A 57,230-nucleotide genomic window follows, 5' to 3' on the forward strand; every position below is an offset into this window, starting at 1 on the left:
TCACCACCCAGTACCTGGAGGAGGCGGACGAACTCGCCGACCGGATCGCCGTACTCCACGACGGAAAGATCGCCGCCGAGGGGAGCGCCGAGGAGCTGAAGCGGCTCATTCCCGGCGGGCACGTCCGGCTCCGCTTCACCGACCCGGCCGCCTACCAGTCCGCCGCCACCGCCCTGGCCAACGCCTCCCGGGACGACGAAACCCTCGCCCTCCAACTCCCCAGCGACGGCAGCCAGCGCGACCTGCGCACCATCCTCGACCGGCTGGACACGGCCGGCGTCGAGGCCGACGAACTGACCGTCCACACCCCCGACCTCGACGACGTGTTCTTCGCCCTCACCGCCGCCGGCGTCCCCAACCAGGCCGACCAGGCCGACCAGTCCAAGGAGACCGTCCGATGAGCACTCTCTCCCTCGCGGTACGCGACTCGTCCACGATGCTGCGCCGCAACCTCCTGCACGCCCGGCGCTACCCGTCGCTCACCCTGAACCTGCTGCTCACCCCGATCATGCTGCTGCTGCTCTTCGTCTACATCTTCGGCGACACCATGAGCGCGGGCATCGGCGGCGCCGACCGCTCCGACTACATCGCCTTCATCGTTCCCGGCATCCTGATGATGACCATCGGCAGCACGACGATCGGCACCGCGGTCTCCGTCTCCACGGACATGAGCGAGGGCATCATCGCCCGCTTCCGCACCATGGCGATCCACCGAGGTTCCGTGATCGTCGGACACGTCGTCGGCAGCGTGCTGCAGTCGGTCGCCAGCGTGGTCCTCGTCGGCGCCGTCGGCGTGGCCATCGGCTTCCGCTCCACCGACGCCACCGTCCTGGAATGGTTCGCGGCGTTCGGGCTGCTCGTGCTCTTCGCCATGGCGCTCACCTGGATCGCGGTCGGTATGGGGCTGGTCAGCCCGAACGCCGAGGCGGCCAGCAACAACGCGATGCCTCTGATCCTGCTGCCTCTCCTCTCCAGCGCCTTCGTCCCCCTGGACACGATGCCGGGCTGGTTCCAGCCGATCGCCGAGTACCAGCCGTTCACCCCCGCCATCGAGACCATGCGCGGACTGCTCCTCGGCACCGAGATCGGCAACAACGGCTGGATCGCCGTCGCCTGGTGCCTGGGCCTCACCGTCCTCGGTTACCTCTGGTCGACCTCGAAGTTCAACGACGACCCGAAGTAACCGCCATGACAACGCGGGCCACCCGCCCGCAACTCGTCCCACCCGAGGGCGGCGTACACCGGCATCGCGTCGGCGTACGCCGCCCCGTTCGCGTGCGGGCAGGACATCACCACGGCGAGCTCGAAGGCGAAGCCGAAGCCGAAGGCGAGCTCGAAGGCGAAGGCGAGGCGGGTTCGGTGCCGGGGAGGCTGCCGCGTGACAATCGGGATATGAACGCCGACCACTCCGCCAGCACCGACCCGTCCGCCGAGTTCGTCCGTCTGCTCCGGTCCCAACGGGTCTGGGACACCGAGCTGCCCCCCTTCGACCCGGGCTCGGCACCCGCCGAACCGCTGCCGCTGTTCGAGCGCTGGTTCGCGGAGGCGGTGGCGGCGGGCCAGACCCAACCGCACACCGTGTCCCTCGCCACGGCGGACACGGACGGGCTGCCGGACGTACGCACGGTGATGCTGCACGGGGCGGACGCGGAAGGCTGGTCCTTCGCGTCCCACTCGACGAGCCGCAAGGGCCGGCAACTGGCGGCCCGCCCGTACGCCGCCCTCGGCTTCTACTGGCCGGCGCAGGGCCGCCAGATCCGCCTCCGCGGCCCGGTCACCGTCGCCTCCGCCGAAGAGAGCCAGGCGGACCTGCACGCCCGTTCCACCGGCGCCCTGGCCGCCGCCCTCGTCGGCCACCAGAGCGAAGTCCTGCCGTCCCAACAGGAGTTGGAACACGCCTCCGACACGGCCTGGGCCCAGGCCCAGCACACACCGGACACCCCCGCCCCCACCTGGACCCTCTACCACCTCCGCCCCGACGAGGCGGAGTTCTTCCAGGGAGACCCGCAACGACGCCACGTACGCCTCAACTACCGCCGCACGGAAGCCGGTTGGCTCACAGAGCTGCTGTGGCCGTGAACTCGTACGCAGTACGCCACGAAGTCGGTGACCGGACGATGACCCGGCGATGACCGGGCTACGGCCGGACGGCGCCCGGGCTACGGACGGCCTACGGCGCGGCCGGCTCCGGATCCGTGGCCACCCGCCCATGCAGATGCACATCCCGGAACGCGTCGAGCCGGCCCGCCTCGAACATCGCGCCCCGCAGCGTCCCCTCGTACTGGTATCCGCAGCGCTCGGCGATGCGGCAGGACGCTTCGTGGCCCAGGGCGTGGCCCAGTTCCAGGCGGTGCAGGCCGAGGTCGGTGAAGGCGAAGCGGGTGGCGACCAGGAGGGCGCGGGTGGCCACCTGCCGGCCGCGGGCCTCGGGGAGGACCCAGTAGCCGACACGGGCGCAGTGCATGACGTGGTCGATCTCGTTGACGCCGATGTGCCCGAGCAGCGCGCCGGTGTCCTCGTCCGTGACACAGAAGGACACCCCGCTCCCGTCCACCGCGGCATCGGCACGCGAACGGATCGACTCACGCGCGGCGTCGACGTCCCGGACGACCCTCAGCGGCGTGTTCCAGCGCTGGAACTCCGGGTCTGAGAGCCCGCGCAACCACGCCGAGGCGTCGACATCGGACTCGGCGTTCCAGGGCCGCAGCCACAGACCGTGACCGCGCTGCTCGGGGAAGGGACGGATGGCGTACTGCTCGTGGACGTCGGCCATCCAGCCATTGAAACCCCTCGGCGCCTGCCACTCCCACCCGGGGCCGGATACGAGCCGGGGGCACGGACGGCAGGCCACCGCGGGCACCCCGCCCACCCCCGGCGCCGTGCCCGCAGGCACCCCGCCCACCCCCTCGGCGTCGCGCCGGTACGGCTCACTCCCAGGGCCGGAACACCGGCACCCACACGTCCCCCAAGCCCCGGAACGTCACTTCCAGCCCCATCCCGGCCCGCAGCGCACCCTCCTCGCACTCCACGACCTCGGTCATCATCCGGGGCCCCTCGGCGAGGTCGACGACGGCGGCGACGTACGGGACGCGCTCGCCGAACGGCGGCAGGTCGTTCCGGTGGACGACGGACCAGGTGTAGAGCGTGGCTCGGCCGCTCGCCCGCTCCCAGCGCACGTCCTCGCTCCAGCAGCGCGGGCAGAACTCCCGGGGATAGTGGTGGGCCCGCCCGCACCCCCCGCAGCGCCGCACCAGCAGCCGCCCCTCCGCCGCCGCGTCCCAGTACGGCCGCGTGAAGGCGTCCACCTCGGGCAGATCGAAACGCGCGCCACTCATGAGAACACCCCGCCGGTCACGAGCCCCCCGGCGCTCGCGGGAGGGGCCGGCCATACCCCGCCGCTCACGAGAACAGCCCGATCACGTCGTCCACCGACCACGTCTGCCACGACATCCCGAACAGCGCGACGACCGAGATCAGCGCCATCATCGAGTTCTGCCCCTGCTCGGCCCAGTCGTGGATCATGAGGACGAGGTAGAGGAGGTTGAGGAGAAGCCCTCCGACCAGGGCGATCGGCGTCAGGAAGCCGAGGATCAGCCCGAGGCCCAGCGCGAGTTCCGCGTACGCGACCACGTAGGCCATCGTCCGCGGGCGCGGCGCGACGATGGTGTCGAAGCCGCTCCGGACCGCGTTCCACCGGTGCTTCGCCGCGATGTCCGCCGCCCAGGCGATACCGCTCCCCCGCTCGAACCACGCCTTCTTGTCCTTGTGCCGCCAGCTCTCCAGCCACCACAGCCCGAGCCCGATACGGAGCACGGCCAGCCATTCCGCCCCGCTGAGCCAGATCGTGTCCATGAACTCCCCTGCCCCCATCGGTTTCTGACGGCACGTCAGTTTTACTGCATACAAGCGCACGCGCAAGAGGCGTACACCCCGCCGGACGGACTCCGCCCCGCACACCCCTCCACCAGCCCGCACAACCAGGTGAGCTACGCCACCGGCCGCACCCGTCCCTCCCTCAGCCGTGATCAGTTCGCAACCGATTCCGGGCTTGACCGAGACCTAACAAGTGACCACGTGATTACGCTCGCGGACATGGCCGACTCCTCTGCTTCCTCGACGCCGCACCCGGTGCCGTCCCACGAAGACCGCCCCGTGTACGTGATCGGCGGCGGCCCCGGCGGACTCGCCGCGGCACACGCCCTGCGTGCGCACGGTGTACGCGCCGTGGTGCTGGAGAAGTCCGACCGCGTCGGGGCGTCCTGGCGGCGCCACTACGACCGGCTGCACCTGCACACCACCCGGCGGCTGTCCTCGCTCCCCGGACTGGCGATGCCGCGCTCGTTCGGACGGTGGGTGTCACGGGACAACGTGGTGCGCTACCTGGAGAAGTACGCCGAGCACCACCAGCTGGAGATCGTGACGGGGGTCGAGGTCTCGCGCGTCGAGCCCGCTCCCGGCGGCGACGGCTGGCTGCTGCGCGCCACCGGCGGGCGGGAGCTGACGGGCAGCGCGGTGGTCATCGCCACCGGCTACAACCACACGCCGCTGATCCCCGACTGGCCCGGCCGCGACAGCTACACCGGTGAACTCCTGCACGCCGGCGACTACCGCAACCCCACCCCCTTCACCGGCCGCGACGTCCTCGTCGTCGGTGTCGGCAACACGGGCGCCGAGATCGCCGTGGACCTGCTCGAGGGCGGCGCCTCGCGCGTCCGTCTCTCGGTGCGGACCGCCCCGCACATCGTGCGGCGCTCCACGGCCGGGTGGGCCGCGCAGTTCACGGGCATCGTCGTACGACGGCTGCCGGTCTCCCTCGTCGACCGGCTCGCCGGACCGATGGCCAAGCTGAGCGTGCCGGACCTCTCCGCGCAGGGGCTGCCCCGCCCCGACACCGGCCTCTACTCTCGCGTCAACGAAGGCTCCATCCCCGTCCAGGACGTCGGCCTCATCGACGCCGTCCGCAAGGGCCGGCTCGAGATCGTGGCCGCGGTGGACGGTTTCGAGGACGGCAAGGTCGCCCTCGCCGACGGAAGCCGGATCGGCCCGGACGTCGTGATCGCCGCGACCGGCTACCGGCGCGCGCTGGAGGGTCTCGTCGGCCACCTCGACGTACTGGACGCGCGCGGCAGGCCAGTCGCGCACGGAGCCCGCTGCCCCGCCAACGCCCCGGGCCTCTTCTTCAGCGGCTACACCAACCCCATCAGCGGCATGTTCCGCGAACTCGCCCTGGACGCCGAGAAGATCGCGAAAGCGGTCGCCCGCCGCTCCAAGTCGCGGAAACCGTCGCCCACCACGGACTGACCGCGACTTCCCACGGCGGGGAGTCGCAGTCACCCACCGCAGGCCGACTCGAGCTTCCCACCGCGGGCCGACTCCGGCTCCCACCGTGGGGACTCCCGGCTTCTTCACCCCCGGACGGCCTCCTCGGACATCCCCTGAGGGGTTCCTCCGCGACGCGTGGCGGGTACCAACCTGGTGCCCGCCACGTGTCTTTGCGTGCACAACGGTTCCTGACGCGGCGTCAGTTAAGTAATCTGACAGTGCGTCAGTTAATTGGCTGTCACACAGGAGCGGGCGGACCGATGCTTGGATCAACCCACGGCACCCTCACCACCGACTCCCGCCGGGCCCGGGTCATCGCCTGCGGCGAGCAACCCTCACCCGTCGTCCACGGCCGGCCGGCCGAGGTCCACGACCTGGACGTCAGCGGCCGTCCGCTCTATGCGGGCGTACCCGATCTCGACCGCTTCTTCCGTCCCGAGTCCGTGGCCGTGATCGGCGCCTCGGACGCCGACGGACGGCCGAACACCGGCATCACACGACAGCTGATCACCTGGGCCGAGCGGGTCGGCGCGCGGCTGCACCCGGTGCACCCCACCCGTCAGTCCGTCTTCGGCATACCGTGCCTCCCTTCCATCTCGGACCTGCCCGAACAGGTCGACCTGGCCGTACTCCTGGTCGCCGACCCGCTTCCCGTGATCGAGAAGCTGGCCGAGGCCAAGGTGAGGTTCGCCGTCGCCTTCGCCTCCGGGTTCGCCGAGACCGGAGCCGAGGGAGCTCTCGCGCAGGCCCGGCTCGCCGCCGCCGTCTCCGGCTCGGGGCTGCGGCTCCTCGGGCCCAACACCAACCTCAACGCCTTCGAGCGGTTCCGCGACGACCTCGACGGGCCGGCGATCGCGCTCATCACACAGTCCGGGCACCAGGGACGGCCGGTGTTCGCGATGCAGGAGCTGGGGGTGCGGCTCTCCCACTGGGCGCCCACCGGCAACGAGGCAGACCTGGAGACCGCCGACTTCATCTCCTACTTCTCCGAACGGCCCGAGGTCGGTGCCATCGCCTGCTACGTCGAGGGTCTGAAGGACGGCCGCTCCTTTCTGCTCGCCGCCGACCGCGCCGCCCGCCGCGGGGTGCCCGTCGTCGCGGTCAAGGTCGGCCGCACCGAGACCGGCGCCCGCACGGCCGCCTCACACACCGGCAAGCTGACCGGCGCCGACACGGTGGTGGACGCGGCGATGCGGCAGTACGGCGTGATCCGCGTCGACGGACTCGACGAACTCCAGGACACCGCAGCCCTGTTGGCCCGCGCCCGCCCCCCGCAGGCCGACGGGGTCGCCGTCTATTCGATCTCGGGCGGCACGGGCGCGCACTTCGCGGACCTGGCGAGCGAGGCGGGGCTGTCCCTGCCCACGCTGTCGCCCGACAAGCAGGCCGAACTGCACGAGTGGATACCCGAATACCTCAACGTCGCCAACCCCGTTGACAACGGCGGCCACCCGGTGGGCGACTGGCGGGGCCGCAAGATCATCGACGCTATCCTCGCCGACCCGTCCGTCGGCGTGCTGATCTGCCCCATCACCGGGCCCTTCCCGCCGATGAGCGACAGGCTGGCGCAGGACCTGGTGGACGCGGCGGAGCAGACGGACAAGCTGGTGTGCGTGGTGTGGGGGTCGCCGGTCGGCACGGAGGCCGCCTACCGGGAGACGCTGCTCGGGTCGTCCCGGGTCGCGACCTTCCGTACGTTCGCCAACTGCGTCACCGCCGTGCGCGCCTACCTGGAGCACCACCGGTTCACCGCCGCCTACCGCTCCCCCTTCGACGAGGCACCCCGCACACCCTCGCCCTCCTTCCGCAAGGCGCAGGCCCTGATGCGGCCGGGGCAGCAGCTGAGCGAGCACGCGGCGAAGCAGTTGCTGCGCGCGTACGGAATCCGGGTGCCCCGCGAGCAGTTGGTGACCAGCGCGGCGGCGGCGGTGCGCGCGGCGGGCCTGATCGGCTACCCCCTGGTGATGAAGGCGTCCGGCGCGCAGATCGCCCACAAGACCGAACTGGGCCTGGTGAAGCTCCCTCTGACCTCCGCCAGCCAGGTCCGCGACGCCTATCGCGAGCTGACCGACATCGCGCGCTACGAGGGGATCTCGCTCGACGGCGTGCTCGTGTGCCAGATGGTCGAGCGGGGCGTCGAGATGGTCGTGGGCGTCACGCACGACCAGCTCTTCGGGCCGACCGTGACCGTCGGCCTCGGCGGCGTCCTCGTCGAGGTGCTCCGCGACGCGGCCGTCCGCGTGCCGCCCTTCGGCGACGACCAGGCCCGCGCCATGCTCGCCGAGCTGCGGGGGCGGGCGCTGCTCGACGGGGTCCGCGGCGCTCCGCCCGTCGACATCGACGCGCTGGTGGAGGTCGTCATACGCGTCCAGCGCATGGCACTCGAACTCGGTGACGACATCGCGGAGCTGGACATCAATCCGCTGATGGTGCTGCCCCGGGGGCAGGGAGCGGTGGCTCTCGACGCGCTGGTGGTGTGCCACTGAACGGCCACGCCTCCCGAGGGGGAAAGCGACGGTCACGCCTCCCCGGCGGGAAGCGACGGCCGCGCCCCCCGAGCGGGAAGCGACCGTCACGCCTCCCGGGCAGGAGGCCCGGCATCGCCCACAGGAGGCCCACCAGCGCTTGCACGAGACCGCAAGCCACCCACGCCGCTCCGCGTACGAAAAGGCCCACTACTCCTCGTACGAAACGGAGATCCCTCATGTCCGACTCCCCTAACGAATCTCCTGAATTCCCTGAATCCTCCGAATCACCGGAATCCCCTGAATCCCCTGAATCTTGCGAATCTCATGACTCACCCGAAAAATCCCTCGAGTCATTGATACTTCACGCCACTGACAACGCGGTCGCGTGGATCACTCTCAACCGGCCGGAGGCGATGAACGCCCTCACCTGGGACCAGCGGGAACGCGTGATCGCGCTGCTCGCGGCGGCCTCCGCCGACCCCGGCGTACGGGCCGTGGTGATCACCGGGACGGGCCGCGGTTTCTGCGCGGGCGCGGACCTGCGCGGGGGACCGCCGACCGGGGAACGGGTGCCCGGCGACGTCGCCCGGACGATCCGTCTCGGCGCCCAGCGGCTCATATCCGCGGTTCTCGACTGCGAGAAGCCGGTGATCGCGGCGGTGAACGGCACGGCGGCCGGCATCGGCGCGCACCTCGCGTTCGCGTGCGACCTGGTACTCGCCGCCGATTCGGCCAGGTTCATCGAGGTGTTCGTGCGCCGTGGTCTGGTCCCGGACGGCGGCGGCGCGTATCTCCTCCCCCGGCTGATCGGTCCGCGCCGGGCCAAGGAGCTGATGTTCTTCGGCGACGCGTTGCCGGCCGCGGACGCGGAGCGGATCGGACTGGTCAACAAGGTCGTGTCCGCGGACGAGTTGGAGCCGACGGCGCGCGAGTGGGCCGAGCGCCTCGCCACCGGCCCGACCCGTGCCCTCGCCCTCACCAAACAGCTCGTCAACGCCTCCCTGGACAGCGACCGCGGCACGGCTTTCGCCGCCGAAGCCGCCGCCCAGGAGATCAACATGACGACGGCGGACGCGAACGAGGGGGTCGCGAGCTTCGTGGAACGGCGGGAGCCGAAGTACCTGGGACGCTGACCGGATCGCTCCGGATCAATCCGGATCCGATCGGATCGACCCGAATCGCCCCGCGGCATTCACTTCTGACGATCCGTCAGCTTCAATGGACACTGTGATGGGACACGCAGGGATGGCGGCCACCGCTGTCCGATACCTCAGGTCGGTAGGGGCGCCCACGGTCGCGGAGCCCGTCGAGGCTTTGCCGCGCCCGGAGTTGCGGGCGGTGGCGGACGACGAACGCGCGCCGCTCGACCAGACCGAGTTCCGCCGCGTGCTGGGGAACTTCGCGACAGGGGTGACTGTCGTCACGGCACCCGCCACCAGCGGCGCAGACCCTTCCGGCGGTTCCGACGCTTCCGACGGCAGCGGCTCGGGATCCGGCCCCGCCGGCTTCGCCTGCCAGTCGTTCTCCTCCCTCTCCCTTGACCCTCCGCTGGTCTGCTTCATGGTCGGCCGTACGTCCACGACCTGGCCGCGGATCGCACGCGCGGGCGTCTTCTGCGTCAACGTGCTGGGGGAGCACCAGGGCGAGCTGTGCCGGGGCTTCGCGGTGCGCGGCGGGGACAAGTTCGCCGGGGTCGTGTTCGACGCGGCGCCCGTCACAGGCTCCCCGCGGCTCGCGGAAGCCGCCGCCTGGATCGACTGCACGATCCACACCGTGCACACCGGCGGTGACCATCTGATCGTGGTGGGGCGGGTGGAGGCGCTGGGCACGGGCGACGACGAGACGGCACCGCTGCTGTTCCACAGGGGCCGGTTCGCCTGAGAACCCGGTCCACCGAGGACACGGTTCGCCCGACGGCACGGTGCATGCGAGGACACGGTTCGCCCGACGGCACGGTCCGCCCAAGGACACGTTCACCCGAAGGCACGTCCGGCCACGGACACCCTCCGCCCGAGGAGATCCGGCGCCCTCACGCCGCCAGCAGCGCCGTCCGCACCGGCCGGCGCCGGATCACCAGTGCCATCAGCGCCGCCGCCGCGCACAGCGCTCCCGACGCGTACCAGACCACGTCGTACGAGCCGAACGCGTCCCGCGCCGCACCGCCGAGGAAGGCGACGAGGGCGGCGCCGATCTGGTGCGAGGCGAGGACCCAGCCGAAGACGATGGCGCTGTCCTCGCCGTACTGCTCCCGGCACAGGGCCAGGGTGGGCGGGACCGTGGCCACCCAGTCGAGGCCGTAGAAGACGATGAAGAAGAGCATCGGCGGGTGCACGCTCGGGGCCAACAGCATCGGCAGGAAGAGCAGCGAGACGCCGCGCAGCGCGTAGTAGACCGCCAGCAGGCGACGCGGTTCGTAGCGGTCGGTGAACCAGCCGGAGGCCACCGTCCCGACGACATCGAAGACACCGATCACCGCGAGGAGCGAGGCCGCCGCGGTGATGGGCATGCCGTGGTCGTGGGCGGCGGGCACGAAGTGCGTCTGGACCAGGCCGTTCGTCGAGGCACCGCAGATCGCGAAGGTGCCGGCGAGCAGCCAGAAGGGTCCGGTGCGGACGGCGGACAGGAGCACCGTCACCGCACGCCGGGCGGCGCCCCGCACGGGAGCCGGCTTCTCCACGAACTCCGTTGCCCCGTAGGGCTTCTGGCCCACGTCCGCCGGGTGGTCCCGCAGCAGCAGCCAGACGAAGGGGACCACCGCGAGGGCCGCGAGGGACACCGTCACGGCCGCCGGCCGCCAGTCGTGCTCGGTGACGATCCAGGAGAGCACCGGCAGGAAGATGAGCTGGCCGGAGGCCGAGGCCGCGGTGAGGATGCCCGTCACCAGGCCGCGCTTCGCCGTGAACCAGCGGTTCGTGACCGTCGCCGCGAAGGCGAGCGCCATCGAACCCGACCCGAGCCCGACCAGCAGGCCCCAGCACAGCAGCAGTTGCCAGGCCGCCGTCATCCACACGGTCAGCCCCGACCCGAGCGCGATGACCAGCAGGGCGATCGCGACCACCCGCCGTATCCCGAAGCGGTCCATCAGCGCGGCGGCGAACGGTGCCGTCAGCCCGTACAGCGCGAGGTTGACCGACACCGCCGCGCCGATCGTGCCTCGCGACCAGTCGAACTCCTGGTGCAGCGGGTCGATCAGCAGCCCCGGCAGCGAGCGGAAGGCCGCCGCACCGATGATCGTCACGAAGGTGACGGCGGCGACGAACCACGCGCGGTGGATGCGATGCCGCTTGGCGGGACGCGGCTGCCCGGCGGAGTCGCCGGGACGGGCATCCTCGATCGAGTCGCCGGGGCGGGCGTCCTCGATGGGGTCAACGGAGTCGGCGGAGTCGGTCGTCTGGGTCACGTCATAGAGCTTCGGGCCTCCGATCTATCCGAACGAGTGGCCCGGAGGACAGCATTCGCTAGGATCGAGCCATGAGCCGAGAGCCAGCGCAGGACCCCGCTCCCGGGGAGCCGCGCCGTCACCGTGTCGTCGTCCTCGCCCTCGACGGGCTGCTGCCCTTCGAGCTCGGCATCCCGCAGCGCATCTTCGGCAAGGCGCGCGACGCGGACGGCCGCCACCTGTACGAGGTCGTCACCTGCTCGATCCGCCCGCCGGGCCTCGTGGAGACGGACGCCGACTTCGCCGTCCTCGTGGGACACGGCCCCGAGGCGCTGGCCACCGCCGGCACCGTCGTCATCCCCGCCTCGTACGAACTCGGCCCCGTCCACGAGAAGGGCGAGCTCACCCCGGAGCTGGCCGCCGCCCTCGCCCACCTCCGCCCCGGGACCCGCCTCGTCTCCATCTGCACCGGCGGATACGTCCTCGCCGCGGCCGGCCTGCTCGACGGCCGCCCGGCCACCACGCACTGGATGCACGCGGAGCACTTCCAGCAGCTCTTCCCGAAGGTCAGGGTGGACGCCGACGTGCTGTTCGTCGACGACGGGGACGTCCTCACCTCCGCCGGTGTCGCGGCCGGCATCGACCTGTGCGTCCACCTCGTACGCCGCGACCACGGCACCGCCGTGGCCAACGACGTGGCCCGCCGCACCGTCGTACCGCCGCACCGCGACGGCGGCCAGGCGCAGTACGTCCAGCGACCGGTGCCCGAGGCGCAGGCGGCCACCACCACCGCCGCCCGCGCCTGGGCACTGGGCCGCCTCGACGAGCCGATCCAGCTCCGCGACATGGCCGAGCAGGAGTCGATGTCCGTGCGCACCTTCACCCGCCGCTTCCGTGAGGAGGTCGGCGTCAGCCCCGGCCAGTGGCTCACCCAGCAGCGCGTCGAACGGGCCCGCCACCTGCTGGAGTCCAGCACCCTGTCCATCGACCAGGTGGCCCGCGACGCCGGCTTCGGCACGGCCCAGTCGATGCGCCAGCACCTGCAGGCGGCCCTCGGCGTCACCCCCACCGCGTACCGACGCACCTTCCGCTCCGGCAGCCCGTCCGCCTTCCCGAGCGCCGACGACGGCCTGCTCCCCGCGTAGGACCTGGCCCAGTGCCGCGACGGGCACCGTTCGCCCCGTCGCGCCGCCCGCACCAGCACGTCTAGAACGTCAGTACCGCCCGCGCCACCCGCCCCCCACGAGCGTCCTGAACCGCCTTCTCGAAGTCCTCCACCGGATACGTCGCCGTCACCAACTCGTCCAGCAGGAGGCGGCCTTCGCGGTAGAGCTCGGCGTACAGCGCGATGTCGCGTTGCGGGCGCGAGGATCCGTAACGGCAGCCGAGGATCGACTTGTCGAGGTACATGGAGGAGACGAGGAAGGACGCCTCGGCGGTCGCCGGGGGTACGCCGAGGAGCACCGCCTGACCGTGGCGGTCCAGCAGGTCGATTGCCTGGCGGATGAGTTCGACCCGGCCGACGCACTCGAAGGCGTGGTTCGCGCCGGTCGGCAGGATGTCCTTGACGGTCTTCGTCGAGGTCAGGAAGTGCGTGGCGCCGAACTGGCGGGCCATCGCCTCCTTCGCCGGGTTGGCGTCGACGGCGACGATCGTCAGGGCGCCCGCGATCCGCGCGCCCTGGATGACGTTGAGGCCGATACCGCCCGTGCCGATCACCAGGACGCTGTCACCCCGGTCCACCCGGGCGCGGTTGAGCACGGCTCCCACCCCCGTCAGCACCCCGCACCCGATGAGGGCGGCGGCCGGCAGGGGGATCTCCTCGGATATCCGGACCGCCTGCACCGCCTTCACCAACGTCCGTTCCGCGAAAGCCGAGTTGGCCGCGAACTGGTACAGCGGCCGGCCCGCCCGGCTGAACGGCTGCCGTGGCATCCCGATCGCCTTGCGGCACATCGTCGGCCGTCCCCGGTCACACTCGGCGCAGGTCCCGCAGTTGGCGAGCGTGGACAGCGACACGTGGTCACCGGGCTGCACATGGGTGACACCCGCGCCCACCTCCTCCACGACCCCCGCGCCCTCGTGGCCGAGCACCACGGGAACGGGGAAGGGGATGGTCCCGTCCACCACCGACAGGTCGCTGTGGCACAGCCCGGCCGCGGAGACCGCGACCAGCACCTCACCGGGTCCCGGATCGCGTATCTCCAGATCGTCGACGACCTCGGTCCGCTCCCCGTCGAAGACCACACCTCGCATCACGCCGGCTCCCCTCTCCCCCGGGTCATCCCCGGGGTTCCTTCGGCAGGCCGAGCACCCGCTCGGCGATGATCGTGCGCTGGATCTCGTCGGAGCCGCCGTAGATCGTGTCGGCCCGGCTGAACAGGAACAGGTGCTGGAACGCGTCCAGTCGGTAGGCCGCCGCCGGCGACCAGTCCGCGGGACCCACCGCGGCTCCGGCTCCCCGCACCCGCATGGCCAGCTCCCCGAGCCGCTGATGCCACCGCCCCCACAGCAGCTTGGACACACTGGGCGCCCCCGCCGCACCCTGGCCGTCGCCCGAACTCCCCAGCGTCCGCAGCGCGTTCCAGCGCATCGTCCGCAGCTCGGCCCACTGCCGTACGAGGAGATCGCGGACGACGGGATCGGTGACCGCGCCGTTCGCCACCGCCGTCTCCACCACCCGCCCCAACTCCTCGGCGAAGCCGATCTGCTGGGCCAGTGTCGAGACACCCCGTTCGTAGCCGAGGAGGCTCATCGCCACCCGCCAGCCGTTGCCCTCGCCGCCCACCATGTGCTCGGCCCGTGCCACCGCTCCGTCGAAGAAGACCTCGTTGAAGTCGCTCGTACCGGTGAGCTGCCGGATCGGCCGGATCTCGATCCGGCCCGGCTGGTCCATCGGCACCAGGAGGAAGGTCAGCCCGTGGTGACGCGTCGACTCCGGCCGCGTACGGGCCAGTACGAAGCACCAGTCGGCCTCGTGGGCGAGGGAGGTCCAGATCTTCTGACCCGTGACGCGGTACGAGTCAGCGCAGTCAACGGGGCCACCTCCCTTTTCCCGTACGGCGGTTGTGCGTATCCCCGCGAGGTCCGAACCCGCTCCGGGCTCGCTGTACCCCTGGCACCAGAGCTCCTCGCCACGGGCGACCGGAGGCAGGAAGCGGGCCTTCTGCTCGTCCGTCCCGTGGGCGATGAGCGTCGGCGCGAGCAGGTTCTCCCCGATGTGGCCCGAGCGGGGCGGCGCCTTGGCGCGGGCGTACTCCTCGGCCCAGACGACCTGTTGGGTCAGGCTCGCCCGCCGGTTGCCGTACCCGTCCTCGCCCCATCCGAGGCCGATCCAGCCGCCCCGGCCGAGCTCACGCTCCCAGGCCGAGCGCGCCGGTTCGCCGTCCAGGTGCGCCGCGAGCCAGCTGCGCACCTCGTCACGAAAGACCTCGTCCTCAGAGCCGAATCCGAACTCCACGCGCGCCCCTCCCGCCCAGCCCGAAAGACACCCTCACCGGTTCGGCCGGCCCTTCTCCGCCGCCGCCCGGGCCATCTCCTCCACTCGCTCGAGGAGCGGCATCGGATCCACTCCCACCGTCCCCGGCAGCAGGTCCGCGATCCTCTCCGGAGTCCAGGAGCCCTCCGCGTACGCCGCCCGCAGCTCCCGGGGCTGCGCCCACACCGCGATCTTTGGCCCGGCGACCGTGTAGACCTGCCCGGTGATACGCGCCTCGCGCGCCCGCTCCGAGAGCAGGTAGACCACCAGCGCCGCGACGTCCTCCGGTTCGCCGATCTCCGTCAGCTCCATGGGGACGTTGGCCGACATGCGGGTACGGGCGACGGGCGCGACCGCGTTCGCCGTCACGCCGTACTTGTGCAGACCGAGTGCCGCGCTGCGGACCAGCGAGATGATCCCGCCCTTGGCGGCGCTGTAGTTGGCCTGGGAGACGGACCCCTGGTGGTTGCCGCTGGTGAACCCGATCAGCGTCCCCGACCCCTGTTTCCGCATCACCGCCGACGCCGCCCGGAAGACGGTGAACGTGCCCTTCAGATGGGTCGCGAGGACCGGATCCCACTCCTCCTCGGACATGTTGAAGAGCATCCGCTCGCGCAGGTTCCCCGCGACGCACACCACACCGTCGATACGCCCGTAAGACGAGAGCGCCACGTCGACGATCCGCTGCCCGCCCGCCATCGTCGAGACGTCGTCGGCGACCGCGACCGCGTCACCGCCCGCGGCCTCGATCTCCTTGACCACGGCCTCGGCGACCGAACTGGACGGCTGGGCGCCCTCGACGGAGACCCCGTAGTCGTTGACGACGATCCGGGCGCCCTCGGCCGCCGCGCCCAGCGCGACCGCACGTCCGATGCCCCGTCCGGCCCCCGTGACGGCGATGACCTTGCCTGCCAGGAAGTTCCCCACGCCCGGCCCCTTCCCGCGGTTTCTGACGGTCCGTTAGATTCAACTGGATTCTACGGCCCGTCAGATACCTGGAGACAAGCCCCCGGGAGGACTCATGTCACCGCCGGCGCTTCACCCGGAGTTCCACGACATCGCCAAACGCGTGAACAACTGGGGGCGTTGGGGGGCGGACGACGAGATCGGCACCCTGAATCTCATCACCGACGAGGTCGTGCGGGGGGCCGCCGCCACCGTCCGCACCGGCCTGCGCGTCCCGCTCGCCCTCCCTCTCCAGCAGGACGGCGTGCAGACCGGGATGATCCCCGGGCGGGTCAACCCCCTCCATGTGATGGTGCAGATCAACCAGGAGATCTTCGGTCCCGGCACCGTCGCGTGCAGCGACGACGCCGTGACGATGGGGCTCCAGGCGGCGACCCACTGGGACGCCCTCACCCATGTCTCGCACTCCGGGAAGCTCTACAACGGCCGCCCGGCCGGCACCATCACCCCGCACGGCGGCGCCGAGTTCGGCGGCATCGACAAGCCTGGGCACATCGTCTCCCGGGGCGTACTGCTCGACGTGGCGCGCGCCCATGGCCAGGACCGGCTCGACGGCGGACACGCCGTGACACCCGAAGACCTGGAGGCGGCCGAGGAGTTGGCGGGGACCCGGGTACGGGCGGGCGACATCGTCCTCGTCCGGACGGGACAGATGCAGGTGTATCTCGCGGGCGACAAGCAGGGTTACGGGTATCCGTCGCCCGGGCTCTCGGTGCGCACCCCCGAGTGGTTCCACGCGCGCGATGTCGCCGCCGTCGCCAACGACACCCTCACCTTCGAGATCTTTCCGCCCGAGATCGAGGACCTGTGGCTGCCCGTGCACGCGCTCGACCTGGTCGAGATGGGGATGCTGCAGGGCCAGAACTGGAATCTCGAAAAGTTGTCCACAGCCTGTGGAGAAGTCGGACGGTACGCGTTCCTGCTGTCCGCGATGCCCGAGCCGTTCGTCGGCGGCACGGGGACACCGGTGGCGCCTGTCGCGGTGCTGTAGGTCAGCGGCACGCCTGGGCGTCGGCTGGCGGCGCGCTCCTGCTCGCCCCGAGCGCGGCACCGCGCGCCGCCATCCGGCTCCGGCGTACCCGCTCCACTCCCACTGCCCCGCGGGAGCTGACGCCGAGTCACGACCCGCACTCGGCGAGGGCTCCCGTCACCGGAACCCTTACCGTCCCCTCGCGGCGAATCGCTGACAACAAGCGTGATCAAACGGACACGTCACGTCAACACCTGTTCGGAGATTTATCACTTACGCCCCATTCATGATGGCGCGCACGGAAGCACGGCCCGGCGCATTCGGCCGCCGCCCGACGTCGGACAGGCAGCGGAGCCGCATATATGCGGCGAGGACGGCACCCGTGCGCGCACGCGAGAAGGACATGCCCCCGCGCCAAGGGCGTACCGGTGCGTCAGACCGCTTCGTACACGAAGTCCTCGTACGCCGGAAACACGACTTCCGCCGTCGCACTCGGCGAACATCGGTCCACCTCGACCCAGATGCGCTTGCCCGCGCCCTCGGGGCTCCAGCCCCAGCGGTCCGCGAGGCCGTCGACGAGCTCCAGGCCGCGGCCGTTGGTCTCGTCACCCTCGGCATGCCGGGGGATCGGGGGCCGGGTGCTGGAGTCGGCCACCTCCAGGCGGACCGTGCGGGCCTCCACGCCCGCCGGCAGGGACAGTCGCAGCACGGCAGGACAGCCCGTGTGCACGACGGCGTTGGTGACGAGTTCGGAGATGAGCAGGATCAACGTCTCGGCGAGCGGCTCATCAGCCCCTATCCCGGACCCGGCGAGCCGCGAACGCGCCCACCGCCGGGCTCGCCCCACCTCCGCGGGATCGGGCCGAATCTCCAGCTGCACTTGAAGCACCTGCACCGCTCACACCATCCGAACCGGCGGACACATCGCCTCGCGCCGCACAAGGGCCACGATCGTGGCCATTTTCTGCATGGCCAGAACAAGGATCACGGAACGTGATTCCCTTACGAGACAGCTTGGTTGACGTACAGTCACCCCAACAAGCGCTTCGGGCATATTCCAGCGCGAAGGAGTACGCGTGCGGGATACTGTGCGACGCTCGCCACGGGGAGTCGAACAGGCAGGCGCGGGGATTCGCCCTGCCCTGCGAGCACCGTGCATCGCCGGGTCCGGAGCCGCCTCTCGGGCAACACCGGCATGGCTCAAGCTCAGAACCACTCGCATCCCACACAAGGTACCGGAGCGTGGCGCCGACTCCAGGCCGTGACAAGTCACGCCTAGGACACAACCCGATATCAACGCTCCGTGATTCCGGCGCGCCACGATCCGCGACATCCGTTTCGGGCACTTCCCGAACCGGTCCTGCACAGAGCCCCGCCGACCCGCTCAGGCCACCAGATCGTCCGCCAACAGATCCTCACTCTGTGTCGTCCCGCCCGCACGCTGTGTCCGCACCCAGGCCCTCTTCAGATACAGATGGACGTCTGCCTCCCAGGTGAAGCCCATGCCGCCGTGCACCTGGAGGCAGTCCCTGGCGCCCCGCACGGCGGCGTCGTCGGCGAGCAGCCGGGCCGCCGCGACATCCTGCGGTCCGGCGGTCACGGCGGCCGCGTAGACGGCGGCTCGTGCCACCTCCACCCGCACCAGCATCCGCGCGCACAGGTGCTTCACCGCCTGGAAGGCCCCGATCGGCTGCCCGAACTGCTCACGCGTCCGGGCGTGTTGCACCGCCAGTTCGCAGACCCGGGCGGCGCCACCGAGCTGTTCGGCGGCGGTGAGGAGGGAGGTGAGGAGTACGTCGGCCGGGTCGGGCTGCCGGGGCACGGGCACCCGGTGCAGCGGCGTCAGCGGGTCCACCGACCTCAGCGGCTCGGCGCCGGCCGCGTCCCCTCGTACGGTGTCCGCCTGCGCCAGCCACTCCACCAGCTCCCCGTCCACGGCGGCCACCACCGCCTCCCCCGTGGCGGCGCCGTCCACCGTGCCCGCCGCGAGGTGGGTGGCCACCAGCGGTCCCGGCAGCAGGACACGGCCGGCCTCCTCGAAGACCAGCACGGCCTCCGGGAGCCCCAGTCCGACACCTCCGTCCGCCTCCGGCAGCCGCAGCGCGAAGAAGCCCGTCTCGCCGAGCTCGCGCCACAGGGCCCGGTCGAGCGTGGGCCCGTCGTCCACGGCGGCCCGCAGGCCCTCGCGGCCGAAGCGCGCGGTCAGCAGCTCGCGCACGCCCGCCTTCAACGCCACTTGGTCGTCGTCGAGTTGAAAGTCCACGGAGACGACGTCACCGTCCCTTCGGAAGGCCCAGGATCCGCTCGGCCACGATGTTCGACTGGATCTGCGAGGTGCCGGCGGCGATGGTGTAGGAGAGGGACGAGAGCCGGTCGAGGGTCCACTCGTGGCCGAGGTCGAGCGACCCGGGGCCGAGCACCTCGGCGGCGGCGTCGTACAACTCCTGCCGCGCCTGCGAGTACCGCAGTTTGAAGACGGACCCGCCGACGCCGGGCACTCCCCCGCTGCGCTGCGACTCGCTCACGTTCCACTGCGTGAGCCGCCACAGCGCGCGGAACTCGGCGTTCAGCCTGCCCAGGCGGCGGCGCAGCACGTCGTCGTCCCAGCGGCCGTTCCGCCGCGCCTCGCGGGCGATCTCGCCGAGCACCCGGCGGCAGGCGACGACCTCGCCGACGAAGGCGGTGCCGCGCTCGTAGGACAGCGTCACCATGGTCACGCGCCAGCCGTCGTTCTCCGCGCCGACGCGGTTGCCCACCGGCACCCGCACCTCGTCGAGGAAGACCTCGGCGAACTCGGTCGAGCCGGCGAGGGTGCGCAGCGGCCGTACGGTGATTCCCGGCGCGTCCATGGGCATCGCGAGCCATGAGATCCCGCGGTGCTTCGGGGCCGACGGATCGGTCCTGACCAGCAGTTCGCACCAGTCGGCGACCTCCGCGTGGGAGGTCCAGATCTTGGATCCGCTCACCACGTAGTCGTCGCCGTCCCGCCGCGCGCGCGTGCGCAGCGCCGCGAGGTCCGAACCGGCGTCCGGCTCGCTGAACCCCTGGCACCAGACCTCCTCGCCGCGCAGCACGGGAGGCAGCCAGCGCGCGCGCTGTCCGGGGGTTCCCTCCGCGGCGATCGTGGGGCCCGCGTGCAGGAGCCCCACGAAGTTGGCCCCCACGTAGGGCGCGCCCGCCTTCTCCGTCTCCTCCAGGTAGATGAGGTGCTGGGTCGGGGTGGCGCCCCGGCCGCCGGCGTCGGCGGGCCAGTGCAGCCCGGCGTACCCGGCGTCGTACAGCATCCGCTGCCAGCCGAGGTCGTACTCGCGCCGCCCCGGCCAGTCGTCGGGGGACGGCTTCGGGGGCAGCGAGGGGAGCACCTTGGCGAGCCACTCGCGCAGCCGCGCGCGGAAGTCTTCCTCTTCCTCCGTGTACGCGAGATCCATTGCCCGTCCACTGGTGGGAGCCGATGGGAACTTCACAGTCTGTCGGGTTACCTGATGGGCCGTCAGAACGCAGGCTAGCTCCGCGTCTATGGACCGACAAGGCGGCGGGCTCTACGCTCTGCGCACGATCTGACGAGACGTCAGATATTGACCGGCCGGCCGCCGGTCGACGACAGGGGGTCGAAGTGAACGACACCGCACACGACCTGGGTTCCTCCCGCACCCTCTGGGAACTGGTCGCCCGCCGCGCCGCCCTCACCCCGCACCGGCCCGTCCTCCTCCAGGACGACCGGTCCCTGACCTTCGGGGAGTTGCGGGACCGGGCCGAGCGGGTGGCGGCGGGCCTCCACCACATGGGCGTACGCCCGGGCACGGTGGTCGCCTGGCAACTGCCCACCCGGATCGAGACGGCCCTGCTGTCCTTCGCGCTGGCCAGGCTCGGCGCCGTGCAGTCCCCGGTGATCCCCTTCTACCGCGACCGCGAAGTCGGCTTCGCGCTACGGGAGTCGAAGGCCGAGTTCTTCGCCGTACCGGGTGAGTGGCGCGGCTTCGACCACGGGGCGATGGCGCGGCGGCTGGGTGCCAAGGGCGTCTTCGAGGCGTACGGCCGGCTGCCGGACGGCGATCCCTCCGCACTGCCCGCCCCGCCCTCGGACGGCACCTCGGTCCGCTGGATCTACTGGACCTCCGGCACCACCTCCGACCCCAAGGGCGTGCTGCACACCGACCGTTCGCTGATCGCGGGCGGCTCCTGCCTGGCGCACGCGCTGCACCTGTCCGCGGACGACGTCGGCTCGATGGCCTTCCCGTACGCGCACATCGCCGGGCCCGACTACACGGTGATGCTGCTGCTGTACGGCTTCCCCGCCGTGCTGTTCGAGCACTTCGCGCTGCCCGCCGCCCTGGAGGACTACCGCAGGCACGGCGTGACGGTGGCCGGCGGTTCGACCGCCTTCTACTCGATGTTCCTCGCCGAGCAGCGCAAGCGGCCGGGGGAACCGCTGATACCGACTCTGCGGCTGCTGGCGGGCGGTGGGGCGCCGAAGCCGCCCGAGGTCTATCACTCCGTCGTGCGCGAGATGGACGTGCAGCTCACCCACGGGTACGGGATGACCGAGGTCCCGATGATCACGATGGGGTCGCCGGACGACTCGGTGGAGCACCTGGCGACGACGGAGGGCCGGCCGCCCGAGGGCATGGAGATACGGATCGTGGACGGCGAGGTGCGGCTGCGCGGGGAGGCCGTCTGCCAGGGCTATCTGGACCCGTCGCAGACGGCTGAGGCCTTCGACGCGGACGGGTTCCTGATCACCGGTGACGTCGGGCATCTGACGGAGAGCGGGCATCTGGTGCTCACCGGGCGGCTGAAGGACGTCATCATCCGCAAGGGCGAGAACATCTCGGCGAAGGAGATCGAGGACCTGCTGCACCGGCATCCGGCGGTCGGGGACGCCGCCGTGATCGGACTGCCCGACGCCGAACGGGGCGAACGGGTCTGCGCCGTGATCGAACCGGCCGAACAGCCGCCGGGAGCCGAGGAGTTGACCTTGGCTGGAATCACGTCCCACCTGCGGGCGGAAGGGCTGTCCGTGCACAAGCTGCCGGAGCAGCTGGAGGTGGTGGACGCCCTCCCGCGCAACGAGACCCTGCGCAAGGTGCTCAAGTACAAGCTCAGGGAGCGCTATTCACAGGGACTCACTCAGGAACCGTGAAGTAGCGGGCGAAGGCGCTCACGATCTCCACCTCGCCGATCCGGCCGTCGGCGTCCGTGTCGAGGGTGCCGGCCGCCGCCGCGGCGACGTCCTCGGGAGCGCCCAGCGCTTTGAGCACGCGTGCGGTGTCGTCGACCGTGGCCGCGCCGTCCCCGTCGGTGTCCGCGACGGCGAGGGCCGCGTGCAGGAAGGGGCGGGCGATCTCGGCGAAGCGGTCGGGGTTGTCGCGCAGCCGCTTGACCGCGCCGTTCACGAACTCCTGACGGGTGATCCGCTGGTCGCCGTCACGGTCCGCTATCCCCGCCATGCCCTGCCAGAAGGCCTCCGCGCCCATGTAGAGCGCCTGCCCCTTCTCCGACCGGGCCGCCGTATCGAACTCGGCGAGGACCGCCTTGGTCGCGGCGTTGAAGTCCTCCCGGTCGATGTAGCCGTTGCCGTCCTGGTCGAAGCCGGAGAACCGGGCGGCGATCCTGCGCTCGTACTCGCTGTTGGCCATGTCGTTCGGGCCGCCTTACGTCACGTGAGGGTCGGTCTGGGACGGAGCGTACGGCGTCGCGGGCACCCCGGGAGCGGGAAAACGACGCTTGTACCAAGACTGCGGGAATTCCGGGACAACGATGTGGCGTATCGCTTCCCCCGGTGAGGGATTCCGCACGCCGGGTGATCACGGGAAGGAGGCCCATGGTGTGTCGCCGCTCATGCCGACAGGGGGGTCGACTCCTCGCAGACGGCCTCGGCGACGCCCGGGTAGACGTCGAAGAGACGGCGCACGCCGAGGGCCGCGAGGACCCGGTTGACGTGCGAGCCCTCGACCGCTCCCTGCGCGGGCAGTATCAGGCGCAGGCGCCCCTGGCAGGACCGCATGAGACGGCGGACGGCGATGAGTACACCGACACCGCTGGAGTCGCAGAAGAGGACCTCGGAGAGGTCGAGAACGATGTCGTGGCGGCCCTCGGCCACCGCCTCGTGCACGCGATGGCGCAGCACCGGCGACGTCACGAGGTCCATCTCGCCGGACAACCGGAGCACGGCCCAGCCGCTCTCCTCGCCCTCGGTCACCTTGAGCGTCACCGTCACCGCCACGCCTCTCACTCGCCTCGCACGACCCGCCCGCATCGCCGGTCCCGCCCGTCGCACAGGTCTCGCCCGCTTCGTACGCCCGACTGCCCGACGCGGTACGTGCCTCACGCACCGGAAACGGAAGCGATTCCTACGCATCCTTCTGGCGCGCCTGCCCGACTGTCGTTCCATGAAACACCGGTCCGGGCGCGAAGAAACGTCGGTCTACGGTCGAAAGCGCGTGATGAGCGAACCATTTCGGTCGCATACGTTCTGATGTGTTCGATACAGGGCAGGCGCCTACCATTCCTGGACCTCCAGGGGCGCACAATGACGCAAAGGGGCGTGCGCTGTCGGACGTGCCGACTACATTCAGGACAGGGAGTCTGCGCAGGCTGGACACAGCACGGGCGGGCGGACACGCACTCAGGACACAGGGACAGGCGCCGGGCACGACCAGGTGAGGGGGCCGCATGGCGACGAAGGACGCACCGCCTCGCTGGGACCGCAAAATGCAACAGCGGCTCGCGCGCGGGGAGGCGGCCGCGCTGGGTGAGCTCTACGACCGGTTCGCGTCGCTGGTGCACGGCCTCGCGCACCGCGTGCTCGGTGACGAGCGGGCCGCCGACGGCGTCACACGCGAGGTGTTCACCCACGTCTGGGAGAACCCCGACGCGTACGACCCCAAGCAGGGCCCGCTGCGTTCCTGGGTCGCCACGCTGGCCCACCGTCTCGCCGTCCAGCGGCTGCGCGCCACGGAGACCGCCGCGCTCGCCCGCGGCGGCCGTGGCACCACCGAGGATCTGGAGCGCAAGGTGCGGAGCGCCTCCGTGGCCGCCCGCGCCGACTACATCGTCACGGCCATGCCCGCCCCGCTGCGCGCCGCCCTGGAGCTCGCCTACTTCCAGCGCCGTGACTACCGCCAGGCCGCCACCGACCTCGGCGTCACCGAGGACGAGGCCCGCCGCCGGCTCCGCCTCGGCCTCCAGCTCCTTTCCACCGCCCATGACGCCGGCGGCCCCGGGGCACCGCCCGAGTACGGGGGTGCCAGGTGAGCGGAGGGGCGGACCGCTTCGAGGCGTTCGACGAACAGGCCCGGGACCAGGACGGCCACGGGGACGGCGACGAAGGCAGGGACAAGGAACGGGACGGGGACGAGCAGCGGGAGGACGGTGCCGGCGCGGGTCCGGCGTACCCCGGGGAGCCCGGCAGGCCGGGGTATCCGCTCGGCCCGGGTGGTCCCGGCGGCCCGCAGGGCCCCGACCGGCCCGAGGGCGGCCAGGACGACGTGCCGGGCAGGCCACCCCGCATACCCCTACCGCGTTCCTCCGTCGAGGACACCGGACTGCCGCTGCCCACGCCGGTCCCCGCTCCCGAGCCCGAACCCCTCGTCCTTGACCACCAGGTGCTGAAGGCGCTGCTGGGTGCCTGGGCGCTCGCCGCGTGCTCGGCGCGGGAGACGGCCGCCGTCGAGGAGCACCTCGGGGACTGCGGCTCCTGCGCGGACGAGGCGCTGGGACTGCGCGAGGCGGTCGGGCTGCTGCATCAGCCCGAGAGCCTCGATCTCGACCCGGCGCTGCGCACCCGCGTCCTTGAGGGCTGCCTCGGCCGCCGCCCGCCGCGGATCCCGGTGCCCGAGTGGGCGACTCCGTACGACGCGGAGACCGCCCGGCTCGACGCGCTGCTCCAGGACATAGGCGACGCCGAGTGGCACGCGCCCGTGCGGCTGCGCTGGTTCGAGGGCGACCGCCCCACCAGCCGCCGTACGACCGTCGCCGGGGTCATCGCCCACCTGCTCACCGTCGACGGGCTGGTCGCCGTCGCGCTGGGCCTGGAGGACCCGCTCGGCACACTCCCGCGCCAGGCGGCTCCGGCGGCCCGCACCGAGGAGTACTGGAAGGCCTCGCACTTCCCGCCCACCCGTTCGGTGCGCGGACCCTGGCGGGAGCAGAGCCACGACCTCGTCCGTACGGTGTCGTTCGCGGGCGGCGGCTCCGGGCGCCTGCCGGTGGCGTACGGCGACTTCGAGCTGCCGCTGAGCGACTCGATGCTCGACCGGGCCTTCGAGTGCTGGGTGCACGCGGGGGACATCGCGGAGGCGGTGGACTATCCGTACGGCCCGCCGGCCCCGCGCCATCTGCACGTCATGATCGACCTGGCGGCCCGCATGCTGCCCGCCTCGCTGGCCGAGCGGCGCCGGGCGGGCCTCTCCGCGCCGCCGCCCCGCCACCTCGTCGCGGCGGGCGAGCCCGGGCGCAGCCTGCGCCTGGAGATCGAGGGCTCCGGCGGCGGCGAGTGGCTCATCCCGCTCGACTCCCCCGGCGCGGTCGCCTCCGCGGACCGCGAGGTGGCCCATGTCGCGCTGGACGGCGTGGAGTTCTGCAAGCTGGCGGCGGGGCACGTGTCGCCGGAGGAGGCGGCCGCCGGCCAGGACGGGGACCGCGAGGCGATCAGGGATGTGCTGTTCGCGGCGGCGTCGTTGAGCAGGATGTGAGCCGACTGCGGGTGGGCGGGCGGGCGTGGGTTTTTCGCCCCCTCCGCCCCTTCCCGTCCCGTTTCTGGGGGCTGCGCCCGCAGACCCCCCTTTCGCGCTTCGCGCTCGTCCTCGAACGCCGGACGGGCTGAAGGGGTGCTCCCCTACGCGAACACGACCGTCCGGCGCCCGTTCAGCAGAATGCGCCGCTCCGCGTGCCACTTGACGGCCCGCGCCAGCGCCTGGCATTCGACGTCACGCCCGATGGCGACGAGCTGGTCCGGCGTCACACCGTGACCGACGCGCTCGACCTCCTGCTCGATGATCGGCCCCTCGTCGAGGTCGGCCGTCACATAGTGCGAGGTGGCCCCGATGAGCTTCACGCCCCGGGCGTGCGCCTGGTGGTACGGCTTCGCGCCCTTGAAGCTCGGCAGGAAGGAGTGGTGGATGTTGATGATCCGCCCGCTGAGCCGCTTGCACAGGTCGTCCGACAGCACCTGCATGTAGCGGGCGAGGACGACGAGTTCGACGTCCTCGGCCCGGACCAGCTCCAGGAGCCGCGCCTCGGCCTCGGCCTTCGTGTCCTTGGTCACCGCGATGTGGTGGAAGGGAACGTCGTACGACGCCACGAGCTCGGCGAAGTCCGTGTGGTTGGAGACCACGGCCGCGATCTCGACGGGCAGCGCTCCGGTCCGCGCGCGGAAGAGCAGGTCGTTCAGGCAGTGGCCGAACCTGCTGACCATCAGCACGATCCGCATCTTTTCCTCGGCCCGGTGGATCTGCCAGTCCATCTGGAAGGCGTCGCCGATGGCCGCGAAGCTCGCGCGCAGCTTGTCCACCGTCACCGGCGGCTCCGCCGAGAAGTGGACGCGCATGAAGAACAGACCCGTGTCGTGGTCGCCGAACTGCTGACTGTCCTCGATGTTGCAGCCGGTCATGAAGAGGTAGCTCGACACGGCGTGCACGATGCCCTGCTTGTCGGGGCAGGAGAGGGTGAGGACGTACTGCTCGGCGGCGGGTGCTGCCCCGCGGACGGACTGCTCATTCATGCGGGACAGGGTCCCATACCGCCCGCATCGGACGGGCCGCCGTCCCGCCAGGCGGACCAGGTCAGGGGCCGGTACGGGTCCGCCGGCCGTGCCGCGCCGCGGAACCGGGCGGGCCTAGGCCGACCGCGTGAGGATCTTCAGCACCTCGAGCGTACGCGGCGGGATGTCGGGGTCCTCCCCGTCGCTCACCGCGAGCCGCACATGCGCGTCGCGCGCCGCGCGCACCGCGTCGGGCCAGCCCTGGTGGTCGAGATACGTGGAGACGAGGGCGTCGGGTCCCACCTGGTGCATGATCCGCAGAACACGGAGCACCGCGGTGTCGACGAGCGCCGCCTCCTGGGAGTCCCGGAAGATCGTGCCGACGTATTTCTCGGCGGACCAGTTGTCCAGCCAGGTGTCCTCGACCAGGCGGTACACGGCGTCGGTGACGTCGCCGTACCCTTCGACGCCCGCGAGCCAGACGCCTCGCTGGAAGTCGGTGTCGGAAAGCATGTGCAGCGCGGAGCGCACATTGCTGCGCCAGCGCCACCACGGCATGTCGTTCAGTGGCATGTCGCCCATAGTGGGTGAGCGACGGCCGCGACGGGAAGAGTTCTCCGAACCTTGCACGGTCACCGATCGTACGTTCCCTGTGAAAAGCAGATCATCCGCCCCCGTAATTCACCTCTGTGCCACCTCACGTTGACCACCGGTCACCATCGGGTTATTGGTGTGACGGAATCGTGCGTGTCCATGAGCGGCAGGCGACGAACAAGCACCACCTCCCCCACCCTCCCCCGGCGCCTCAGAGCCACGTTGCTGTCCACGGGCGCGCTGCTGGCGTGTACGTCGGTCGTCGTCGGATGCGGGGTCATCCCCGGTGTCTCGGGAGGCTCCGGGGACGGCTCCATCACCGTCATGACGTGGGCGCCGGAGAACACCGCCGCGACCAACAAGCCCGGCATGCCCGCCATGGCGAAGGCCTACGCCCGCTGGGTCAACAGCAAGGGCGGTATCAACGGCCACAAACTCAACATCCTCACCTGCAACGACCACAACAACAGCGTGGACGCCGCGACCTGCGCCCGGCGCGCGGTCAAGGAGAACGTCGTCGCGGTCGTCGGCTCCTACAGCCAGCACGGCCGCTCCTTCCTCGCCCCGCTGGAGGGCGCCGGCATCCCGTACATCGGTGGTTACGGCGTCACCGACGACGAGTTCACCAGCCCCCTGTCCTACCCAGTCAACGGCGGGGAGCCGGCGCTGCTGGCCGGCCTCGGCGAGCAGCTCGGCACGACCTGCGGTCCGGTCTCGCTGATACGTCCCGACACGATCGCCGGTGACGAACTGCCGGTGCTGATCGACTCCGGCCTGAAGGCGACGAAGCACTCGTCCGCCACCGACCAGCGGGCCGCCGACGACGCGACCGAGTACTCGAAGCAGACCCGGGCGGCACTGGAGAACGCGACCTCCGACCCGGCCAGGAACGGTTGCGTGGTCCCGGCGCTCGGCGACCGTACGGACAACTTCATGGACTCCTTCCGGCGCGACCGCGAGGGCTACTCGAAGGTGGGCGTGGGCACCGTCCTGGGCAGCGTCGACCAGTCGGTCATCAACGCCACCGGCGGCGCGTCGAGCCCGTACGAGGGCGCGTTGGTCACCGGCTGGTACCCGCCCGCGAGCGACTCGAGCTGGGACGCGATGCGCAAGGTGATCAGCGAGCACGCCTTCGAGGACAACCGGGTCGACCCCGCGGACGCGGGCGTGCAGACCACCTGGATCGCTTACACCGTGCTGAGCCGGGCCGTCGAGTCGCTCGGCGAAGGCGACGTGACCGCGCTCACCCTCCGGCGGACCCTCGACGACGGTCTCAAGGTGGCCACCGGCGGCCTCACCCCGACCCTCAGCTGGCGCTTCGAGGACATGATCGCGGCGGTCGACTTCCCCCGCCTCGTCAACGCCGACGTCACCTTCCAGGTCGTACGCAAGGGCCGGCTGGCGACGGCACGCAAGGGGTTCGTCAACATGTCGAAGACCCTGGAGAGCGCGGACTAGCGGACCGGAGAAGGGCCCGGCCCCGCATGCCCCGCGTCGACTGCGGGACCGGCGCCGGGCCGGCTCGGTCGGATCCGAGTGAGCCGGCCCGGGCCGGACCTACAGCTGGATCCGCGTCCGCTCCGTCAGTCCGTACTGCTTGGCGATGGAGTTCCACAGCCTCGCGGCCTTCTCCTTCGCGGTGCTGGCCGTGCCGCTGTCCCGGTTGCCGGCCTGGCTCTGGCCCGTGCCGCGGGCGCGGCCGTCCTTGCAGCCCTTCTTGCCGGCCGCCTGGTCGGCCCAGGCGGCGTAGTGGTTGTCGGCCGACTCCGAGGCCTTCCAGCCGTTGGTGAGCGCGGTGGTCAGCTCGGCGTGGTTGGGGAGCTGGTCCAGCGAGAGGGCGTCGAGCCGGGTGACCAGCTCGCCGCGCTGGTTGGCCGCGTTCCGCAGATCGGTGGCGGCCTGGCCGAGGTTCTTGCACGCCGTGACGTTGGCCACGGCGTTGATCACCGAGTCGCGGCTGGCGTTGGCGTCCGCGAGAAGCTTGTCCAGCTCGACGGCCTGCGGCTTGGCCTGGTCGGTGGAGGCCGACGCCGAGCCGTCCGTCGCGGGAGCCGTCGCCGACACGGTCGCGCTCTTGTCGCCGTCGTCCTCGGTCCCGCCGCCGCTGAGCAGGGCTCCGGCGCCGACGCCGAGCACGACGATGCCGATGCCGATCGCGGCGATCAACGGGACGCGCGAACCGCCGCGTCCCCCGCGCCCGCCACCGCCGTCATTGCCGCCCCCGCGCCGCGCGGCGGCACGTCCGCCGGGCGCTCCGGGCCCGCCGGGGGCCTGCGCCCCGTACGAGGCCTGTGGGGCCGGGGCCGACGGGTCGAACCGCGGCAGCTGCTGCGTCGACGGCGGCCCTTCGGGCTCGCTGCGGAACAGGTTGTCGAACTCCGCGGGCGGCTGCCGGTCCTCCGGCTCGCCCGGACGCATCGCGTAGGACGGTCCTTCCGGCTGGGCGGGAACGGGAGGGATGTACTGCGTGGGCTGGGCATCCGGGTGCGCGCCGGCCGGCAGCGGTCCGGCACTCCCCTGCTCCTGCCTTCCCAGGTACTGGGTGGCGTCGGCGTGCACCTCGGGAGGCAGTGCCCCCGGGACCACCGGGGGGATGTACTGGGTGGCGCCCTCGTCGGGCGCGGCGGCACCGGAAGGTATGTGCGGTATGTACTGGGTCGCGCCCTCGTCACCGCCGGGGGCGGGCGGAATGTGCGGAATGTACTGCGTCACGCCTTCCTCGGCGACGGGCGGCAGCGGCATCCCCGGCCCCGCTCCCAGGTCCGCGCCCTCGGGCGGCAACGGCTGCGCGGCGGGCGGCGAGGGCGGCTGGGCCGCGGCGGGACCGTATCCACCCTGCCCCTGCGGTACGGCGCCGCCATGGCCCTCGTACGACGCAGACTGCGCGTCCGAGTACGTCGGAGGCTGCACGCCCCCGTACGACGGAGTCTGGGCGTCCGGGTACGGCGAAGGCTGCGCGCCCCCGTACGACGGGCCCTGGGCGTCCTCGGGCGGGAGCGGGCCGGCGCCGGGCGCCGGGCGCGGTGTGAAGCCCCGCGGCTGCTGAGCGCCCTGTGAGCCCGGCAGTTCCTGGGCGCCGTACGCGTCGGGGCCGGACGGCTGCTGGGCCGGACTGTCGCCCCAGCCCGGTCTCGGCTGCGCGGGGGTCCAGTCCTGGGACGCCTCGGGGGTGCCCCATTCCGGTGCGGGGGCGTCCGACCGGGGCGGCTGGGCCGCCCTCCAGGTCTGGGTGCCGTTCACCGCCGTTCCCCAGCCCTGGTCGGGCTGCTGCTCCGGCTGCGGGTCGGGCGCGGCCTGCTGGTCGGGGCCCCACGGCCGGTTCCAGGACTGGCCGCCCGCCGGGGTCGTACGGTCGCCCGTCGTACCGGGCAACAAGGGCGCGCCGCCGTCGGAGGGCAGCACGATGCCTTCGCGCGCGGGTCGCGACGAAGGCTCTTCGCCCTGTCCACTCTGCGTCACCGGGACTCCTACGAATGGGGGACCTTCGGAATCATCGGCTCACGCTACCGGGTCCCCACAACCCGGTGCCACGCAGCACGGACCCGGACCCCTGCCCCTGTGACCGCGGTAACAAAACCGCTCCCCCGCGCCGCATCTCCCGCTGCCCGCAACCTCCTTGATCGTTTCCCGTCCGTTCACCCCTTCGACCAGCGAACATTCACGCCGCCGCCTGCAATTCCATCCGCGCCCCGAACTCCCGTACCACCGGCTCGTCCTGATACGGCTCCAGGCGCTGCTGGAAGTCATCCAGATACTCGGCGCCCCGGTTGGAGCGGAGCGTGCCGAGCAACTCGACCGCGCGCAGCCCGGTATGGCAGGCCTGCTCGATCTCGCGCTGCTGGACCTGAGCGGTGGCGAGCAGCACATAGCCGATCGCCCGCCGCCTGGCCTTGGACTCGGGAAGCCCGGCGAGGGACTCCTCCGCGCAGCGCGCGGCCGCCTCCGCCTGCCCGAGGTCACGGTGGCAGTGCGCCAACTCGTCCGCCAGATAGGCCTCGTCGAAGTGCGCGATCCACACCGGGTCGTCCCCCGAGGCCGCGTCGGCCGACTCCAGGGCGCTCACGGCCCGCCCCGACGCCGCCTGGGCGGCGCGCGCGTCACCCAGCAACGCGTGCCCGCGCGCCTCCGCGGCGTGGAACATCGACTCCGCGCGCGGGGTCACCCGCCCCCGCGCGCCCTCCTGTGCGGCGCGCGCGAGCTGCGCGATCTCACGCGGGTTGCCGAGCTGCGCCGCCAGGTGGCTCATGGACGCGGCGAGTACGTACCCGCCGTACGCCCGGTCGCCGGCCGCCTGCGCGAGCCGCAGCGCCTGGATGTAGTAGCGCTGGGCGAGGCCCGGCTGGCCGGTGTCGATGGCCATGTAGCCCGCCAGTTCCGTCAACCGGGAGACCGCGGCGAACAGTTCGCGTCCGACCGCCTCCCGGTAGGAGCCCGCGAGTAGCCCGGAGACCACGCTGTTCAGGTAGTGGACGACGACCGGGCGGACATGCCCGCTGCCGTACTGGTGGTCCAGGTCCACCAGCGCCTGGGTCATCGCGCGGACCGCGGCCACGTCCGAGACGCCGACCCGCGGCCCCGCCGAGCGCGCCACCTGGGAGTCCGGCGAGGAGATCAGCCAGTCGCGGCTGGGCTCCACGAGCGCGGAGGCGGCGACGGACGAGCCGGAGAGGAAGTCCCTGCGGCCGACGTCACTGCGCCACAGCTCGCAGACCTGCTCGATGGCTCCCAGGACGGTCGGCGAGAACTGGAGACCGACGCCGGACGCGAGGTTCTTGCCGTTGGCCATGCCGATCTCGTCGATCGTGACCGTACGGCCCAGCTTGCGGCCGAGCGCCTCGGCGATGATCGCCGGGGCCCGCCCACGCGGCTGCTGTCCGCGCAGCCAGCGCGCCACGGACGTCTTGTCGTACCGCAGATCGAGACCGTGCTCCGCGCCGCACATGTTGACCCGGCGGGCCAGCCCGGCGTTCGAGCAACCCGCTTCCTGGATGAGCGCCTGCAGTCGTTCGTTCGGCTGCCGCGCGACGAGCGGCCTTGCGGCCATTGGCGTACCCCCTGTGGCTGCGGTGCCTGCCCACGCACCGAGTTGACGTGTCCTCAGCGGCCGAACTCAGTGAAGGAACAGCGAAAGAACTCGGCCAAGAAGATCAATGCCCCGCGGACCCAGCGAAGATGCGAGACATGTGAGGATTGCCGGGGTAAAGGCGTTGGCCCCGACCCCTCACGTGGTTACCCAGACCCCGCCGCGATTCCCCGTGCGCGCCCCCACCCGTGCATCCATGCGCCCCACATGCGGAATCGATGCTCCTCCCCCGCGCGCGGGTCCCCCGTAACCCGAGGTGGACGCGGGAGTTGAGTTCCACGTGGACGAGACCATCGCAGGCACCGAGACCGCACAGATCCCCCAGCAGCGCGGCGAATCGATGCAGGACACAGCCGTGCGCTACGCAGAAGAGCGCCACTGGGACGTGTTCCCCGGCACCTGGCTGGAAGCCGTCGACGGGGTGCAGCGCTGCTCCTGCGGCGAGCCGGCGTGCGCCGCGCCCGGCGCACATCCGACGCGCGAGGACTGGTCGACGCAGGCCACGGGCAGTGCGACCGTCGCGCGCCGCCTGTGGGCGAAGCAGCCCGCGGCGTCGATCCTGCTGCCCACCGGGCGTACGTTCGACGCGATCGACGTGCCCGAGACCGCCGGGTTCCTCGCGCTCGCCCGCATGGAGCGCATGGAGCTGACCCTCGGCCCCGTCACCTGCACCCCGGACCGGCGCATGCACTTCTTCGTGCTCCCCGGGGCCTCCGCGAAGGTTCCCGACCTGGTGCGCAAGCTGGGCTGGCCGGCCGCGTCCCTCGATCTCGTCACGCTGGGCGAGGGGGCGTACGTCGCGGCGCCGCCCACGCGGTTCGGGTCGCGGGGCGCCGTGCAGTGGGCCTGCCGCCCCACCCCGGCGAACCGGTGGCTGCCCGACGCGGAGGAGCTGATCTCGCCGCTCGCGTACGCCTGCGGGCGGGAGGGGAAGCGGTAACGCCTGCCATCCACAGGCCGTGGATCCGCTGTGGATGATCGCGCCCCGGGCGGAGCCGCTCGGAGGCGGAGCCCCGCGCCCCTGGAAAGCGGCCCGTTGCCCCTTAGGGTGCCTACATGACCGAGCGATCAGGGGCCGCCGTGCCCGCCGTACGCGTGCGTGGGCTCTGGAAGCGGTTCGGGGAGCAGGTCGCTGTCGCCGGGATCGATCTGGAGCTGCCCGCGGGCCAGTTCATCGGACTCGTCGGGCCGAACGGCGCGGGCAAGACCACCACCCTCTCCATGGTGACCGGACTGCTCAGGCCCGACCAGGGCACCGTCGAGGTCGTCGGCCGTGACGTGTGGAGCGATCCGGTGGAGGTGAAGGCGCGGATCGGTGTCCTGCCCGAGGGTCTGCGGCTCTTCGAGCGGCTCTCCGGACGCGAACTCCTCGGCTACACCGGCCGGTTGCGCGGCCTGCCCGGCGCCGAGGTCGACAAGCGCGCCACCCAGCTCCTGGACGTGCTCGACCTCGCGGGCGCCCAGCACAAACTCGTCGTCGACTACTCCACGGGCATGCGCAAGAAGATCGGCCTGGCCTGCGCGCTCCTGCACAACCCCGAAGTCCTCTTCCTCGACGAACCGTTCGAGGGCGTCGACCCGGTCTCCGCGCAGACCATCCGCGGCGTCCTGGAGCGGTACACCGCATCGGGCGCCACCGTCGTCTTCTCCTCCCACGTGATGGAGCTGGTCGAGTCACTGTGCGACTGGGTCGCCGTGCTGGCCGCCGGGCGGATCCGCGCGCACGGCCCGCTCGCGGACGTCCGCGGCGACGCCCCCTCCCTCCAGCAGGCCTTCCTGGAACTGGTCGGCGCGAACCGTCACGCCGCCGGTGCCGACCTGGACTGGCTGGGCGGCGGAGCGCCCCGATGAGCGCCACCACCGATGCCTCGGCCGCGTCGGTCACCCCCGTCCTCGTACGCCTGAAGCTGTCGCTCCTGCGCAACGGGCTGCGGCAGTCGTCGGGACGACGGGCCGCGTACGTCGCCTCCGCCGTCCTCGTCCTCCTCATCGCCGCCCTCCAGCTCCTCGGCCTGATCGCGCTGCGCGGCAACGCGCACGCCAACGCCGTCGCCGTACTGCTCGTGTCGGTCCTGGCGCTCGGCTGGGCCGTGCTGCCGCTGTTCTTCCCGAGCGGCGACGAGACGCTCGACCCGACCCGCCTGGTGATGCTGCCGCTGCGACCGCGCCCGCTGGTCCGGGCACTGCTCGCGGCCTCGCTCGTCGGCATCGGGCCGCTGTTCACGCTGTGCCTGCTCGCCGGGTCCGCGATCTCCGTGGCACACGGCACGGCGGCGTACGTCACCGCCGTCGTCGCCGTGGCCCTCGGACTCCTCGTCTGCGTGGCCCTCGCGCGCGCTGTCGCCGCCGCCAACATCCGGCTGCTGACCAGCCGCAGGGGCCGCGACCTCGCGGTGCTCAGCGGCCTGGTCATCGCGGTCGGCGCGCAGGTGGTCAACTTCGGTGCGCAGCGCCTCGGTTCGGCGGGCGGGCTCTCGGAACTCGACCCGGTGGGCGACGTGCTGAGCTGGGTGCCGCCCGCCTCCGCGATCGGCGCGGTGCACGCGGTGAGCGAGGGGTCGTACGGCATCGCGGTCGCCCGACTCGCCCTGAGCGCGGCCGCGTTGGCGGCGCTGCTGGCGCTCTGGTCCCATCACCTGACCCGGCTGATGACCGCGCCGGACGGGTCGACGTTGCAGGCGGCGGAGCCGGTCGCCCGGGAGCGGGGTTCCGCCGGTCTTGGCCGGCTGCTGCCGGGCGGCCGCACCGGGACCGTCATGCGGCGCAGCCTGCGGTACGTGTGGCGCGACCCGAAGACCAAGGCGGCGTGGGTGACCTCACTCGCCATCGGGCTGATCGTGCCCGTGCTGAACGCCGTGCAGGGCACCGGCTCGATCTACTTCGCCTGCTTCGCGGCCGGGATGCTCGGGATCCAGATGTACAACCAGTTCGGGCAGGACACGTCCGCGTTCTGGATGGTCGCGATGACGATCTCCTCCACGCGCGACGCGTACGTCGAACTGCGCGGGCGCGCGCTGGCGTTGCTGCTGATCACCTTCCCGTACGCGACCCTCGTGACCGTCCTGACGACGGCGCTGCTCGGCGACTGGCCCCGGCTGCCCGAGGCGCTCGGTCTCTCCTTCGCACTGCTCGGCGCGATGCTGGCGACCGGGGCGTGGTCCTCGGCCCGCTTCCCGTACTCGATCCCCCAGGAGGGCTACAAGAACGTGGCCCCCGGGCAGGCCGGGCTCGCCTGGATCGCGATCTTCGGCGGCATGGTCGCCGCCGCCCTGCTGTGCGCCCCCGTCATCGCCCTGGCCATCTGGCTGAACGTGTCCGCGGACGGCGACGGCTGGACCTGGCTCCTCCTGCCCCTGGGCACCGCGTACGGCGCCCTGCTCACGCTGGCCGGACTCCGGCTGGCCGCCCCACGAACGGCACGACGGCTGCCGGAGATCCTGACGGCGGTCAGCAAGGGCTGAGGGTGGGGCGGGCGGCCCGTGGTGGGGGCGGTGCTAGGGGGTGAGTACGCCGTCCAGGAAGGGTTCGATCGCCGCGCGCCAGGCGTCCGGCTGGTCGTAGTGGACGAGGTGGCCGGCTTCGGCCACCTCCGCGTACTGGCCGTTGGGCAGGACGCGGACCATCTCCTGGGACTCGGCGCGGCCGAGCTCACCGTCGAGACCCCGTACCACCAGGGCGGGGCACCTGACCTGCGTGAGCTCCTCCCAGTGGGCGTCGTACACCCAGGTCTGGCGGGACTTGAGCATCTGCGCGGGTTCGAAGACCGGGCGCCAGCCGTCGCCGGACTCATGCATCACCTCGGCGTAGAACTCGCCGCGGGACGGGTTGGGACGCTCCACCCAAGGATCGTCCTCGCCGAACCACTTGCGTACGTCGGCGAGCGTGGCGAAGGGGGCGGGCCAGGCCTTGAACCAGTCCTCCCACTCGCGCTGCGAGGCGGCGCCCAGCGCCGACGCCCGCATGTCGCAGATGATCAGACCGCAGACGAGATCGGGGCGCTTGGCGGCGAGCTGCCAGGCGGTCAGCGCGCCCATGGCATGCCCGATCAGGACGGCCGGGGCGAGGCCGAGCTGTTCGAGGGCGGCCTCCGCGTCCTCGACATAGGCCTCGCGGGTGTAGGCGGCCTCAGGCGGCTTGTCGCTCTGGCCGTGACCGCGCTGGTCGAGCGCGATGGCGCGATGCCGTTCGGAGAGCCAGCGGGCCGTCGAGGCCCAGTGGGAGGCGCGGCCCATGAGGCCGTGCAGTAAGAGCACGCCGGGTGCGCCGGGGGTCTCCGCGGGCCGGGATCCGGACCCGCTCCCCTCGGGATCACTCCCGGACCTCGGAGAGGCGATCCTGAGCCGGCCGGTTCCCGAAGAGCCAGCTCCGGAAGGCTCGGTTCCGGAGAGATCCGCCTTGTGATTGGGAGGATCGGCGAACTCCCAAGCGGCGAGGCGTACGCCACCCGCTCCCGTTACGTCGATGCGCCGCACCACAGGTAATGGCACCCCCCTCGCTCGCTGGAACCGCCTCGCTCCCGTTCGAGCCGGCCGGTCCACTCGTACCGTTCCTACCGCTGTCGTACCGCTGCTCCTGCTGGTTCCGCTGCCTGCTCGCACCGGCCTTCCGCCGGCTGGTGCCGACCGTGCCGCTTGCCGGCGCCCGCTGATCCCTTGTTACCCGTGGGACCCCAACTACGCCCTCACGCTATCGAATGGGGATTCGAGAACGCCTTTCTCGGCCGCAACACCCCTCGTTCGAGTGACCACGCTCAAGGATTGACCGCCGCCGCCGAGGGGAGATCTTCAGCGGGGGGCGGGCCGCTCGGGGAAACCGGCCCGAAGGGGTTGACCCTGGGAGCTCGGGGCTCCGGGTCAGCAAGGGGGAGAACAGGCCCCGGCGCCATTGGGCGCCGGGGCCCTCTCCACGTCTGCGGCACATCCTTTTCGCCCCCTCCCCGACCGCGCGCCTTCGCTCTCGGAACACGGTCAAGAGCTCTCAGGTCATATGCCTCACGCGACAGCCTCGCACGCAAACGGTCCCAGCGCTGCGGTTCCGCGCACTGAATCTTGGTTTCGGTGAGGTCACGCGGGGGTCACAACTACCACTGTGGTCACGGTAGTTGACACACCGGTGGTCGGGTGGTGGACAGCGCGTGCCGGGGCGCGCGGCAGGTGACGGGCACGTCGGCCGCACACCGGCGGACCGGCCCGCGCCGGTCGGCGGGCACCTCAGCGCTTGGCGACGAACACGTGGGAGGCGACCTCCGACTCCAGCTCCGCGGCCTCGCCGCCACTGCCCACCAGGACCCCGCCCGCGGACTCCGTCACGCTCACCACGGAGCCGGGCTGCACGCCCGCCCGCCGCAGTGTGTACATCAGCTGCGCGTCCGTCTGGATCGGCTCGCCGATACGCCGGACGACCACGGTCTTGCCCTCCTTGCCAGGATCCAGCTCGGCCAGCGACACCATGCCCTCGTCCAGGAACGGGTCGGCGCCGTCCTTCTCGCCCAGCTCCTCCAGGCCCGGGATCGGGTTGCCGTACGGCGACTCAGTCGGGTGGCGCAGCAGCTCCAGCACCCGGCGCTCCACTGCCTCGCTCATCACGTGCTCCCAGCGACACGCCTCGGCGTGCACGTGCTCCCACTCCAGACCGATCACGTCGACGAGGAGGCACTCCGCGAGCCGGTGCTTGCGCATGACACGCGTGGCCAGCCTGCGACCTTCGTCGGTGAGCTCCAGATGCCGGTCGCTGGCGACCGCCACCAGGCCGTCGCGCTCCATCCGCGCCACCGTCTGGCTGACCGTCGGACCGCTCTGGTCCAGCCGCTCCGCGATCCGGGCGCGCATGGGGACGACGCCTTCCTCCTCCAGCTCGAGGATGGTGCGGAGATACATCTCCGTGGTGTCGATCAGTCCGGACATGTGTGCCCCTCGATTAGCTCTGCCGGAGGCTGCGTGGCTCACCGGCTTGTGCGCTGGCCCTGGACTCAATTCTGACGCATCGCACTGACAAGCGTGCCTCGCCGTCGAAACCACGTGGTGACAAGTGCCCGCGGGGGATCTCCGCGGCGGTACGGACCCGGCGGCGAGAACCGCGTACACGAGCCCCTCACCGTGTTGCCGGCCGTACTGCCCGCCGTATTGACAGCGCGATGGTCCAGACCGCAACGTGATCGGCGACGCGTCGACGCTGACGGAACTTCGAAGGGGCTTCGCCGATGAGCGACAGCAAGCTGGCCGGGCAGTTCTTCGACGCGGCGATCGGCCTGCTGCAACGGGTGCGGGACGAGGACGCCGCGGAGATCGAGGCGGCCGGAGCGCTGATCGCCGACACCGTCGCCGACGGCGGACGCCTGTTCGCGTTCGGCGCCGGGCACTCCTCGGTCGCCGCCCAGGACATCGTCTACCGCGCCGGCGGCCTCGCCCTGATGAACCTGCTCGTCGTGCCGGGGACCGTGGGCGTCGACGTCATTCCGGCCACCCTGGGCTCGGCCCTGGAGCGGGTCGACGGCCTGGCGAGCGCCGTCCTCGACTCCAGCCCGGCCCGCTCCGGGGACCTGCTCGTGATCATCTCCCTCTCCGGGCGCAACGCGCTCCCCGTCGAGATGGCCATGAAGGCCCGCTCCCTCGGCCTCAAGGTCATCGGCGTGACCTCGGTCGCCTACACGACGGAGACGAAGTCCCGGCACACCTCGGGGACGTACCTCAAGGACCACTGCGACATCGTCCTCGACTCGAGGATCCCGATCGGCGACGCGGAACTCACGAAGGACACCATCGAGGCGCCCTTCGCCCCCGCCTCCACGGTCGTCACCTCGGCCCTCCTCCAGGCCGTCATGGCCACCGCCGCGGGCGCCCTGGCCGACCGCGGGATCGAGCCCCCGCTCCTCCGTTCGGCCAACGTGGACGGCGGCCACGAGTGGAACAGCCGCGTCATGACCGAGTACGGGGACCGGATCTTCTACCGGCACTGAGCCGGGCGGGGGGCGGGCCACGCCGACCGACGCCGAAAACCCCGGCCCCCTAGGTCCTGTCCTGGAACCCGGCCCCGCCCCTCAGCGCCGTCCCTCCCACAGGTCCTCCAGGTCCAGCGCCATCGCGATCCGTACGGCCACGTCCTCCGCGTACGTCGCGTCCGTGCGTTCGAACTGGGTGCGCCCCGCAGCGCGCAGGAAGGTCACCACGCCCAGCGTCCGGCCCCGGCTGCGGAGCACCGTGCACAGCGCGTGCACCGAGTCCGGGGGCCACTGCCGGGCGACGGCCCACTCCCGGACCCGGCCGGGCTCGGACTCACGGGCGCTGGCCCGCACCGATCCGGCCCGCTCCGCGCACTGCAACGCCGGATGCCCGTCGGCGTACCGCACCGGCAGCCCCGCCTTGCCGGCCGGCATGCTCGGCCCCGGCGTCCCGGCGGGCGTGGCGGCGGCCCGTACGAGCCGTACAGGGCCCTCGCCGTCCCGCGCCGGACCGCCCGCCACCCGGTCGATCAGCGCGTGATCGGCGAATCCGGCGAGCGAGAAGTCCAGATGTACGGTGGCCGCCTCGGCCGGGTCCTCGCACTCGGCGGCGGCCCGCGCCGCCCGGTGCAGCTGATTCGCCCGGAACCGCAGCAGCGCCGCCTCCTGCTCGGTCTGCTTGGCCTCGGTGACGTCCTGGAAGAGCCATCCGACCCCCAGCGGTACGGGCTCCTCGGTGAGCGGTGAGGCGAGCCGCAGGAAGCCGCTGCGCCAGCACCGCCGGGTCTCGCCCTCCTGCGTACGGACACTCACCCACATCTCGGCGGGCGCGGGCGGCGCGCCCTCGGCCAGCACATGGGTGAGCGCGCTCTCCAGCTCCTCGACGCCCTGCGAGAGCAACTCCCCCAGCGGCCGCCCGAGCACCGCCGTACGCCCGATACCGAGCGCCCTGGCCGCGTGCGCGTTGACGACGGCGGGGCGCAGATCCGCGTCCACGAGCACCACACCCCAGCTCGCGTCCTCGAACAACGCCTCGCTGAGCGCGATGGACCGCTCCAGGTCGATCTGCGCGTGCACCTCGCTGAAGGCGCAGTACACCCCGGCGGGCTTGCCGTCGGGTCCGCGCACGGCGGCAGACTGGGTCCGTACGAGCACCCGCCCGCCGTCCTTGGTGAGGAGGGCGAACTCGTGCACCTGGCGGCCCGGTGCCTCCATGGCGGACAACAGCCGCGCCTGGACCTCTTCCGCGTCGGCGGTCCGCACGGCCCAGCCGGCGAATCCGTGCCGCCCCACGGCCTCGGCGGCCGTCCAGCCGAGAATCCGCTCGGCCTCACGATTCCAGTGGGTCACGACCCCGTCTGCGTCAAAGGCGCACAGCGCCGCGTCCATCCCGTCGAGGAGCGCGGCAAGAAGATCCGAGTCATCCCGCTCGGGCTCGTCCGGCCCCAGCTCGTCGGTGGTCCCACTACGCCGGGAAGCACTCACCTGGACCCCCTGCAGGCTGCGTCCGCAACTACGACGCGACAATTCGCTCGCTCACCCTCATTGAACTCGAACGTGACCCAGCACACACCGGGTTCACCAAAGTTCGGACGAAAACGTTGTACCCCGGATTTCCGCCCCGTCCGCCCCATGAGCAGCCGGACCGTCCTCCAGGACCCTTCCACGAAGCCTCCCGAAAAACCGGTTGAACCGGATTCCCGGGCTTCTTAGAGTGGAGCCAATCCAGAAGGGAGGTGGTTCGGCAGATGTATGTGAACCGGACAGGAGAGGTGGCTGCGGGCTAGCGGCCCGTCACCACACCCAGTGCGGTGCCGGACCAGCGCGTGTTCTGTGCGTGCAGCCGGCCCAATCTCCAGCAGTCACCCGACCCGCGGGCTCGCCGGTACGTCCGGCCGGCTCCTCCGCCGTCAGGCGGAGGAACCCGAGCTCGCGGGTCGTCTGCGTTCTCGGCGGCGACCGCGCGCCAGGATTCAGCGCGCGACGATGTCCCCGTACCCCACGATCTCCCGCGGCCCACGGGTGCTGGGGCCGACATAGCGGGCGGAGGGCCGGACGAGCCGTCCGGTGCGCTTCTGTTCCAGGATGTGCGCGGACCAGCCGGCGGTGCGGGCGCAGGTGAACATCGAGGTGAACATGTGGGCCGGGACCTCGGCGAAGTCGAGGACGATGGCGGCCCAGAACTCGACGTTCGTCGCAAGGACGCGGTCCGGACGGCGCGCGTGGAGTTCGGCGAGGGCGGCCTTCTCCAGGGCTTCGGCGATCTCGAAGCGGGGGGCGCCGAGCTCGCGGGCGGTGCGGCGGAGCACGCGCGCGCGTGGGTCCTCGGCGCGGTAGACGCGGTGGCCGAAGCCCATGAGGCGTTCGCCCTTGTCGAGGGCCTGCCTGACGTACGCCTCGGCGTCGCCGGTGCGTTCGATCTCCTCGATCATGCCGAGGACGCGGGAGGGGGCGCCGCCGTGCAGCGGGCCCGACATGGCGCCCACGGCTCCGGAGAGGGCCGCCGCGACGTCCGCGCCGGTCGAGGCGATGACGCGGGCGGTGAAGGTGGAGGCGTTCATGCCGTGTTCGGCGGCGGACGTCCAGTAGGCGTCGACCGCCGCCACGTGCTTGGGGTCCGGCTCGCCGCGCCAGCGGATCATGAAGCGCTCCACGACGGACTGCGCCTTGTCGATCTCGCGCTGCGGAACCATGGCGTTGCCCTGGCCGCGGGCCGACTGGGCGACGTAGGACAGGGCCATCACGGCGGCGCGCGCGAGGTCCTCGCGGGCCTGCCGCTCGTCGATGTCGAGGAGGGGCCGCAGGCCCCACACGGGGGCCAGCATCGCCAGCGCGGACTGTACGTCGACGCGGATGTCGCCGGAGTGGACGGGGATCGGGAACGGCTCGGCGGGCGGCAGGCCGGGGTTGAAGGCTCCGTCGACGAGGAGGCCCCAGACGTTGCCGAAGGAGACGTGGCCGACCAGATCCTCGATGTCGACGCCCCGGTACCGCAGCGCGCCGCCCTCCTTGTCCGGTTCGGCGATCTCCGTCTCGAAAGCGACGACTCCCTCGAGTCCGGGTACGAAGTCGGACATCAGGCGGCTCCTCATGATGTGTGCGACGAATGATCTACGGGGGGATTCGGTGTCTCGTGACCATATGTCCGTGGTGGATGACGTACGTCCGGTTCCGCGGTCTCCTCGTGGACTCGCGGTCCGGTACGTCACCTCGGTGATGCCCCGTGCGGCCGGCGGTCACCCGGCCGTTCGGCATCACGATATCTCCGAGTGCCACCTTTGGGGAGGGTGTGCGGCACTCAGTGCCACTCAAGTGCGGATCGGGGATGCGGCGCACCCTCGCCGGACAGCGGTACGGATACGGCAGGATGACCATGTGACCGACCGTGATCCGACCCTCGATCCCGCTCTCGACCCCCTTCCCGATCCCGCTCTCGACCCCGCCGCGATGCGCGAGCACTACCGGGCCGAGGGCATCGCCGAGTCCGAGCTGGCCGCCCACCCGATGGAACAGTTCGCGCGCTGGTTCGGCGAGGCCGTGCGGGCCACGGCGCGGGGCGCGGTGTACGAGCCCAACGCCATGGTCGTCTCGACGGCGGACGCGGAGGGCCGGCCCAGCTCGCGCACGGTGCTGCTGAAGGGGTACGACGAGCACGGCTTCGTCTTCTACACCAACTACGGGTCCCGCAAGGCCCGCGAACTGGCCGCCAACCCGTATGTCTCGCTGCTCTTCCCGTGGCACGCCATGGCCCGCCAGGTCATCGTCACCGGCACGGCCCGGCGCACCGGGCGGGACGAGACGGCCGCCTACTTCCGGACCCGCCCGCACGGCTCCCAGCTCGGCGCCTGGGCCAGCACGCAGTCCTCGGTGATCTCCTCCCGGGCCGAACTGGACTCCTCGTACGCGGAGTTGAGCGCCCGCTATCCGGAGGGCGAGCAGGTCCCGGTGCCACCGGACTGGGGCGGCTTCCGTATCGCCCCGGGGACGGTCGAGTTCTGGCAGGGCCACGAGAACCGGCTGCACGACCGGCTCCGGTACGCGGCGGAGGCGGACGGCAGCTGGAAGGTGGAGCGGCTCAGTCCCTGAACCCGCTCCCCAGCGCCGCGTCCAGCAGTACGGCCCACTGCGCCACCACCCGCTCCCGCCGCCCTCCGTCGTCGGTGAGCAGGTTGGCGAGGCCGAGGCCCCGGGCCATGTCGAGGAATCCCTGCACGGTCTCCCGTACCCCCGGGCGGGACTCGTCGGCGGCGAGCAGTTCCACCGCTATCCGGTGGGTCTCCCGGCCGACGCGGGCCTCGAGTTCGGTGACCCGGGGCCGGAGTTGTTCCTCGTTGGAGGCGGCGACCCAGAGGTGGAGGGCGGCGCGGAAGAGGGGGCCGGTGAAGAGGTCGACCAGCGCGGACACCACTTCGCGACGGTCGGCGGCGCCCTTGGGGAAGAGGGCGCGCAGGGCAGTGGAGCGTTCCTCGGCGACGTACTCGACGGCCGCCGTGAAGAGGTCCTCGCGGGTCGGGAAGTGGTGCTGGGCCGCGCCCCGGGAGACCCCGGCGCGTTCGGCGACGACGGAGACGGTGGAGCCTGCCCAGCCGTGCTCGGCGAGGCAGGCGACGGCGCCCGCGAGGAGCCGCTGCCGGGTGGCGCGGCTGCGGTCCTGCTTGGGGACGTGCGGCGGACGCGTGGCGGCCTCCCTCGCCCCCTCCGGCGCGCTGTCGGTCGTGGTCACACCACCCATGCGGGGTCCCGTCGTTCGAGGAAGGCCGTCATTCCCTCGCGGGCCTGCGCGGAGGAGAACAGCCGGGCCGAGAGCGCCGTCAGATCGTCCGCGTCCCGGTCGAAGGCCTCCAGCACCTTAGCCGTGAGCAGCGCCTTCGTCTCCGCGAGCGCCCCTGGGGAGGACCGGCGCAGGCCGTCGAGGACGGGCGCGAGGGTTACGTCGACGTCGTCGCCCGCCGCTGTCAGGAGCCCGGCGCGTACGGCCTCGGTGGCGTCGAAGCGTTCGCCGGTGAGGTAGTAGCGGGCGAGGGCGCGGGGGTCGGCGCGCGGCAGCAGGGGCAGGGAGATGACGGCGGGGGCGACGCCGATGCGTACCTCCGTGAAGGCGAAGGTGGCGTCGAGGGAGGCGGCCGCGATGTCGCAGGCGCCGAGCAGGCCGAGACCGCCCGCCCGTACGTGTCCTGTCACCCGGGCGACCACCGGCTTGGGCAGTTCGACGAGTTGCCGCAGCAGTCCGACGAGGGCGTCGGGATGCGGCGGGTCGCGCAGGTCGGCGCCGGCGCTGAAGGTGTTCCCGGTGTGGGTGAGGACGACCGCGCGTATGTCGCCGTCCTTGCCGGAGCGGGTGAGGGCGTCGGTCAGTTCGCCGACCAGGGCCGCCGACAGGGCGTTGCGGTTGGCGGGCGAGTCGAGGGTGAGGGTGGTGACGGCGCGGTCGTGGGCGGTGTGCACAAGGGTCACTGGAGCTCCCGGAGTCGGCGGCGCAGGATCTTCCCGGAGGCCGCTCGCGGCACGTCCTCGATGAAGGTGACCTGGCGGACCCTTTTGTAGGGGGCGACGCGTTCGGCGACGTACATCATGATCTCGCCCTCGGAGAGGGCTGCGGCGGACTGCTGGCGCACCACGTAGGCGTGCGGGACCTCGTTCTTGTCCTCGTTGTAGACGCCGACGACGGCGGCGTCGGCGATGCCGGGGTGGGTGAGCAGCAGGGCTTCGAGTTCGGCGGGGGCGACCTGGAAGCCCTTGTACTTGATGAGTTCCTTGACGCGGTCGATGACGAAGAGCCAGCCGTCGGCGTCCACGTAGCCGACGTCTCCGGTGCGCAGCCAGCCCTCCGGGTCGATCATCGCGGCGGTGGCGTCGGGCTGCCCGAGGTAGCCCTTCATGACCTGGGGTCCGCGGATGGCGATCTCGCCGGCCTCGCCGGCTTCCAGGTCCTCGGCGGGGTCGTCCAGGGACAGGATGCGCATCTCGGTGCCGGCGATGAGCTTGCCGACGGTCCCGGGGGGCGGGTTCTCGGCGTCCAGGGGGACGACGTGGGTGCCGGGCGACAGTTCCGTCATGCCGTACGCCTGGCCGATGGGCGGCAGGCCGAGCCGTCGTGAACAGGCGGCCGCGAGGTCGGCGTCCAGGGGGGCCGCCGAGCAGATGATGTATTTCAGCGACGACAGGTCGTACTTCGCGACGGCCGGGTGCTTGGCGAGGGCGAGGACGATCGGCGGGGCCACGTACAGGGCGTTGATGTGGTGCTTCTGGATGGCCGCGAGGAAGGTCTCGAGGTCGAAGCGGGGCAGTACGACGACGGTGGCGCCCTGCCTCAGCGGCGCGTTCATGAGGGCGGTGAGCCCGTATATGTGGAAGAAGGGCAGCACCGCGAGGATGCGGTCGCCGGGTCCGGTGGGCACGGCGGGCGAGAGCTGCGCGAGGTTGGTGGCGATGGACCGGTGGGTGAGCATCACGCCCTTGGGGATGCCGGTGGTACCCGAGGAGTACGGGAGGGCGGCGATGTCCTGCGCGGGGTCGATGTCGATCCGCGGTTCGGGCGCGGTCGATCCGAGGAGTTCCATCAGCGAGCGGTGTCCGGGCGCGCTGTCGCAGAGGAAGATCTCCTGTACGCCGCCCGCGAGTTCGGCGGCCCGGCGTGCGGCGTCCAGCAGGGGCGAGACGGTCACGATCCACTTGGCGGCGCAGTCGCGGAGCTGTTTGGCGAACTCCTCGGGCGTGGCGAGCGGGTGCACGGTGGTCACCGAAGCCCCCGCGCGGGTGGCCGCGTAGAACGCCGTCGGGAAGGCGATGGTGTTCGGGCTGTGCAGGGCCAGTACGTCGCCCTTGCGGACGCCCGCCTCGGCGAACGCGGCGGCCAGCCGGCGGTGGAACACGTCGAGCTGGCCGTAGGTGAGCGTGGTGCCGTCGACGCCGTCGATGAGCGCGGGCGTCTCACCGAACTCGGCGGCACGGCCGAGGACCACGTCGTGGATGGGCTGCTCGACGGCCTCGACGTCTGCGTACTCGCTGCGGAACACGGTTCCTCCTGAAGCGAAGCGGGCGGCTCGCCCCGGACTCCTAGTACGACTTGGGCAGGCCCAGGGTCTGGTGGGAGATGTAGTTGAGAATCATCTCCCTGCTGACCGGCGCGATACGAGACACGCGTGCGGCCGTAATCATCGAGGCGAGGCCGAACTCGCGTGTCAGGCCGTTGCCGCCGAGGGTGTGCACGGCCTGGTCGACGGCCTTCACACAGGCTTCCCCGGCCGCGTACTTGGCCATGTTGGCGGCCTCCCCCGCACCCACGTCGTCCCCGGCGTCGTACAGGTGGGCCGCCTTCTGCATCATCAGGCGGGCGAGTTCGAGCTCGATGTGGGCCTGTGCGAGGGGGTGCGCGATGGCCTGGTGGGCGCCGATGGGGGCCTTCCAGACGGTGCGCTCCTTGGCGTAGCCGATCGCCACGGACAGTGCGTGGCGGCCCATGCCGATCGCGAAGGCGGCCGTCATGACGCGCTCGGGGTTGAGGCCGGCGAAGAGCTGGAGCAGCCCCGCGTCCTCGTCGCCGACGAGTGAGTCGGCGGGCAGCGTCACGTCGTCGAGAGTGAGCTCGAACTGCTTCTCGGCGCTCTGGAGTTCCATGTCGATGGGGCGGCGTCCGAAGCCCTCGGTGTCGCGCGGGACGATGAAGAGGCACGGCTTGAGGCGGCCGGTCCTCGCGTCCTCGGTCCGTCCGACGATGAGGGTCGCCTCGGCGGTGTCGACGCCGGAGATGAACACCTTGCGGCCGTTGATCACCCAGTTGTCGCCGTTCCGGCGGGCCGTGGTGGTGATGCGATGGGAGTTGGAGCCGGCGTCGGGTTCGGTGATGCCGAAGGCCATGGTGCGGGTGCCGTCGGCCAGGGCGGGGAGCCACTCCTGTTTCTGCGCGTCCGTGCCGAAGCGGGCGATCACCGTGCCGCAGATCGCGGGCGAGACGACCATCATGAGCAGCGGACAGCCCGCGGCCCCCAACTCCTCCAGGACGATGGAGAGTTCGGCTATGCCGCCGCCTCCGCCGCCGTACTCCTCCGGCAGGTTGACGCCGAGGTAGCCGAGCTTGGCGGCCTCGGACCAGAGTTCGTCCGGGTGGGCGCCGTCGGCGATGACCTTGTCGAGGTAGCCGCGGCCGTAGCGTTTGCCCAGAGCTGCCACGGCCGCTCGCAGTGCCTTGTGCTCGTCGGATTCGGTGACGGGGGTCATGGGGTCTCCGTAAGGTGTCGGCGGCCCGGAAGGGTCCCTAGAGGGGCTCGACCACGGCCAGAAGGGTGCCGACCTCGACCTGTTGGCCCGGGGCGGCGTGGAGCGCGCTGAGGGTGCCCGCGGCGGGCGCGGAGATCTTGTGTTCCATCTTCATCGCCTCCAGCCAGACGAGGGGCTGGCCGGCCGTCACGGCGGCTCCGGCGGCCAGGCCCTCGGCGACGCGGACGACGGTTCCCGGCATGGGGGCGAGCAGGGAGCCGGGGGCCTGCTGGGCGGTGGGGTCGGGGAAGCGGGGCAGGGCGGTGAGGGTGGCGGGGCCGACGTGGATCCGGTCGCCGTAGCGGCTGATCCCGAACTTGCGCCGTACGCCGTCGATTTCGAGTACGACGAGACGGTCGTCGGCGTGCACGACGCGCACCCCTTCGGCGGTCAGGCCGTCGCGGGTGTGCCGGTAGGCGGCCTCGTGCTCGGTGCCGTCCATCAGGTAGCGCCTGGTCTGCGGCTGGGAGGGCAGGTTGCGCCAGCCGCCGAAGCGGGAGCGGCCGTGCGCGTCGGAGAGGGCCGCGGCGAGCGGTGCGTACGGGTCCGCCGTGGCGCCGGTGAGCTCGGCCAGGTGGCGTTCGTAGAAGCCGGTGTCCATGCGGGCGTCGGTGAACTCCGGGTGCCGCAGGGACCGTACGAGGAGATCCCTGTTGGTGACCGGCCCGTGGACGCTCGCCCGCTCCAGTGCGCCGGACAGTCGGCGGTGGGCTTCGGCGCGGGTGGGGGCGTGGGCGATCACCTTGGCGAGCATCGGGTCGTAGTGGATGCCGATGGGGTCGCCGTCGGTGTAGCCGGTGTCCAGGCGGACGCCTTCGGGGACGGCGAGGCGGTGCAGGGTGCCGGTCTGCGGGGCCCAGTCGCGGGCCGGGTCCTCGGCGTAGAGGCGGGCCTCGATCGCGTGCCCGCGCGCGGGGGGCGGGTCGGATTCGAGTGCCGTGTTCTCGGCGATCCGGAGCTGGAGCGCCAAGAGGTCGATGCCGAACACCGCTTCCGTGACGGGGTGTTCGACCTGGAGGCGGGTGTTCATCTCCAGGAAGTGGGCCCTGCCGTCGGCGATCAGGAACTCGACGGTGCCCGCGCCCACGTAGTCGACGGCTCGCGCGGCGCGCACGGCCAGCGCGTGGAGTTCCTCGACGAGGCCGGGTGCGAGACCGGGCGCCGGCGCCTCCTCGATCACCTTCTGGTGCCGCCGCTGGAGCGAGCAGTCGCGGGTGCCGAGCGCCCACACGGTGCCGTGCGTGTCGGCCAGGATCTGCACCTCGACGTGCCGGCCGCCCTCCAGGTAGGGCTCGACGAAGACCTCTCCGTCCCCGAAGGCGCTGAGTGCCTCGGCGCGGGCGGCCGTCAACTCGGCGTCGAGGTCAGCGAGTTCCCGTACGACACGCATACCGCGCCCGCCGCCGCCCGAGGCCGCCTTCACCAGCACGGGAAGATCCCCGGCGGTCACCGTCGCCAGGGGTTCGAGCCCCATCAGCTTCTTGGCGCGTGTCTTCGACGCCATCGCCTCGATCGCCTCGGGCGGCGGGCCGATCCACAGGAGCCCGGCGCCGGTCACGGCGCGCGCGAAGTCGGCGTTCTCGGACAGGAAGCCGTACCCGGGGTGCACGGCGTCCGCACCGGCGCTCAGGGCGGCCTTCACCACCAGATCGCCGCGCAGATACGTGTCCGAGGGCGCCGAGCCCGGCAGCCGAACCGCCGCGTCGGCCACGCGCGCGTGGAGGGCGTTCTCGTCGGCGTCCGAGTGCACGGCGACGGTTCGGATGCCCAGCTCGCGGCAGGTACGGAAGACGCGGCAGGCGATCTCGCCCCGGTTGGCGACGAGGAGGGAAGTAATCACTGGGTTCCTCACATCCGGAAGACGCCGAAGCCACCGCGCGCGCCCGCGTAGGGCGCCGTGTGGATCGCGGACAGGCACAGGCCGAGGACGGTCCGGGTGTCGCGCGGGTCGATGACCCCGTCGTCGTACAGCCGCCCGGACAGGAACATCGGCAGGGACTCCGACTCGATCTGCTGCTCCACCATGGCGCGCAGCGCGGCGTCGGCGTCGTCGTCGTAGGGCTGCCCCTTGGCGGCGGCCGACTGCCGGGCGACGATCGAGAGGACGCCGGCGAGCTGCTGGGGGCCCATGACGGCGGACTTGGCGCTGGGCCAGGCGAAGAGGAAGCGCGGGTCGTACGCGCGCCCGCACATGCCGTAGTGGCCCGCTCCGTAGGAGGCGCCCATCAGTACGGACAGGTGGGGGACGCGGCTGTTGCTCACCGCGTTGATCATCATCGCGCCGTGCTTGATGATGCCGCCCTGCTCGTACTCCTTGCCGACCATGTAGCCGGTGGTGTTGTGCAGGAAGAGGAGGGGGATGTCGCGCTGGTTGGCGAGCTGGATGAACTGGGCCGCCTTCTGCGACTCGGCGCTGAACAGCACACCCTGGGCGTTGGCCAGCACGCCGACCGGGTAGCCGTGCAGGCTCGCCCAGCCGGTGGTCAGACTCGTCCCGTAGAGCGGCTTGAACTCGTCGAAGTCGGAGCCGTCGACGATCCGGGCGACGACCTCACGCGGGTCGAAGGGGTGCCGCAGGTCGCCGGGGACGATCCCCAGCAGCTCGTCCTCGTCGTACTTCGGCGGGACGGCCGGGCCCGGATCGGCGTGCGCCTTGCGGTGGTTGAGGCGGGCCACCACCCGCCGGGCCTGCCGGACCGCGTCCCGCTCGTCGACGGCGAAGTAGTCCGCGAGCCCCGACACGCGCGCGTGCATCTCGGCGCCGCCCAGGGACTCGTCGTCGCTCTCCTCGCCGGTGGCCATCTTCACCAGCGGCGGCCCGCCGAGGAAGACCTTCGCCCGCTCCTTGACCATGATCACGTGGTCGGACATACCGGGGATGTACGCGCCTCCGGCGGTGGAGTTGCCGAACACGACGGCCACGGTCGGGATTCCGGCCGCCGACAGCCGGGTGATGTCCCGGAAGATCGCACCCCCGGGGATGAAGATCTCCTTCTGCGACGGGAGATCGGCACCGCCCGACTCGACGAGACTGACGCACGGCAGCCGGTTGGCGAGGGCGATGTCGTTGGCCCGCAGCGCCTTCTTCAGGCTCCACGGGTTGCTGGCGCCGCCGCGCACGGTCGGGTCGTTCGCCGTGATCAGGCACTCCACGCCCTCGACGACCCCGATCCCGGTGACCAGCGAGGCACCGACCGCGTACTCGCTCCCCCAGGCCGCGAGCGGCGACAGCTCCAGGAACGGGGTGTCGGGGTCAAGCAGCAGTTCGATCCGTTCCCGGGCGAGCAGTTTGCCGCGCCCCCGGTGCCGGGCGACGTACTTCTCGCCACCGCCCGCGAGCGCCTTGGCGTGCTCGGTGTCCAGCTCGGTGAGCTTGCTGAGCATCGCCTCGCGGTGGGCGGTGTACTCGGCGCTCCTGGTGTCCAGGGCCGAGTTGATGACGGTCACAGCAGTGACTCCGGGATGTCGAGGTGGCGGGAGCGGAGCCATTCGCCCAGCGCCTTGGCCTGGGGGTCGAAACGGTGCTGGGAGGCGACGCCCTCGCCGAGGATTCCCCCGACCACGAAGTTCAGCGCGCGGAGGTTCGGCAGCACGTGCCGTACGACGGTCAAGTCGGCGCTCTCCGGGATGAGTTCGCGGAACCGGTCGACCGTGAGGGTGTGGGCGAGCCATCGCCAGGCCGCGTCCGTGCGGACCCACACTCCGACGTTCGCGTTGCCGCCCTTGTCGCCGCTGCGGGCTCCGGCGACGAAGCCGAGAGGGGCACGGCGGGTGGGTGTACCGGGTGGCGGGGGCTCGGGCAGGGGCGGTTCCGGCGCGTTTTCGAGTACGAGGGTGTCGTCGCCCGGAGCGATGTCGACGCGGCGCCCGTCGTGAAGGACGGCCACCTGGTCGACGGCGCCATGGGGGACGTACACATCCTCGAAGACCCCGTAGGGCGCGCCCGGCCCGGGTGGCGCCAGCACATGGAATCCGGGGTAGCCGGCGAGGGCCAGCTCGACGGCGGCGCCGCTGAACGCCCGCCCCACCGCGTGCTGTTCGGGGTCCCGGACGACGAGATGGAGCAGCGCGCTCGCCGCCTCCTCGGTGGGGGCGTCGGGATGGTCGGTGCGGGCGAGGTCCCAGCGCACCTCGGCGGGCCGGGACTTGGCCCCGGCGAGCGCGGTGTCCATCTGGTCCCGGACGAGAGCGGCCTTGGCCTCGATGTCGAGGCCCGTCAGCACGAACACGACCTCGTTGCGGAAGCCGCCGAGCCGGTTGAGGCCGACCTTGAGGGTGGGCGGCGGGGCCTCGCCGCGCACGCCGTCGATCCGTACCCGGTCGGGGCCGTCCTGGGTGAGCCTGACCGTGTCGAGCCTGGCGGTGACGTCGGGCCCCGCGTACCGGGCACCCGCCGTCTCGTACAGGAGCTGCGCGGTGACCGTGCCGACGTCGACGAGTCCGCCGGTGCCGTCGTGTTTGGTGATGACGCTCGTGCCGTCCTCGTGGAGTTCGGCGAGCGGGAAGCCGGGGTGACGCAGGAGCGCCCGGTCGTGCTCGGTGAAGAAGGCGTAGTTGCCGCCGGTGGCCTGGGTGCCGCACTCCAGGACGTGTCCGGCGACCACGGCGCCCGCGAGCCGGTCGTAGGCGTCCGGGGCCCAGCCGAAGTGGGCCACGGCGGGCCCGGTGACCAGCGCCGCGTCCGTCACCCGCCCGGTGACGACGATGTCCGCGCCCTCGCGCAGACAGGCCGCGATTCCGGCGCCGCCGAGGTAGGCGTGCGCGGCGAGACTGCCGGGGTGGCGGCCGGTGAGGTCGTCGCCCTCGACGTGCGCGACCCGCGCCGGGATGCCGAGCCGGCCTGCCAACTCCCTTACGGCGTCGGCGAGTCCGGCAGGGTTGAGGCCACCGGCGTTCGCGACGAGGCGTACTCCGCGGTCGTGGGCGAGGCCGAGGCACTCCTCCAGCTGGCCCAGGAAGGTCTTGGCGTATCCGCGCGCGGGGTCCTTGAGGCGGTCCCGGCCCAGGATGAGCATGGTCAGCTCGGCGAGGTAGTCGCCGGTGAGGACGTCCAGCGGGCCGCCGGTGAGCATCTCGCGCATGGCGTCGAAGCGGTCGCCGTAGAACCCGGAGGCGTTGCCGATGCGGAGCGGCTCGGCCGACGTCGCCTCTCGCGGGGCCTCGGCGATCACCACGGGCTCCACATCCCGCAGGGCCTCGGCGATCACCGCCCGCTTGACCTCGTCCAGGGGCTCGGCGGTCACCGTCCGTTCCTCCTCCCGCAGCGGCTCAGTGGTCACCGCCCGCCCCCTTCGGCGCGCGGCCGGTCCCGGACGGGCCCGCGAACGCCTGAGCGATGTCCAGCCATTGCCCGGCGTCGGCCCCCCGGGCCCGTACGGCGAGGTCGGCGCGGTTCGCCCGCTGGGTGACCAGCAGGCAGAAGTCGAGCGCGGGGCCGGTGACGCGCTGGGCGGCGTTCTCGGGCCCGTGCGTCCACAACTCTCCCGACGGAGAGGTGAGTTCCACCCGGAACTCCTCACTCGGCGGGGTGAGCCCGCGCACCCCGAAGGCGAAGTTCCGGGTCCGCACGCCGATGCGCACCACATGCCGGAGCCGGTCGGTGGGTTCGCGTGTCACACCCAACGCGTCGGCCACGTCCTGGCCGTGGGCCCAGGTCTCCATCAGGCGGGCGGTGGCCATGGAGGCGGCGGACATGGGCGGCCCGTACCAGGGGAAGCGCACGCCCGGGGAAGCGGCGCGCAGCGCGCCCTCCAACTTGGCGCGTCCGGCACGCCAGTTGGCGAGCAGCAGCGCGGGCTCCGCACGCGCTCCCTCCTCGGCGGCCTCGTCCACGAAGGAATTGGGCGCCGCGAACGCCTTCTCGGTCTCCCGCCCGAACGCCTCCGCGTCCGTGACGGCCAGCAGCGTCGCCCGGTCGGTCCAGGCGAGATGCGCGATCTGGTGAGCGACACTCCACCCGGCGGCGGGCGTCGGAAGGGCCCAGTCGCCCTCCTCCAACTTCCCCACCAGCTGGTCGAGTTCCTCGCTCTCCCGGTACAGATCGTCGATCACGGACGACGGGTCGAACACGATGGCGCTCCCCTCGGGACACGGCGGTGTGCGGGGTGGTGCGGTGTTTTCCGGAGCATGGCAGGGGCTCCATAAACAAGCAAGCGTGCTTGCATTATTGATTTACGCCACTCGTTGCGCGCGAGTCGCTACTCTCAGCAACAGATCGAAGTCAACGCCGTTCTGCGTTTCGACCTGGGGAGGCCGTCCCGTGGTGAATATCCGCGCACTCGATCCCAGCGCTTCCCCGCTGGACTACTTCGGGAGCGAGCTGCGCCGCGTCCGGGAGTCGGCGGGGCTCAAGCAGGCCCAGCTGGGCAGTTGCATCTTCTGTACGGGGTCCCTGATCGGGCAGATCGAGACCGCCAAGAAGGTCCCGACCCGCGACTTCGCCGAACGGGCGGACGCGGCGCTGGGGACGGACGGGGTGTTCTCACGGCTGGTGGGGCTCGTCCTCCGGAGTCAACTGCCGTACTGGTTCCAGCCGTACGCGGAGATGGAGGCGAAGGCGACGTACATCTCGACGTTCCAAGCGCAGTTGGTGGATGGCCTGTTACAGACGCAGGGGTACGCACGGGCGGTGCTTGGCGCGCGCAACGACGAGGACCTGGATGCCAGGGTCGCGGCCCGGCTGGAGCGGCAGCGCGTGCTTGAACGCGCACATCCGCCGTCGCTCTGGGTCGTGCTCAGCGAGGCGGTGCTGCACCAGGAGATCGGCGGCCGGGAGGTGATGCGGGAGCAACTCACCCACCTGTTGGCCTTGGTGCGTCGGCCGTGGCTGAAGGTGCAGATCCTGCCGTTCGAGGCTGGTGCGCACGCGGGCCTACCCGGCACATTCACCGTTCTTCGGTTCGGCGACGACCCGGACATCGTCTACACCGAGGACTTCGTGCAGGGCCACATGACGGCCAATCCTGAGGCCATCAAGGAGGGTTCGCTCCGTTACGATCAACTGCAGGCCAGTGCCCTCTCCTTGGAGGACTCGGCCACCTTGATCGCCCGCGTACTGGAGGAGCGTTATGGCAGCGAACCGGGATCTGACCGGCGCGACGTGGCGTAAGTCGTCGTACAGCTCCGACACGGGCGGCGATTGCGTCGAGTGCGCCCCCCTCGGTGATGCCGCCTGGCACAAGTCCTCGTACAGCTCCGACACCGGCGGCCAATGCGTCGAGGTCGCCGACCTCAGCCCCCACATAGCCGTCCGCGACTCGAAGAACCCCGCCCACGGGGCCCTCACCGTCACGCCGGAGGCCTTCGCCGCGTTCGTGACGGCGGCTGCCGGCGGCGCGCTCGTCTAGGGCTCAGGGCGCGTATCGCCGGCGAGGTAGCCGACTCAGTGCGGGCGGGTGTCGCCGTGCCATTCGCAGAACAGGACGGTCGCATCGTCCTGGAGTTGTCCGTCGTGGTAGTCCATGACGGCGTGCATGAGACGGCGCAGGGTCTCCGCGACGGGCAGGTTGTCGGCGTGGTGGCGGATGATGAAGTCGGTGAAGCGTTCCACGCCGAACTCCTTCCCGTCGGTGCCGCGGGCCTCGGTGATGCCGTCGGTGAACAGCAGCAGCCGGTCACCGGGCTCCAACTGCTCGGTGCGCTGACTGACCGGCAGATTGAAACCACTGCCCATGGGACCCGCGGGCGGGCACCGCAGCGTACTGGCCCAGCGACCGCCGCGAATCAGCACCGGCAGCATGTGACCGCGGTTGACCCAGCTGAACAAGCCGGTGTTCAGCTCCAGGTCCCCGAGGATGCCGGTGGCGTAGCGGCTGTGTCCGAACTGCCCGACCAGGACGTCCTCGGCGGCGATGCTGACTTCGGGGATGCTCGCGCCGGCGCGGCGGTGGCTGCGGCAGGTGGACATCGCCAGAGCGGCGGTCAGACCCGCGGAGGTGTCGTGGCCCATGGCGTCGAAGACCGCCACGTGCAGGGTGTCTCCGGCCACCGCGTACTCGTAGGCGTCACCGGCCACCTGGTAGGCCGGTTCCATGAACGCGCTGACGGTGACCCGGTGGTCGGAGAAGGTCCGCGGCGGCATCAGCGCCCACTGCAGTTCCGCCGGCACTCCCATCGGCCGGGTCCGGACCAACCGGGCGTGGGAGTCGCTGTGGGCCCGCTTGGACACCAGCAGCAGTCCGGCTATCGACGCCAGCGTCCGCATGACTTCCTCATCGGGCCTGCCCCGGTCGCCGGGGCCTGACTCGATGTGCAGGACACCCAGGCGCTCGGCGCCGTCCAGTACCGGCACCCAGCACGCCCCACCGCGCGCCGGCGTGGTGATCTCGCTGATCTGGTAGGCGCGCCCCGGCAGAGTGCCCTCGATCCGGAACTGCTCGCCTTCTTCGCCGGCGCTCAAGCCCCTTCCGGTGACCTCCCGCAGCACCTCCTCCTGCAGATCCGCCACGAACAACCGGGCTCCGCCCGCGCCGGCCGTCGTCGCCGCGGTGCCGAGGAGGCGGGACAACTGCTCGAACGGCGTCGTATGGCTGGCCTCCAGCAGCTCCGCCACCGCCCGCCCCAAGCCCTTCGCCGTCATGCTCGCCGCCACAGCCGAGAGCCCCTGCGCGGGTCCTGACCGGAGAACGCGTACCCCTGGTACCGAGGTGCGTGCCCCAGCGCCGGCCGCTCCTGCGGCGTCCTCACGTCCAGCGGCATCACCTTCGCCGCCGAGGCATCGAACACTTCCATCATGATCCGTCCCCACAAAGGCAAGCCGGAAGGCCCACGTATCGACGTATGTGCCACCGGGGACCACGGACTCAGCCCGTAGGAACGACACCAGCGCGACCAGTCCGCCCCGGCCCTGGGCAGGACAGTCGGGCGGCGGTCTCCACAAGCCTCCCACACACGGGTTTCGAGCCCCGACCTGATCCTTGAGCTGGTCCTTGGCTGGTCGCGTCAGCCCAGGACGCTCTGCTCGGCCCCCAGCCCCCGCGCCTTCCCCCGCCCCACCTGGGTCCGTACCGCGCCCATGCTCGCCGCGATGACGAGGGCGATCGCGCAGGCCTGGGTGAGGGACAGGGCCTGGTCGAGGACGAGGAAACCGGCGGTCGCGGCGATGGCCGGTTCGAGGCTCATGAGGATGGCGAAGGTGGAGGCGGGGAGCCGGCGCAGGGCGAGGAGTTCGAGGGTGTAGGGGAGGACGGAGGACAGTACGGCCACGGCGGCGCCCAGCGCGATCGTCGTGGGGGCCAGCAGCTTCGAGCCCGACTCGACGATCCCCAGCGGCAGGAACAGCACCGCCGCGACCACCATGGCGAGCGCGAGCCCGTCGGCCTGCGGAAAACGCCGCCCCGTCCGGGCACTGAAGACGATGTACGTCGCCCACATGGCGCCCGCGGACAGGGCGAAGGCGACGCCCAGCGGGTCGAGGTCGCCGAAGCCTCCGCCGCCGAGGAGGAAGACGCCGCCGAGGGCGAGGCCGGCCCAGAGCAGGTTCAGGGCGCGGCGGGAGGCGAGGACGGAGAGCGCGAGCGGGCCGAGCACCTCGAGGGTGACGGCGGTGCCGAGCGGGATGCGGTCGACCGACTGGTAGAACAGCCCGTTCATCGCGGCCATCGTGGCGCCGAAGACGACGATGGTGCCCCAGTCGGCCCGCGCGTACCCGCGCACCTTGGGCCGGCAGACCACGAGCAGCACGATCGCGGCGACCGCGAGCCGCAGGGTGACGACCCCGAGCGCGCCGGCCCGCGGCATCAGCGTCACGGCCAGCGCGCCGCCGAACTGCACCGAGATCCCCCCGGCGAGGACCAGGCCCAGCGGGCCGAGGCCGTCCCGGCGCCGGGAACCTCCCGCCGAACCGGCCGCGGAAGCGGCTGCCGCCGCGGCGACTGCGGGTTCGGTCGCCGTCGTGGCCACGTCAGCACTGGGGAGGTTCACGGGGGCCGTCCAGGAAGTTCACGTCGGAGTTCGCAGCCGTTCGTCTAACCTGCTGCACTTTCCAGTCCAGGGTAATGGACTAAGTCAGGACTGTGAACCTCTTTTACCGCTTACCGCACGGTGCGACGGGTGCGATGGGTCACGCGCGTCGGGGCC

The 57,230-nt window shown here is 71.6% G+C and carries 50 protein-coding genes and 1 pseudogene; 20 read left to right on the forward strand and 31 right to left on the reverse strand.

Annotated features, from left to right (window positions below; all coding sequences use genetic code 11):
• Both ACIBLC_RS25165 and ACIBLC_RS25170 read left to right on the forward strand, forming a co-directional pair.
• Positions 1-401 (forward strand): annotated as a pseudogene (locus ACIBLC_RS25165) (ABC transporter); the annotation flags it as partial.
• Positions 398-1,183: an ABC transporter permease gene (locus ACIBLC_RS25170; RefSeq protein WP_399213436.1), complete on the forward strand. Its 786-nt coding sequence runs from the start codon at positions 398-400 to the stop codon at positions 1,181-1,183. The pseudogene ACIBLC_RS25165 and the gene ACIBLC_RS25170, both read left to right, overlap by 4 nt.
• Here ACIBLC_RS25170 and ACIBLC_RS25175 read toward each other — a convergent pair.
• The gene (locus ACIBLC_RS25175) at positions 1,141-1,407 is read right to left on the reverse strand and encodes a hypothetical protein (RefSeq protein ID WP_399213437.1); all 267 of its coding nucleotides are present in this window, start codon (positions 1,405-1,407) and stop codon (positions 1,141-1,143) included. The two genes, ACIBLC_RS25170 and ACIBLC_RS25175, sit on opposite strands and share 43 nt — an antisense overlap.
• On the opposite strand from ACIBLC_RS25175, the gene ACIBLC_RS25180 reads away from it, so the two are divergent.
• On the forward strand, positions 1,393-2,079 hold the full coding sequence (locus ACIBLC_RS25180) for a pyridoxal 5'-phosphate synthase (protein ID WP_399213438.1): 687 nt from the start codon (positions 1,393-1,395) through the stop codon (positions 2,077-2,079). The genes ACIBLC_RS25175 and ACIBLC_RS25180 overlap by 15 nt on opposite strands.
• 91 nt (positions 2,080-2,170) lie before the next feature.
• Here ACIBLC_RS25180 and ACIBLC_RS25185 read toward each other — a convergent pair whose 3' ends face one another.
• From ACIBLC_RS25185 to ACIBLC_RS25195, 3 genes are all read right to left on the reverse strand, one after another.
• Entirely contained in the window at positions 2,171-2,773 is a 603-nt protein-coding gene (locus ACIBLC_RS25185) for a GNAT family N-acetyltransferase (protein WP_399213439.1), read from the reverse strand.
• Positions 2,774-2,927: 154 nt separating this feature from the next.
• Positions 2,928-3,335: a Zn-ribbon domain-containing OB-fold protein gene (locus tag ACIBLC_RS25190; protein WP_399213440.1), complete on the reverse strand. Its 408-nt coding sequence runs from the start codon at positions 3,333-3,335 to the stop codon at positions 2,928-2,930.
• Between the two features lie 64 nt (positions 3,336-3,399).
• The gene (locus ACIBLC_RS25195; RefSeq protein WP_399213441.1) at positions 3,400-3,852 is read right to left on the reverse strand and encodes a DoxX family membrane protein; all 453 of its coding nucleotides are present in this window, start codon (positions 3,850-3,852) and stop codon (positions 3,400-3,402) included.
• A gap of 240 nt (positions 3,853-4,092) precedes the next feature.
• On the opposite strand from ACIBLC_RS25195, the gene ACIBLC_RS25200 reads away from it, so the two are divergent.
• The 4 genes from ACIBLC_RS25200 to ACIBLC_RS25215 all read left to right on the forward strand — a co-directional run bounded on the left by ACIBLC_RS25200 (position 4,093) and on the right by ACIBLC_RS25215 (position 9,671).
• The gene (locus ACIBLC_RS25200) at positions 4,093-5,301 is read left to right on the forward strand and encodes a flavin-containing monooxygenase (RefSeq protein ID WP_399213442.1); all 1,209 of its coding nucleotides are present in this window, start codon (positions 4,093-4,095) and stop codon (positions 5,299-5,301) included.
• Positions 5,302-5,582: 281 nt separating this feature from the next.
• The gene (locus ACIBLC_RS25205; protein ID WP_399213443.1) at positions 5,583-7,808 is read left to right on the forward strand and encodes an acetate--CoA ligase family protein; all 2,226 of its coding nucleotides are present in this window, start codon (positions 5,583-5,585) and stop codon (positions 7,806-7,808) included.
• Positions 7,809-8,026: 218 nt separating this feature from the next.
• Positions 8,027-8,923 carry an enoyl-CoA hydratase/isomerase family protein gene (locus ACIBLC_RS25210; RefSeq protein ID WP_399213444.1) on the forward strand — a complete coding sequence of 299 codons (897 nt, stop codon included), beginning with the start codon at positions 8,027-8,029 and terminating at the stop codon, positions 8,921-8,923.
• Positions 8,924-9,020: 97 nt separating this feature from the next.
• A complete protein-coding gene (locus tag ACIBLC_RS25215) occupies positions 9,021-9,671 on the forward strand; it encodes a flavin reductase family protein (protein WP_399213445.1) in 651 nt (216 codons plus the stop codon).
• A gap of 148 nt (positions 9,672-9,819) precedes the next feature.
• Here ACIBLC_RS25215 and ACIBLC_RS25220 read toward each other — a convergent pair whose 3' ends face one another.
• Positions 9,820-11,190 (reverse strand): MFS transporter, encoded by a 1,371-nt coding sequence (locus ACIBLC_RS25220; protein WP_399213446.1) that lies wholly within the window; start codon positions 11,188-11,190, stop codon positions 9,820-9,822.
• A 71-nt stretch (positions 11,191-11,261) separates the two neighbouring features.
• Between ACIBLC_RS25220 and ACIBLC_RS25225 the strand changes: the two genes are divergently transcribed.
• Positions 11,262-12,314, forward strand: a complete 1,053-nt coding sequence (locus ACIBLC_RS25225; protein ID WP_399213447.1) for a GlxA family transcriptional regulator — start codon at positions 11,262-11,264, stop codon at positions 12,312-12,314.
• A 61-nt stretch (positions 12,315-12,375) separates the two neighbouring features.
• Here ACIBLC_RS25225 and ACIBLC_RS25230 read toward each other — a convergent pair whose 3' ends face one another.
• Genes ACIBLC_RS25230 through ACIBLC_RS25240 form a run of 3 tightly spaced genes read right to left on the reverse strand, consistent with a single transcriptional unit; the run spans position 12,376 to position 15,574 of the window.
• On the reverse strand, positions 12,376-13,425 hold the full coding sequence (locus ACIBLC_RS25230; protein ID WP_399213448.1) for a Zn-dependent alcohol dehydrogenase: 1,050 nt from the start codon (positions 13,423-13,425) through the stop codon (positions 12,376-12,378).
• A gap of 25 nt (positions 13,426-13,450) precedes the next feature.
• Positions 13,451-14,629 (reverse strand): acyl-CoA dehydrogenase family protein, encoded by a 1,179-nt coding sequence (locus ACIBLC_RS25235; protein WP_399213449.1) that lies wholly within the window; start codon positions 14,627-14,629, stop codon positions 13,451-13,453.
• Between the two features lie 33 nt (positions 14,630-14,662).
• Positions 14,663-15,574 carry an SDR family NAD(P)-dependent oxidoreductase gene (locus ACIBLC_RS25240; protein ID WP_399213450.1) on the reverse strand — a complete coding sequence of 304 codons (912 nt, stop codon included), beginning with the start codon at positions 15,572-15,574 and terminating at the stop codon, positions 14,663-14,665.
• 94 nt (positions 15,575-15,668) lie between these two features.
• Here ACIBLC_RS25240 and ACIBLC_RS25245 point away from each other — a divergent pair, with 94 nt between their 5' ends.
• Positions 15,669-16,604, forward strand: coding sequence for a cyclase family protein (locus ACIBLC_RS25245; protein WP_399213451.1), 936 nt, complete (start codon positions 15,669-15,671; stop codon positions 16,602-16,604).
• Positions 16,605-17,016: 412 nt separating this feature from the next.
• Here the strand turns inward: ACIBLC_RS25245 and ACIBLC_RS25250 are convergent, their stop codons facing one another.
• From ACIBLC_RS25250 to ACIBLC_RS25260, 3 genes are all read right to left on the reverse strand, one after another.
• Positions 17,017-17,478, reverse strand: a complete 462-nt coding sequence (locus ACIBLC_RS25250; protein ID WP_399213452.1) for an ATP-binding protein — start codon at positions 17,476-17,478, stop codon at positions 17,017-17,019.
• 489 nt (positions 17,479-17,967) lie between these two features.
• Positions 17,968-18,846 carry an acyl-CoA dehydrogenase family protein gene (locus ACIBLC_RS25255; protein WP_399213453.1) on the reverse strand — a complete coding sequence of 293 codons (879 nt, stop codon included), beginning with the start codon at positions 18,844-18,846 and terminating at the stop codon, positions 17,968-17,970.
• A 10-nt stretch (positions 18,847-18,856) separates the two neighbouring features.
• Entirely contained in the window at positions 18,857-20,011 is a 1,155-nt protein-coding gene (locus tag ACIBLC_RS25260; protein ID WP_399213454.1) for an acyl-CoA dehydrogenase family protein, read from the reverse strand.
• Positions 20,012-20,196: 185 nt separating this feature from the next.
• On the opposite strand from ACIBLC_RS25260, the gene ACIBLC_RS25265 reads away from it, so the two are divergent.
• On the forward strand, positions 20,197-21,723 hold the full coding sequence (locus ACIBLC_RS25265) for a class I adenylate-forming enzyme family protein (RefSeq protein ID WP_399213455.1): 1,527 nt from the start codon (positions 20,197-20,199) through the stop codon (positions 21,721-21,723).
• On the opposite strand, the gene ACIBLC_RS25270 is transcribed toward ACIBLC_RS25265, so the two are convergent.
• Together ACIBLC_RS25270 and ACIBLC_RS25275 are read right to left on the reverse strand one after the other, a co-directional pair.
• Positions 21,707-22,219, reverse strand: coding sequence for an EF-hand domain-containing protein (locus ACIBLC_RS25270; RefSeq protein ID WP_399213456.1), 513 nt, complete (start codon positions 22,217-22,219; stop codon positions 21,707-21,709). The genes ACIBLC_RS25265 and ACIBLC_RS25270 overlap by 17 nt on opposite strands.
• Positions 22,220-22,419: 200 nt before the next feature.
• On the reverse strand, positions 22,420-22,800 hold the full coding sequence (locus tag ACIBLC_RS25275; protein WP_399213457.1) for an STAS domain-containing protein: 381 nt from the start codon (positions 22,798-22,800) through the stop codon (positions 22,420-22,422).
• Between the two features lie 455 nt (positions 22,801-23,255).
• Here ACIBLC_RS25275 and ACIBLC_RS25280 point away from each other — a divergent pair, with 455 nt between their 5' ends.
• Positions 23,256-23,837 (forward strand): sigma-70 family RNA polymerase sigma factor, encoded by a 582-nt coding sequence (locus ACIBLC_RS25280; RefSeq protein ID WP_399213458.1) that lies wholly within the window; start codon positions 23,256-23,258, stop codon positions 23,835-23,837.
• Entirely contained in the window at positions 23,834-25,276 is a 1,443-nt protein-coding gene (locus ACIBLC_RS25285; RefSeq protein WP_399213459.1) for a zf-HC2 domain-containing protein, read from the forward strand. Before ACIBLC_RS25280 ends, ACIBLC_RS25285 begins: the two co-directional genes overlap by 4 nt.
• A 143-nt stretch (positions 25,277-25,419) precedes the next feature.
• Here ACIBLC_RS25285 and purU read toward each other — a convergent pair whose 3' ends face one another.
• Together purU and ACIBLC_RS25295 are read right to left on the reverse strand one after the other, a co-directional pair.
• Entirely contained in the window at positions 25,420-26,304 is an 885-nt protein-coding gene (purU, locus tag ACIBLC_RS25290; RefSeq protein ID WP_399213460.1) for a formyltetrahydrofolate deformylase, read from the reverse strand.
• A gap of 114 nt (positions 26,305-26,418) precedes the next feature.
• Positions 26,419-26,919 carry a hypothetical protein gene (locus ACIBLC_RS25295; RefSeq protein ID WP_399213461.1) on the reverse strand — a complete coding sequence of 167 codons (501 nt, stop codon included), beginning with the start codon at positions 26,917-26,919 and terminating at the stop codon, positions 26,419-26,421.
• Positions 26,920-27,036: 117 nt separating this feature from the next.
• Here ACIBLC_RS25295 and ACIBLC_RS25300 point away from each other — a divergent pair, with 117 nt between their 5' ends.
• On the forward strand, positions 27,037-28,335 hold the full coding sequence (locus ACIBLC_RS25300) for an ABC transporter substrate-binding protein (protein ID WP_399213462.1): 1,299 nt from the start codon (positions 27,037-27,039) through the stop codon (positions 28,333-28,335).
• A 99-nt stretch (positions 28,336-28,434) separates the two neighbouring features.
• Here the strand turns inward: ACIBLC_RS25300 and ACIBLC_RS25305 are convergent, their stop codons facing one another.
• Together ACIBLC_RS25305 and ACIBLC_RS25310 are read right to left on the reverse strand one after the other, a co-directional pair.
• The gene (locus tag ACIBLC_RS25305; RefSeq protein ID WP_399213463.1) at positions 28,435-30,336 is read right to left on the reverse strand and encodes a hypothetical protein; all 1,902 of its coding nucleotides are present in this window, start codon (positions 30,334-30,336) and stop codon (positions 28,435-28,437) included.
• A 199-nt stretch (positions 30,337-30,535) separates the two neighbouring features.
• A complete protein-coding gene (locus ACIBLC_RS25310; protein WP_399213464.1) occupies positions 30,536-31,921 on the reverse strand; it encodes a transcriptional regulator in 1,386 nt (461 codons plus the stop codon).
• Positions 31,922-32,240: 319 nt separating this feature from the next.
• Between ACIBLC_RS25310 and ACIBLC_RS25315 the strand changes: the two genes are divergently transcribed.
• The 3 genes from ACIBLC_RS25315 to ACIBLC_RS25325 all read left to right on the forward strand — a co-directional run bounded on the left by ACIBLC_RS25315 (position 32,241) and on the right by ACIBLC_RS25325 (position 35,421).
• Complete coding sequence (locus tag ACIBLC_RS25315) at positions 32,241-32,900, forward strand: bifunctional DNA primase/polymerase (protein WP_399213465.1); 660 nt, start codon at positions 32,241-32,243, stop codon at positions 32,898-32,900.
• 116 nt (positions 32,901-33,016) lie between these two features.
• Positions 33,017-33,811, forward strand: coding sequence for an ABC transporter ATP-binding protein (locus tag ACIBLC_RS25320; RefSeq protein WP_399213466.1), 795 nt, complete (start codon positions 33,017-33,019; stop codon positions 33,809-33,811).
• Positions 33,808-35,421, forward strand: coding sequence for a transporter (locus tag ACIBLC_RS25325; protein ID WP_399213467.1), 1,614 nt, complete (start codon positions 33,808-33,810; stop codon positions 35,419-35,421). The genes ACIBLC_RS25320 and ACIBLC_RS25325 overlap by 4 nt, the downstream gene beginning before the upstream one ends.
• A gap of 33 nt (positions 35,422-35,454) precedes the next feature.
• On the opposite strand, the gene ACIBLC_RS25330 is transcribed toward ACIBLC_RS25325, so the two are convergent.
• Positions 35,455-36,435: an alpha/beta fold hydrolase gene (locus tag ACIBLC_RS25330; RefSeq protein WP_399213468.1), complete on the reverse strand. Its 981-nt coding sequence runs from the start codon at positions 36,433-36,435 to the stop codon at positions 35,455-35,457.
• A 735-nt stretch (positions 36,436-37,170) separates the two neighbouring features.
• The gene (locus ACIBLC_RS25335; RefSeq protein ID WP_399213469.1) at positions 37,171-37,863 is read right to left on the reverse strand and encodes a metal-dependent transcriptional regulator; all 693 of its coding nucleotides are present in this window, start codon (positions 37,861-37,863) and stop codon (positions 37,171-37,173) included.
• A gap of 296 nt (positions 37,864-38,159) precedes the next feature.
• Between ACIBLC_RS25335 and ACIBLC_RS25340 the strand changes: the two genes are divergently transcribed.
• Complete coding sequence (locus ACIBLC_RS25340; protein WP_399213470.1) at positions 38,160-38,915, forward strand: SIS domain-containing protein; 756 nt, start codon at positions 38,160-38,162, stop codon at positions 38,913-38,915.
• A gap of 81 nt (positions 38,916-38,996) precedes the next feature.
• Here the strand turns inward: ACIBLC_RS25340 and ACIBLC_RS25345 are convergent, their stop codons facing one another.
• Positions 38,997-40,382: a PAS domain-containing protein gene (locus tag ACIBLC_RS25345; RefSeq protein WP_399213471.1), complete on the reverse strand. Its 1,386-nt coding sequence runs from the start codon at positions 40,380-40,382 to the stop codon at positions 38,997-38,999.
• Positions 40,383-40,870: 488 nt separating this feature from the next.
• Positions 40,871-41,974 (reverse strand): citrate synthase 2, encoded by a 1,104-nt coding sequence (locus ACIBLC_RS25350; protein ID WP_399213472.1) that lies wholly within the window; start codon positions 41,972-41,974, stop codon positions 40,871-40,873.
• 298 nt (positions 41,975-42,272) lie between these two features.
• Between ACIBLC_RS25350 and pdxH the strand changes: the two genes are divergently transcribed.
• Complete coding sequence (pdxH, locus tag ACIBLC_RS25355) at positions 42,273-42,983, forward strand: pyridoxamine 5'-phosphate oxidase (protein ID WP_399213473.1); 711 nt, start codon at positions 42,273-42,275, stop codon at positions 42,981-42,983.
• On the opposite strand, the gene ACIBLC_RS25360 is transcribed toward pdxH, so the two are convergent.
• From ACIBLC_RS25360 to ACIBLC_RS25395, 8 genes are all read right to left on the reverse strand, one after another.
• Complete coding sequence (locus tag ACIBLC_RS25360; RefSeq protein ID WP_399213474.1) at positions 42,973-43,629, reverse strand: TetR/AcrR family transcriptional regulator; 657 nt, start codon at positions 43,627-43,629, stop codon at positions 42,973-42,975. The genes pdxH and ACIBLC_RS25360 overlap by 11 nt on opposite strands.
• Positions 43,617-44,351, reverse strand: a complete 735-nt coding sequence (locus tag ACIBLC_RS25365) for an enoyl-CoA hydratase family protein (protein ID WP_399213475.1) — start codon at positions 44,349-44,351, stop codon at positions 43,617-43,619. Before ACIBLC_RS25365 ends, ACIBLC_RS25360 begins: the two co-directional genes overlap by 13 nt.
• Entirely contained in the window at positions 44,348-45,913 is a 1,566-nt protein-coding gene (locus ACIBLC_RS25370; RefSeq protein WP_399213476.1) for a 4-coumarate--CoA ligase family protein, read from the reverse strand. Before ACIBLC_RS25370 ends, ACIBLC_RS25365 begins: the two co-directional genes overlap by 4 nt.
• Before the next feature lie 40 nt (positions 45,914-45,953).
• Entirely contained in the window at positions 45,954-47,114 is a 1,161-nt protein-coding gene (locus ACIBLC_RS25375; protein ID WP_399213477.1) for an acyl-CoA dehydrogenase family protein, read from the reverse strand.
• A gap of 37 nt (positions 47,115-47,151) precedes the next feature.
• Positions 47,152-48,993, reverse strand: a complete 1,842-nt coding sequence (locus ACIBLC_RS25380; RefSeq protein ID WP_399213478.1) for an acetyl/propionyl/methylcrotonyl-CoA carboxylase subunit alpha — start codon at positions 48,991-48,993, stop codon at positions 47,152-47,154.
• A gap of 8 nt (positions 48,994-49,001) precedes the next feature.
• Entirely contained in the window at positions 49,002-50,600 is a 1,599-nt protein-coding gene (locus ACIBLC_RS25385; protein WP_399213479.1) for an acyl-CoA carboxylase subunit beta, read from the reverse strand.
• On the reverse strand, positions 50,597-52,324 hold the full coding sequence (locus tag ACIBLC_RS25390) for an acyclic terpene utilization AtuA family protein (RefSeq protein ID WP_399213688.1): 1,728 nt from the start codon (positions 52,322-52,324) through the stop codon (positions 50,597-50,599). Before ACIBLC_RS25390 ends, ACIBLC_RS25385 begins: the two co-directional genes overlap by 4 nt.
• Before the next feature lie 97 nt (positions 52,325-52,421).
• Complete coding sequence (locus ACIBLC_RS25395) at positions 52,422-53,222, reverse strand: TIGR03084 family metal-binding protein (protein ID WP_399213480.1); 801 nt, start codon at positions 53,220-53,222, stop codon at positions 52,422-52,424.
• A gap of 190 nt (positions 53,223-53,412) precedes the next feature.
• On the opposite strand from ACIBLC_RS25395, the gene ACIBLC_RS25400 reads away from it, so the two are divergent.
• Positions 53,413-54,261 carry a helix-turn-helix domain-containing protein gene (locus ACIBLC_RS25400; protein WP_399213481.1) on the forward strand — a complete coding sequence of 283 codons (849 nt, stop codon included), beginning with the start codon at positions 53,413-53,415 and terminating at the stop codon, positions 54,259-54,261.
• Entirely contained in the window at positions 54,221-54,499 is a 279-nt protein-coding gene (locus tag ACIBLC_RS25405) for a DUF397 domain-containing protein (RefSeq protein ID WP_399213482.1), read from the forward strand. The genes ACIBLC_RS25400 and ACIBLC_RS25405 overlap by 41 nt, the downstream gene beginning before the upstream one ends.
• A 35-nt stretch (positions 54,500-54,534) precedes the next feature.
• On the opposite strand, the gene ACIBLC_RS25410 is transcribed toward ACIBLC_RS25405, so the two are convergent.
• Positions 54,535-55,731 (reverse strand): PP2C family protein-serine/threonine phosphatase, encoded by a 1,197-nt coding sequence (locus ACIBLC_RS25410; RefSeq protein ID WP_399213483.1) that lies wholly within the window; start codon positions 55,729-55,731, stop codon positions 54,535-54,537.
• A gap of 362 nt (positions 55,732-56,093) precedes the next feature.
• Positions 56,094-57,074, reverse strand: a complete 981-nt coding sequence (locus ACIBLC_RS25415; protein ID WP_399213484.1) for an EamA family transporter — start codon at positions 57,072-57,074, stop codon at positions 56,094-56,096.
• Positions 57,075-57,230: the final 156 nt, after the last annotated feature.

Origin of the sequence: Streptomyces sp. NPDC050535, from assembly GCF_044457665.1 — a bacterium.
Classification (GTDB): domain Bacteria; phylum Actinomycetota; class Actinomycetes; order Streptomycetales; family Streptomycetaceae; genus Streptomyces.

What these genes read in the sequence shown, in the direction of transcription:
- ACIBLC_RS25210 (WP_399213444.1), top strand. Translation starts at nt 8,027, where the DNA reads ATGTCCGACTCCCCTAACGAATCTCCTGAATTCCCTGAATCCTCCGAA.
- ACIBLC_RS25205 (WP_399213443.1), top strand. Translation starts at nt 5,583, where the DNA reads ATGCTTGGATCAACCCACGGCACCCTCACCACCGACTCCCGCCGGGCC.
- purU (WP_399213460.1), bottom strand. Translation starts at nt 26,304, where the DNA reads ATGAATGAGCAGTCCGTCCGCGGGGCAGCACCCGCCGCCGAGCAGTAC.
- ACIBLC_RS25270 (WP_399213456.1), bottom strand. Translation starts at nt 22,219, where the DNA reads ATGGCCAACAGCGAGTACGAGCGCAGGATCGCCGCCCGGTTCTCCGGC.
- ACIBLC_RS25215 (WP_399213445.1), top strand. Translation starts at nt 9,021, where the DNA reads ATGGGACACGCAGGGATGGCGGCCACCGCTGTCCGATACCTCAGGTCG.
- ACIBLC_RS25410 (WP_399213483.1), bottom strand. Translation starts at nt 55,731, where the DNA reads ATGACGGCGAAGGGCTTGGGGCGGGCGGTGGCGGAGCTGCTGGAGGCC.
- ACIBLC_RS25360 (WP_399213474.1), bottom strand. Translation starts at nt 43,629, where the DNA reads ATGGGTGGTGTGACCACGACCGACAGCGCGCCGGAGGGGGCGAGGGAG.
- ACIBLC_RS25340 (WP_399213470.1), top strand. Translation starts at nt 38,160, where the DNA reads ATGAGCGACAGCAAGCTGGCCGGGCAGTTCTTCGACGCGGCGATCGGC.
- ACIBLC_RS25190 (WP_399213440.1), bottom strand. Translation starts at nt 3,335, where the DNA reads ATGAGTGGCGCGCGTTTCGATCTGCCCGAGGTGGACGCCTTCACGCGG.
- ACIBLC_RS25375 (WP_399213477.1), bottom strand. Translation starts at nt 47,114, where the DNA reads ATGACCCCCGTCACCGAATCCGACGAGCACAAGGCACTGCGAGCGGCC.
- ACIBLC_RS25350 (WP_399213472.1), bottom strand. Translation starts at nt 41,974, where the DNA reads ATGTCCGACTTCGTACCCGGACTCGAGGGAGTCGTCGCTTTCGAGACG.
- ACIBLC_RS25230 (WP_399213448.1), bottom strand. Translation starts at nt 13,425, where the DNA reads ATGCGAGGTGTGGTCTTCGACGGGGAGCGGACCGAGGTCGTCGACGAT.
- ACIBLC_RS25335 (WP_399213469.1), bottom strand. Translation starts at nt 37,863, where the DNA reads ATGTCCGGACTGATCGACACCACGGAGATGTATCTCCGCACCATCCTC.
- ACIBLC_RS25405 (WP_399213482.1), top strand. Translation starts at nt 54,221, where the DNA reads ATGGCAGCGAACCGGGATCTGACCGGCGCGACGTGGCGTAAGTCGTCG.
- ACIBLC_RS25320 (WP_399213466.1), top strand. Translation starts at nt 33,017, where the DNA reads ATGACCGAGCGATCAGGGGCCGCCGTGCCCGCCGTACGCGTGCGTGGG.
- ACIBLC_RS25180 (WP_399213438.1), top strand. Translation starts at nt 1,393, where the DNA reads ATGAACGCCGACCACTCCGCCAGCACCGACCCGTCCGCCGAGTTCGTC.
- ACIBLC_RS25300 (WP_399213462.1), top strand. Translation starts at nt 27,037, where the DNA reads ATGAGCGGCAGGCGACGAACAAGCACCACCTCCCCCACCCTCCCCCGG.
- ACIBLC_RS25195 (WP_399213441.1), bottom strand. Translation starts at nt 3,852, where the DNA reads ATGGACACGATCTGGCTCAGCGGGGCGGAATGGCTGGCCGTGCTCCGT.
- ACIBLC_RS25245 (WP_399213451.1), top strand. Translation starts at nt 15,669, where the DNA reads ATGTCACCGCCGGCGCTTCACCCGGAGTTCCACGACATCGCCAAACGC.
- ACIBLC_RS25200 (WP_399213442.1), top strand. Translation starts at nt 4,093, where the DNA reads ATGGCCGACTCCTCTGCTTCCTCGACGCCGCACCCGGTGCCGTCCCAC.
- ACIBLC_RS25170 (WP_399213436.1), top strand. Translation starts at nt 398, where the DNA reads ATGAGCACTCTCTCCCTCGCGGTACGCGACTCGTCCACGATGCTGCGC.
- ACIBLC_RS25260 (WP_399213454.1), bottom strand. Translation starts at nt 20,011, where the DNA reads ATGGATCTCGCGTACACGGAGGAAGAGGAAGACTTCCGCGCGCGGCTG.
- ACIBLC_RS25225 (WP_399213447.1), top strand. Translation starts at nt 11,262, where the DNA reads ATGAGCCGAGAGCCAGCGCAGGACCCCGCTCCCGGGGAGCCGCGCCGT.
- ACIBLC_RS25325 (WP_399213467.1), top strand. Translation starts at nt 33,808, where the DNA reads ATGAGCGCCACCACCGATGCCTCGGCCGCGTCGGTCACCCCCGTCCTC.
- ACIBLC_RS25185 (WP_399213439.1), bottom strand. Translation starts at nt 2,773, where the DNA reads ATGGCCGACGTCCACGAGCAGTACGCCATCCGTCCCTTCCCCGAGCAG.
- ACIBLC_RS25310 (WP_399213464.1), bottom strand. Translation starts at nt 31,921, where the DNA reads ATGGCCGCAAGGCCGCTCGTCGCGCGGCAGCCGAACGAACGACTGCAG.
- ACIBLC_RS25280 (WP_399213458.1), top strand. Translation starts at nt 23,256, where the DNA reads ATGGCGACGAAGGACGCACCGCCTCGCTGGGACCGCAAAATGCAACAG.